Raw genomic sequence first — 57,671 nt, 5'->3', positions numbered from 1 at the left:
CATACCGGCGCGCGTGGGGTAGCGCAGGACGAGCGACTGCACGGTGATGGAGTCCAGCACCTCGCCGGTCTCGCTGAGCGCCACCTTCTCCTTGGCCTCGACCGCGGCCTGGAGGCCGTCCGGCCAGCGCTGGAGGAGGGCGATGCGCCCGCGCGACTCGTTGATGAGGCGGACCTCGCCGTCGCGCACCACGTAGTGGACGTCGCGCTGGAGCAGCACGTGCGCGTGCAGGGCCAGGTTGACCTGCGGCAGGACGGAGGTGTCGTCCTCGGAGTACAGGTCGACCCCGTCCAGCGCCTTCTCCACCGCGTCGATCCCGGCGTCGGTGAGCTGGACGTTGCGCCCCTCGCCGTCGATCTCGTAGTGCAGGCGCGGCTTGAGCCCGCGCACGACGTCGGCCATCTCCACATCGGCGTCCACGCTCTCCGCGGCCCCGGCCAGGACCAGCGGGACCCGGGCCTCGTCGACGAGCACCGAGTCCGCCTCGTCGATGATCGCCACGTGCGGCGCCGGCACGACCCGGTCGGTGACGTCGGTGACCATGCGGTCGCGCAGGACGTCGAAGCCCAGTTCGCTGACGGCCGCGTAGGTCACCTCGCAGGAGTAGGCGGCGCGTCGCTCCTGGGGGGTGGAGTCCTCGGTGATCCAGCCCACGGTGACGCCGAGCATGTCGTAGAGGGGGCGCATCCACTCGGCGTCGCGCCGGGCCAGGTAGTCGTTGACGCTGAGCAGGTGCACGCGCCGTCCGCGCAGGGCGAACCCGGCGGCGGCGAGGGCGCCCGCCAGCGTCTTGCCCTCGCCCGTGGCCATCTCCGCGACGTGCCCGTCCAGCAGGGCCATGACACCGAGGAGCTGCACGTCGAAGGGCCGCTCGTCGAGTGAGCGCCGGGCGGCCTCACGGCCGACCGCGCACAGCGACACGAGGTCGTCGCGCTCGTAGGGGAGTTCGGCGTTGCCGAGTTCGATGGCCTTCTCCGTCAGCTCGGTGTCACTGAGCTCACGCAGACCATCCTCCTCGGCCTCGATCGCCGACAGGAGCTTGGTATAGGGCCGCAGATCCACCGCACCGGGCTTGCCCAGGAAGCGGCGAACGCCTTCCGCCATTCGTCCGAACACCACCACAGGGTAACGCCGGACACAACCGTTGAGAGAACCCCGGGCGCCCACATGTGCGGACGGTTGAGTGGAAACCGCCCCCGGTCCGCCACGGGGCGCCCGTCGGCTCAGGCGAACTGGCGCTGGTGGCGCTGGCGGGCCTCCACCGCCATGGCGTGCTTGACCAGGGTCACCAGGACCCGGACCACGGAGTTGCGGTCGCGGGCGTCGCAGTGCACGACGGGCACGTCCGGGGTCAGGTCCAGGGCGTCGCGCAGTTCGTCGGCGCTGTGGGGGCTCTCGGGGTCGAACTCGTTGACGGCGACGACGAAGGGCAGCCGGTACTGGCGCTCGAAGTAGTCCAGCGCCTGGAAGGTGTCCTCCAGGCGGCGGGTGTCGGCCAGGATCACCGCGCCCAGCGCACCCCGGACCAGGTCGTCCCACATGAACCAGAAGCGCTGCTGGCCCGGGGTCCCGAACAGGAAGAGGGTCAGGTCGGTGTCCAGCGAGATGCGGCCGAAGTCCATCGCGACCGTGGTGCTCGTCTTGTCCGGGGTGTGGGAGAGGTCGTCCACGCCCGCGCTGGCGGCGGTGACGGCGGCCTCGGTGCGCACGGGCGGGATCTCCGAGACGGCGCCGACGAACGTGGTCTTGCCGACCCCGAACCCCCCGGCGACGATGATCTTGGTGGACAACGCGGTTGGGGCGGGGGCGTTGTTCGTGCTGTTGACGGGATCGATCACAGTTAGTCCTAGCGGGAGTGCCGGGCCAGCGGGACGGACGGCGCGCACGGTCCGGTCCTCGGGGTACGCGACCCATCGGGGTCGGTACCGACGCGGGAGGCACCGTTCCTGGAACCTAACACCGGATGGCCGGTGGGGAAGGCGTTTCGGCCCAGTGGTGCGGCACGCCACACCGGTCGGCTCGTGGGGTCCGCGGCTCCCGGGCAGAGGAGGAGTCGCGGGAGTAGTGGTGGCGGTCGCGTGGCGGTGCGTCCTCCGCCCGAAACCGACCGTGAACAGGTAAGCACACACCTCTACCCCGGAAGGTCGACTTTACGACATTGTGAGCGGTCATTTTCGGCCGCTTTCGGCCGCGCCGATCCCTGTCCGGCGGGGTCCCCGGAGTCTACGGTGGAGGCAGGGCCCCCGCACCGGCAAGTAGCGGTCGCGGAGAAGACTCCTGGCACGAGGACGCGACCATCCGCGGGAGCCCCGGCGGCGCTCCGGACACAGGCCACCCGCCGACGCCCCGCTCTTCGGCGTCGGTCCGGTCGAGACTCCGGTCAGGCGCGCCAGCGCCCCACCGGCCCACAACCGTCCACGTGGGCCGGTGGTGGCCGAACCGCGGCGAGCGGCCGCGGCGGCGGACAGTCCGTCGCGCCGCCCTCCCGACCGGGTTCCCCGTAGACTGGACCGGCCCTCCCCCGCCCGACGAGCGAACCCGCGCGTGCTTACGCGCGGCGCGGACGGGGCCAGCAAGCCGAGACGAAACTGTGAGCCGAGAACCCCACATGTCCGATCAGCGCGTCGTCCGCCCCACTCCCATCAGCGGTTTCCCCGAGTGGTCCCCTCAGATCCGGGCCGTGGAGCAGCGCTGGCTGGACCATATCCGCGCCGGGTTCGAGTCCTTCGGCTTCGCGTCGGTGGAGACGCCGTCCGTGGAGAACCTCGACGTGCTGACGGCCAAGGGCGAGACCTCCCAGGAGGTCTACACCCTGCACCGCCTCCAGGCCGACGCCAAGGACGACTCCGACGCCAGGCTCGGGCTGCACTTCGACCTCACCGTGCCCTTCGCCCGGTACGTCGCCCAGCACTTCAACGAGCTGTCCTTCCCCTTCAAGCGCTACCAGATGCAGCGCGTGTGGCGGGGCGAGCGCCCCCAGGAGGGGCGCTTCCGCGAGTTCACCCAGTGCGACATCGACGTCATCAACGTCGACTCCGTCCCGCTGCACTTCGACGCCGAGCTGCCGCGCATCGTGCACCGGGTGCTCAGCGGGCTGGACCTGCCCGCCTGGACGCTCAACGTCAACAACCGCAAGGTCCTCCAGGGCTTCTACGAGGGCCTGGGCATCAAGGATCCCATCGCGGTCATCCGCGCCGTGGACAAGCTGCACAAGATCGGCGACGACGGCGTGCGCCGGATCCTGCTGGCCGACGGCCTGACCGGCGAGCAGGCCGACGCCTGCCTCGCGCTGGCCCGCGTCCGCGGCACCGGGCCAGGCGTCGCCGAGCGGGTCCGCGGGCTCGGGGTCTCCTCCGAACTGCTCGACGAGGGGCTGGAGGAGCTCTCCTTCGTGCTGCAGGACCTGGCCGACCTGCCCGAGGGCAGCGTCGTGGCCGACCTGTCCGTCGCCCGCGGCCTGGACTACTACACGGGCACGGTCTACGAGGCCTCCTTCGACGACGACCCCGGCTACGGGAGCATCTGCGCGGGCGGGCGCTACGACGACCTGGCGGGGCAGTTCATCCGCAGGCGGCTGCCGGGCGTGGGCATCTCCATCGGCCTCACCCGCATCTTCGCCAAACTCGTCGCCGAGGGCCGGATCGAGGAGGGGCGCGCCTGCCCCACCGACGTGATGGTCGTGGTGCCCGGCGCCGAGCGCCGCAGGGAGGCCCTGCGCACCGGGGAGCTGCTGCGCGGGCGCGGGTTCAACACCGAGGTGTTCCACTCCACCGCCAAGGTCGGCAAGCAGATCCAGTACGCCGCCAAGAAGGGCATCCCCTTCGTGTGGTTCCCGCCGTTCGCCGAGGACGGCGGTCACGAGGTCAAGGACATGGTGTCGGGGGAGCAGGGTCCGGCCGACCCCGCCGCCTGGACTCCGAAGGGCCCGGAAAGCGCGGAGTAACCGCTCCATAGCACCTTCCGGTCCGGCGTGGGCGGTTTCTGTCCGCTCATGCCGGAACCGGCCATTCGGAGGACAGCCGGGGGCGGGGGGTGCGACACTGGGGACGGCGTTCCCCGCGCCGCCCCCGCAGCGGCGGCGCGGCCTCCCGGGGCCTGCGGTGGATGCTTGCTCAGCCCCTGGGGGCTGTCGTTCAAGCGTCCGCAGGGTCCTGGACGTGCCGGAGGTGAGACTGCGAGGAACGAGCCGTCTCACCGGAGGTGCCGCTGTGCTTGCTTCAACCCGATTCCTGCCTTCGGGGCGCCTGAACACAGGAGGGCTGCGGCCGCAGGCCGTCCGTTGAGGGTGGTGGAGGATGACGGGCGGGCGAAGCGGAGCCCCAAAGAAGCGCTGCCCAGTAATCGAGGCCATGTCTCCTCCCCGCCACAACCTGCCCCTGTCCGCCGGCGAGTTCATCAGCTTCGTCGGACGCGAGCGCGACATCGTCGACCTGGGCCGCCTCCTGGGCACCGCCCGGATGGTAACGCTGACCGGTACCGGCGGTATCGGCAAGACGCGCCTGGCACTGCACCTGGCCGAGCGCGTCATGCGCCGGTTCCCCGACGGCGTGCGCTTCGTCGATCTGAGCGAGGCCTCCACCCACGACCAGGCGCTGCGCGCGGTCGCGGGCAGCCTCCAGGCGGTGCAGGACGACTCTCGCACCATGACGGACGCCGTCATCACCTCGCTGCGCACCCGCAACCTGCTGCTGCTCCTGGACACCTGCGAGCACGCCGTCGGGCCGATGGCGCAGCTGTGCCAGGCCGTGCTGCGCGACTGCCCCCGGGTGCGCATCCTGGTGACCAGCCGCCAGCCCCTGCACGTTCCCGAGGAGAACATCTGGCGGGTGCCGCCGCTGTCCCTGCCCGCGCGGCCCACACCCACCGACCCCTACGCGGCCGACCCCGCGCCCATCCCCCGGCGCGACACCCAGCGCTACGAGTCGGTGCGCCTGTTCGTCACCCGCGCGCACGCCGCGCGCGCCGGGTTCGAGATGACCAGGGAGAACTCCGGTTACATCGCGGAGATCTGCCGGATGCTGGACGGCATGCCGCTGGCGATCGAGCTGGCCGCCGCACGGGTGAGGGTGCTGTCGGTGCAGCAGATCCTGCGCCGCCTGGACGACCGGTTCCAACTGCTGACCAGCGACGGGTCCGAGGACCTGCCACCGCGCCAGCGGACGCTGCGCGCGGTCCTGGAATGGAGCCACGACCTGCTCACCGAGCCGGAGCGGCTCCTGCTGCACCGGTTGTCGGTGTTCTCCACCTGGTACCTGGAGGCCGCCGAGGACGTCTGCTCGGGTGAGGGGGTCGACCCCGCCGACATCCTGCCGCTGCACTTCTCCCTGCTGGACAAGTCGCTGGTGGTGATGGACGCCGAGGTGGACGGCACCACCCACTACCGGCTGACCGAGACGGTGCGCGCCTACGCCGCCGAGCACCTGGCCGACAGCGGCGGCGAGGACGACCGGTGGGAACGCTACCTGCGCTTCTGCGTCGCCCGTCTGGAGGAGTGGGCCAAGAGCTGCTGCGCGCCGATGCCGTGGGGCGAGCGTCTGAGGCACCTGCGGCTCCTCGACCACCACCGGGAGAACCACGCCCGCGTGGTGGACTGGGCGCTCTCGCGCGGGCGCGCGGACGAGGCACTGCGGGTGTGCGTGGCACTGCGCCCCTACTGGATCGTGCGGGACCTGGCCGCCGAGGGCAGCCGCCTCCTGGAGCGGGCGCTGGCCACCGCCCCCGACGCGCAGTCCCCTCACCTGCGGGCGCGCGCCCTGGCCCTGCACGCCGAGCTGCGGCTGGACCTGGACGCGGCGCCGCGCGTGTCCACCCTGGCCCTGTGCGCCCTGGAGGCGGCGCGGGCCTGCCGCGAGGCGGGAGCCGCCGCCTCCGCGCTGGCCACCCTGGCGTCGCTGTGCCTGCGCACCGGGACGCTGGACGAGGGCCAGGAGCACGCCGAGCGGGCCGGGGTGTGGGCCTCCCAGGACAGCGACCCCATCACCGAGGCGGCCACGCTGGACGTGCTGGCCCAGCTGGCCCGCCGCCGCGGCGAGGCCGAACGGGCCACGGCCCTCCTGGAGCACAGCGTCGCGGCGGCCGACAACCTCGGCGACCGCTGGAGCTCGGCCCGCGCCCTGCACGGACTGGGCTCGATCGCCGCCGAGCGCGGCGACTTCGCGCAGGCGCGGGAGCTGTTCTCCGACGCCCTGTCGGTCTTCGGCGAGCTGGAGGCCGCTCCGGCCACCGCGCACTGCGCCCGGGAACTGGGCCGCCTGTACCTGGCCGAGGGCGAGACGCTGCTCGCCCGGGAGCCCCTGGCGACGTGCCTGCGGGTGAGCTTCACCTCCGGCCGCAGGCTCGCGGTGGCCCGTGCCCTGGAGGCGCTGGCGGAACTGGCCCTGGCCGAGGAGGAGGCCGAGCGGGCCGCCGCCCTGGTGGGGGTGGCCGCCGACCTGAGGGCGGCGCTGGACAGCCCTTCGGCCGAGACCCTGCGGCTGCGGTCGGCGGCGGAGAGGCGCGTGGGCGCCACGCGCACCGCCGAGGCGTGGAACGCGTGGCGCCCCCTGCCGCTGGAGCAGGTGCTCGACCGCGCGCTGGCCTTCCCCCGGCCCCAGACCTCGGGGCCCTCGGGCCCGGATTCGCTGACCCCCAGGGAGAGGGAGGTGGCCGAACTGGCCGAACAGGGCCTGTCCAACCGCGAGATCGCCGAGCGGCTGACCATCAGCCACGCGACGGCGGCCCGCCACATCGCGAACATCTTCAGAAAACTCTCGATTTCCTCGAGGACGCAGTTGACCGGCTGGGCCGTCCCGGGTGACGGTGGCTGACACGGCCCCGGTCGAGGGCACGCACTTGCACAGTGCGCGTGCACCCGCTAAGACAGGAACTCCGGGTACCAGAGCCCACACCGACGACGTCCGCCCTTGCCGACCTTCCCCCCAACCCTGGTGAGAACCTCCCCCGACAGCCCCTACATGTGAAGGCCATGGCACCTTTGACCGCGCCCGCGCGGCACAACCTCCCCCGTCCGGGCACCGGATTCGTGGGCCGTGAGCGGGACCTGAGCGACCTGCTCCGTCTGCTCGGCTCCAGCCGCTCCGTCACGCTGAGCGGAACCGACGGGCTGGGCAAGACGCGTTTGGCGATACGCGTGGCCGAGCAGTCCACCGCGTGGTTCCCCGACGGCGTGTGGATGGTCGGCATGGCGGACGCGCGCACGACCCTGGAGGTGTACGCGCGGGTGGCCGCCGCCGTGGGCGTGGTGGAGGAGCCGGGGCAGCCGCTGTCGGTCACGGTGACCGAGGCACTGCGCGAACGCCACCTGCTGCTGGTGCTGGACGCGTGCGAGCACGCCGTCGAGGAGGTGGCCGAGGTCGGCGAGGCCCTGCTGGCCTCGTGCCCGTCCGTGTCGATCCTGCTCACCAGTGAGACCCCCGTCCGCTTGTCGGGCGGCACAGTGTGGCGGATGACGCCGATGGCGCTGCCGCTGCCCGCGCGCAAGGGGCCACAGCCAGACCCCGCCGGCGCGGAGGCGGTGCGGCTGTTCATGGACCGCGCCCGCGCACGTGACCCGCGCTTCTCGCTCTCGCGCGAGGAGATGGAGACCGTGACGGAGCTGTGCGACCTGGCGGGCGGCATCCCGCTCGCGATCGAGGCGCTGGGCGCGAGTGCGCCGGGAGTGGGGCCCGCCGCGCTGGTCGACGGGCTGCGCGAACACCTGTCCTCCCCTGAGGTCCAGCCCGGCCCGGGGCAGGCGGTCCCGCGCAGCGAGATGCTGCCGGTGGTGCTGGACTTCGTGTACCGCGGGCTGCCCGAGGCCGAGCGGGTGCTGCTGCGCCGCCTGTCGGTGTTCCGTGGCTGGAACCTGGAGCTGGCCGAGCAGGTGTGCGCCGACGAGGCGCTGCCCGAACCGGCCGTACTCGACCTCGTGACGTCCCTGCTGAACCGCTCCCTGATCACCGTGACCGGCGAGTTCGAGGGCCGGGTGCGCTACCGGCTGCCCGAGGCCGTGCAGCGGTTCGCGCACTCCCGGCTGGTCGCGGCGGGCGAGGCGGAACTGTTCCAGGAGAGGCTCCTGGACCGGATGCTGCGCCTGGCCGAGGACCTGGGCCGGAAGCTGGAGTCGAGCCGGGTCATGCCCTGGAGCGAGCGCGACTCCGGGCGCCAGCGCGTGATCGCCGAGTACGACACACTGCGCTCCCTGCTGCGCTGGGCGCTGGAGCACGGCGCCGCCGAACCGGGCCTGCGGCTGTGCGTGAGCCTGACCGCGCACTGGGTGAGCCACCAGAGCTACTCCGAGGGGGCGCACTGGATGGACCGCCTGCTGGAGTTGGAGGACGCGGCCAAGGCTCCCTCGCGCGCGCGGGCGCTGGTGGGCCGGGCCCAGCTGGCGCGGGTGCGGCGCGACCACGGGCTGGCGGTCTCGCTGGGCGAGGAGGGCCTGCGACTGTGCCGGGAGGCCGGGGACGACGTGTTCGTCCGCGTCGCGCTCAACCTGCTCGCCCTGGTCGAGGTGCGCGAGCGCGTGTCGGACCAGGCCGCGGTGCGGGTGGAGGAGGCGCTGCGGCTGTGCCGCGAGTCGGGTGACCTGTGGGGCGAGGCGATCGCCCTGGGCACCCGGGCGGCCCTGGTCGCTCAGCAGGGCGACCACCCCACGGCCGACCACCACTACAACGCCGCGCTGACGCTGCTGCGCGGGATCGACCACCGGTGGGGCGTGGGGGTCACCCTCATGGGCCAGGCGTGCGCGGCGGAGGCGAGCGGCGACCTGTTGACGGCGGACCGCTGCTACCGGGAGGCGCTGGACACCCAGCGGCTGATCGGGGCGGCGGCCGAGGAGGCGCGCTGCTTGGCCGGGATCGGCCGGGTGGCGCACGCCCAGGGGTCCACGGGACAGGCCTACGACTACCTGAGCGAGGGGCTGTTGCTGAGCCACTCGACGGGCCAGCGAGCGGACGCGGCGCGCGCCCTGACCGCGATCGCCCGGGTGTCCTTCGGGACGGGGCTGCGCGAGGGCGCCTGCCGCCTGGCGGGGGCGGCGATGAGCGTGCGCGAGGGGCTTGGGCTGTCCACGCACGAGGCGCCGTGGCCGTTCACCGACGTGGAGAAGGTCCGGCGGCGACGCCGCCAGCTTGTGGGCTGGTGGGAGCAGGGCCGGACGCTGGCCCTGTCGAACGCGGTCCGCGAGGGGGAGCAGTTGGCGGAGGAGGCGCGGCGCCCGCCCTCGCGCCGTTCCGCGCCGCCCAGCCGTCCCGTGCGCGGGCGCCGGGAGCGGGGAGGGCCCGTCCCGGACCCGGAGTCGGTGGCCCCCGAGGAGCGGCTCACCCCGCGTGAACTGGAGGTGGCCGTCCTGGTGAGCCGGGGCAGGAGCAACCCGGAGATCGCCCGGGAACTGTTCATCACCCCGTCCACGGCGGCGCGGCACGTGGCCAACATCAACCGCAAGATGGGCTTCCACTCGCGTACGCAGATCACGTCGTGGGTACGCCGTCACCGGACCTCGGACTAGCAAGCTGCCCGATCTGCCCTGTTAAGCCCGGCTCTCCACCGGGAGAGCCGCCTTCCGCGATGAATCTACATATGCAGGTGCATAGCAATATGCATGTGCATCTGGCCGTGAACGCGCTAGGCTTCAAGCCATGGGACACCACGTTCGTGGCACTGCGGTGGCACGGTCGCCGGAGTCCCGGAAACGGCCGTCGAACACCGGTGCGACACTGGTTTCCGGCGGACGTCAGCCCCGGGGAGGTCTCCGGGGCCGGTGGGAGGCCGCGTCGGCACGGGTTGCGTCCTGGGGAGGGACGCCGCGTCCGCCGACCGGCGCGTCGCCGCCGGGTTCGCCACGTGGAGGGGGCGTGACGAGCCCGGGCGGCGGTACCGCCGCCTGATGGGCGAACTGGGGGTACGTATGGGGGTAGGGCTGTCTTCAGGAACCGGACGACCGGGGCGCCACCTGCCGCGCCGGGACGACCCGATCGGATCCTTGACCGGGGGCCTGTGCGAACGGCTCCGGTTGCGGCCCGCGCGGGGGGGATCGATCCGCGGGGTCGGGCACCGCGTGGACGCCCTGTCGTTCGCCGCCAAGGTGGAGCAGGCCGCGGCGGGGCTCAGCCGCCGGGGCATGTGCTTCGGTGACGTGGTGGGGGTGCTCGCGCCGGTCTCCCCGGACCGGTTCCTGGCCACCTACACCGTGATGGCCGTGGGCGGGCGCGCGCTGCCCCTGTCGACCGCCTCCGACCTGGACACCCAGTGCGCGGTGCTCACCGAGACCGACACCCGCCTGCTGCTGGTCAGCGCGGACATGGCGCAGACGGCGCTGGAGCTGGCGGAGCGCTCGCGGGTGCGGCAGGTGATCGCGTTCGGGCAGGCTCTGGGGACCACGCCCTTCGAGGAGCTGCTGCAGCCCAGCCCCGACGGCAACGGGTACAGCCCTGCGCGCGGTCTGTTCGACAACGGCATCCTGGGTTACGAGGACACCAGCGGGGGGCTCCTGACCACGCTGCACCCGCACAACGACCTCATGGGGCGCTTCTCGGAGCTGCGGGACCTGCTGGAGCTGACCGCCGACGACGTGGTGGCGGTGGACGAGCGCGGCGACGAGGCCACGCGGGTGACCCTGGTGGCGCTGGCGCTGTGGACCGGGGCCTGCGTGCTGACGGGGGCGGACTGCCCGCCGCCGGAGGGGCGCCAGGTGACGGTGCGCTGCGCGCCCGAGCCGGAGCGGATCGGCTACCCGCCGTCCGGCGGGGCGTACTGACCCGGGGCGTGTCCCGGGGGACGCGGGTCGGCTGGCGCGGCGGGGGCCGTGCTGCGCGGTGACGGCGGACGGGGGCGGTGCGCGACCCCTTCCGCTTCACGGCCTCAGTCGTCGACCGCCAGTTCCGCCTCCGGACGCCCGCGCTCGGCGGCCTCCCCCGTGTGGTCGTCGATCTCGAACCAGGCCACGTGCGTGGCGTCGCTCCAGTACTCGCCGCTGCGGCTGGCGCAGCTGTCCACGATGAGCTTGCCGCGGCCGAAGTCGTCGCCGTCCTCGCGCGTGTGCTCGCTCTCGCCGTCGCGCGCGCCCTGATCGGCGATCGCGACGCGCAGGCGCCCGTCGTCGGAGCGGATGAACAGCGTCATGACGCCGCCGCTCTGCCCGGAGCGCGAGTGGAGCAGGGCGTTGGTGGCCAGCTCGCTGACGGCCAGCTCGGCGTCGTCCAGGGAGCCCTCGAAGTGGCCCATGCGGGTGAGGAACTCGCGCACCCGGGAGCGGATGGAGCGCACCGCGGTCAGGTTCCCGGCGCAGCTCCACACCGTGTGGTCGGTGACCCCTCCGGTGAGTTCGCCCGTCTCGATGGTCGGTGCGGTCGGAGCCGTGCCCTCCGGCGCCTCCGCGGGCACGTATTCCCGGAGTTGCCTCGCCTCAGCCATCCGGTCACTCCAATCACCCGCGACGGACGCGCGGGTTGCGCCGCCTGCACTCACCTTAGACAAGGGTGTGCTGGCTCCAGAACAGCACACCCGCGTTCTCCCTGTCGGGGATTGGCCACAAAACCCTGCCACGTGTCATCCCCGATATGGACAAAGGAAACAGTCCCGGCTCCAGTGACACCCATGTGAGGTGTAACACGTTGGCAATACGCGGCTCGACGGGGCCGTTCGACTGACAGCGCGAACGAAAGGAACGATAGTCGTCTCCACATCCGGGCCCGGGCGGGCCGCCGCCGCGCGCCCGGCGCACACCCGCGTTCCGAAGTGCTCACATGAAGATCGCGTTCGCCGGCAGGGGCGGCAGCGGCGGGACCGCCCTGTCCGCGCCGTTCACCCGCCGTCCGGCAGCCCAGCGCGTTCCCGTGGTGGCCGTGGACGCCGGCATCAACCAGAACCTGGGCGCCGCGCCGGGGGCGTCCGAGGAGGAGCCGACCGCCCGGGTGGACCCCGGCTTCCTCATGGGACCGGCGGCGCTCACTGTCCGAACGCACGGGGCGGGTCACGGGGCGGGGTCGGCCACGCGTCCGCGCACGCGCGGCGGGGTCAGGGCCAGCAGGACGCCCAGACCCAGGAGGGCGGTGGTGAACAGGACGGCGCCCATCGGCACGGCGGTGCTCTCGTCCAGCCCCACCAGCGGCGCCACCGCCGCGCCGAGCAACGGGGGCAGCGCGCCCAGCACGGCGCTGGCGCTGCCCGCCCGCCGCTCCTGTCCGCGCATGGCCAGGGCGAAGGAGCTGGTGAGGATCATTCCCATGCACGTCATGTAGACGAAGATCGGCGCCACGAGGGCCACCAGCGGGCCGTCCGCCAGCGTCGCCGCGAGCAACACCCCGGTCGCCGCCACCGCGGCGGAGACCGCCCACACCAGGAGGACGCGCTCACCGAAGCGGGCGCTGAAACGGCCCACCGCCCAACTCCCGGCGATGATGGCCGCACCGTTGATCCCGAACAGCACGCCGAAGACCTGCGGCGACACCCCGTACAGGTCCTGGTAGACGAACGGCGTCCCGGCGACGTAGGCGAAGCTGCCGCCGTGCACGAGGCCGACCACCAGCGCGTAGCCGAGGAAGGCGCGGTCCCGCAGCAGCTCCCCCACCGTCCGCAGGGTGCCGCCCACCGTGCCGGGGATGCGCCGCTCCACCGGCAGGGTCTCCTCCAGTCGCAGCGCCACGATCACGACGATCACCGCGCCCAGCAGCGCCAGGACCAGGAAGACGGCCTCCCAGCCCGTGAAGGACGGCCACAGGATGGCGCCGCCCGCGATCGGCGCCATCAGGGGCGCGACCGCGTTGACCACCATCAGCAGGGCGAAGAACCGGGTCAGCTCGGTGCCGTCGAACACGTCGCGCACGACCGCGCGCGAGAGCACGACCCCGGCCGAGGCTGTGAACCCCTGGAGGAAACGGGCCAGCACCAGCACCGCGGTGTTCGGCGCCAGGGCGCACAGCAGCGACGCCAGGACGAACAGAACCAGGCAGGTGAGGAGCGGGCCGCGGCGCCCCCGGGCGTCGCTGACCGGGCCGACCACCACCTGGCCCACGGCGAGGCCGACCAGGCAGGTGGTCAGGCTCAGCTGCACGTGGGAGGCGTCTGCCCCCAGGTCCGCGGCGATGTCGGGGAAGGCCGGCAGGTACATGTCGATGTTGAGGGGGCCCAGGACGGCGAGCAGGCCGAGGAGGAGGGCCAGGCCCAGGCGTGTGCGGCCGGTCGGGTTGTGCTGCATGGCGCTCTCTCGGGGGTGGCAGAGGGCGCGGGGCGCCACGGACCTGGGACCAGGCTAACCGGCCGCGGCTCCCCCGGCCTCGGCGCGGGGGCGGATCTGACACGGGTCCGTCAGAACGCCGTCGGCCGCGCAGGTCGCGGTGCGCTCAGAACAGCACCGACATGACCTCGCCGACCTGGCGGAAGCCCACTCTCCCGTAGGCGGCTCGGGCCGGGGTGTTGAAGTCGTTGACGTAGAGGGTGACTCGGGGCGCGATCTCGGCGAGCGCGTACTCGACCACGGCGGCCATTCCAGCCGTGGAGTGCCCCTGGCCGCGCAGGTCCGGGTGCACCCACACGCCCTGGACCTGGCAGGCATGCCGGGTGACCGCGCCGATCTCGGCCTTGAACACCACGCGCCCGTCCTCGATGCGGGCGAAGGCCCGGCCGGTGCGCACGAGTTCGGCCACCCGGGCACGGTAGAGCGCGCCGCCGTCGCCGGAGTCCGGCGGGACGCCGACCTCCTCGGTGAACATGGCCACGCAGGCGGGCACGATGGTGTTGAGCTCGGACGACTGGACCCGGCGCACCAGGGGGTCCGCGGGCACCGAGGGCGGACCGCTGATCTCCAGGACGGGCTGGCTGGCCCGGATGACGCGGGCGGGCCCCCACGCCGGGGTGACCTGCTGCCAGAAGTCGCTGACCGCGTCGACGGGCCCGACGATCGAGGAGCAGCGGCGGCCCCTCCAGCGGGCGTGGTCGGCGAAGCTGCGGATCGCTGCCGGTCCGGCGTTGACGGGCACGAGGTTCGCCCCCGAGTAGCACAGGGCGGTCAGGCGCCCCCTCTCCGTGTGCCCCCACACCTCGGCGCCGCCGGGACCGCCGGAGAGGCCGGTGGCCATCAGGCGGGAGGTGACGAAGACGTTGCCCACGGGGTCGGTGTCCAGGAGCGCGCGAACGGCCTCCCGGTCGCGTTCGCCGAGGATCCGTACCGGCGAGGTCCGCAGCATCGCATCTCCCCCATCTTCCCAGTGCCCTCGTCCGGGCGCCGGGGGACGACCAACCAAGCCTTTTCGCGCCGGTTCCAGACTATTCGACCGGTTACTCCCGCGTCTCGGACTCCACTATCGCGCCGACGCGGTAACCGGGTACCGGAGCGGGCCGCTCCACCATCGTCCCAGGTGCGCTCTGGGCGGCACGCGGCTGGGGTTCGGGGCGTCCTTCGCAGGTGACGTCGGGCCCCTCGCCCTCGGCGCGCGCGGGCGGCTCCCCGTCCCGGAGGTAGGCGGTGACGATCTCGTCCACGCAGGCGTTGCCGGTGAGCGAGACGCCGTGGGTGTGGCCGCCCTCCTCGGTCACCAGGACGGAGGCGGGCAGGCGCTCGCGCAGGGAGAAGGCGCCCTCGACCGGGGTCGCGCCGTCCTCGGTGGCGTGGACCAGGAGCACGTCTCCCTCGTAGGCGGGGTGTTCCCCCGGGCCTTCGCCGACCTGGAACCAGTCGCCGGATCCGGCGCTCCAGGACGCGCACGGAGCGTTGTACCAGGTGTTGTTCCAGCTCATGAAGGGGGCCTCGGCGTGGGACTCCCGGGCGTCGGCGCTCCACGTGGACCAGTCCCGGGGCCAGGGGGAGTCGGTGCACTGGACGGCGAGGTAGCCGCCGTAGCCGCGGTCGGATCCGGCGTTCTCGCCGTAGGCCTCGTACAGGGCGAGCAGGGGTGCGCCGTCGGACCCGGTGATCCGGGCCGAGAGCGCGTCGGCGAGCGGGGCCCAGTAGGCGCTGCTGTAGGCGACCACCATGGCCGTGCCCTCCAGCTCGGTGGGGCCGACGGTGCCCTCGGCGGGCTCGTCCGCCAGTTCCGAGCGCAGCGTGTAGTAGGCCTCGGCGACCTCTTCCCCGGTCGTGCCGAGTCCGTAGACGTCGTCGTGGCGGGCGGTCCAGGCGAAGAAGGCGTTCGCCGCGCGGTCCAGCGCTCGGTTCTGGGCGAGGTTGCTCTCGTACCAGGGCTTGTCGGGGTCGACCACGCTGTCCAGGACCAGGGAACGGACGCGGTCGGGGTAGAGCGCGGAGTAGACGGTGCCCAGGTAGCTGCCGTAGGAGTAGCCGAGGTAGTCGATCCGCTCCCGCCCCAGGGCGGCCCGGACGGCGTCCATGTCGTGGGCGGTGTCCACGGTGCGGGTGTGCCCGAGCAGGGGACCGCTGTTGTCCGCGCAGGCCTCGGCGTAGGCCCGGGCGTCGGCGCGCAGCGCCTCCTCGGCGGCGGCGTCGGCGGGCACGGCGTCGGGTCGCACGGGGGTGAAGTGGTCGGGGTCGCAGGTGATGGACGGGGTGGAGGCGCCCACCCCGCGCGGGTCGAAGGAGACGACGTCGTAGGTCTCGCGCAGTTCGGCCGGCATTCGCCAGTGGGTGTAGGAGGCCCACCGGCGTCCGGCGCTGCCAGGTCCTCCGGGGTTGACCAGCAGGGTCTGGCGGGCCTCGCCGCCGGCGGGGACCCGCGAGAGCGCGAGTTCGACGGTGTCGTCCCGGCCGCTGAGCGGCTCGCCGTCGGCGGTGCGGGCGAGGGGGACGGTGAGGGTGGCGCACTCCAGGTTCTCGTCCGCGACGGGCTGGATGTCCTCGCAGGGCGCCCAGTCGAGGCCGCCCTGGTCGACTCGGGTGGTCTGGCCGGCCTGCGCTGGGGCCACCGCGACCAGGGAGGCCAGGACCGCCACGGCCGAGACACCGGCCCGGGTTCGTGCTCGCACTCGTCCACTCCCTCACAGAGATGATTACTCTCTGAATTGTTATCACTTCGGATAGTGACTAGCGGATGCGACACGGATCCCAGGAGGACACACCCCGGTAACATGTGCCCTGCCTCAATCAGACGTGGACAGACGGGGACGAAGCGTAATGCGGCTGGATCGTGTCGATGAGCGGATCATCGCGATACTCGGCGCGGACGCGCGGATGAGCTTCGCCGAGATCGGCCAGCGGGTCGGGCTGAGCCCCTCCGCGGTCAAGCGCCGCGTGGACCGGCTGGTGGAGTCCGGCGCGGTGCGCGGGTTCACCGTGGTGGTCGAGCCCCAGGCCGTCGGGTGGACCACCGAGGCCTTCATCGAGCTCTACTGCCGGGCCCGCACGTCGCCGGGCGAGATCCGGACAGGGCTCGCGGGCTACGCCGAGATCACCTCCGCGTGCACGGTGACCGGTGAGGCGGACGCCATCGTGCAGGTCCGCGCCCGCGACACCCACCACTTGGAGGAGGTCATCGAGCGGCTGGGCGCCGAGCCGTTCGTGGTGCGGACCAAGAGCACGCTCGTGCTCTCGCGCCTGGTGGACCAGCCCATCCTCGCCGGGACGGCCGACCTGCCCTGAGGCGCCTTCCCCCGGCGGGCGGGGGCGGGCGAAGCGGAGCCCCGAAGAGGTGCGCCCTCAGTCCTCGGGGAGGGCGAGCGGCGCGAGCTCGTCGAACAGGTCGCCGGGGCCCGGGTTGGAGGGGTCGGTCCCGCCGCCGAAGTGGTGGACCACGCCCCACACCGCGTTGAGCGCGGTCTGCACGGCGCCCTCGGCCCAGCCCGCCGTCCAGGACACGTCGTCCCCGGCCAGGAACAGGCCGCGGTGGCGCTCCTCCAGGGCGTCCTGGCGGAAGTGCGTGAACAGGCGGCGCTGGTAGCGGTAGTGGCCCGGCAGGTTGGCCTTGAACGCGCCCATGAAGTAGGGCTCGTCCTCCCACGACACCGTCACCGGATCCCCGGTGATGTGGGAGCGGATGTCCACGCCCGGGTAGATCTTGGACAGCGACGAGAGCATGACCTCCAGGCGCTCGTTGGCCGACAGCGGCAACCACTTGAGCGAGTCGTCGCACCAGGTGTAGGACATGCAGACTGCTGCCGGGCCGTCCGGGTCGGACCCCTCCAGCAGGTAGGTGCCCCGGGTCATGCGGTCGGTGAGCGTCATGCTCATGACGTCGCGGCCGGTCTCGGGGTCCTCGTCCCGCCAGAACGCGCGGTCCACCGGCACGAACAGCTTCGAGGACTCCATGTAGTGGGTGCGCTCGATCGCCGTCCAGTGGTCGATGGGCAGCAGGTCCTCGTCGCAGTCGATCTTGGACAGCATCATCCAGCTCTGCGCGGTGAACACGGCCGCCGGGTAGGTGCGGGTGGAGCCCGAGGCGTCGGTGACCGTGATGTTGCCAGCCGGGGAGCCCTTGGCCGCGGTGCGGCGCAGGGCGGTGACGGCCGGACGCGGGCCGCCCTCGTGCAGCGAGGCCAGGGTGGTGCCCCGCGCCCAGTGCACGAGCTTGTCCGGGGCGTCCTCCCACAGGCGCAGCGGCAACTGCTCCACACCGCCCACGATGCCCATGTGGTCGTCGTCGGCACCGGTGTAGGTGACGCGCAGGATCTCCAGGATGGAGTTGGGGAAGTCGGTGTCCCAGCCGCCGGTCCCGAAGCCCACCTGGCCGAAGATCTCGCGGTGGCGGAAGGAGGCGAAGGCCGGGGAGTCGCACAGGAAGCCGTAGAAGGTCTGGTTGTCGAGCCGGGCGACCAGCTCGTTCCAGATCTCCTTCTGGGTGGCCACATCGCGTTCGCGGATGGCCTTCTGCATGCGGGTGTGCTGGACGCTGTCCAGGGCCGCGTCCCAGGCGCGGGCCACCTCGCGGTAGACCTCGGGCAGGTCGTCGAGGGAGGTGGCGTAGTGGGACCGCCCCTTGAGGTCGACCACGGTGCTGGGGGTGGCCGGGGAGAGCGGGTTGGGGAACGGCGTCGTCTCCAGGCCCGCGCGGTCCACATAGTGCCAGAAGGCGGTGGAGGAGGGCGGGAAGCGCATGGCGCCCATCTCGGCGACCACGTCGTCGGGGCAGCCCGCGAGCTTCTCGGTGCGCAGCCGCCCGCCGATGCGGTCGGCTTCGTACACGACCGGCCTGAGCCCCATCTTCATCAGCTCGTAGGCGGTGACGATCCCCGACAGCCCGCCGCCGATGACGGCGACCTCTGTGCCGTGGCGCTCCGCCGGGACCTGCCCGAGCCCGGCCGGGTGGTCCAGGTAGGCGTCGTAGGCGAACGGGAAGTCCGGCCCGCACATGTTCAGCGGCGTGTCCTGCGCGGGCGCGGCACCGGCGGCCGTGGGCACTGCAGACGTCATTCTCCAACCCCTCCTTCGTGGGTGCGGTCCGGCGGGGAGGCCGGTGGTCGTCCGTGCGCGGCGGCACGGGTCTTCATGGCGGATCGACGGCTCGGGCGGCGCGGACGGGCCCGCCCCGGCACGGGCGTGTGGAGGGCGGGCGGCGCGGCGCCGCCCGCCTCAGGCGGTGAGCGTCCGGTACAGGGCAGGACGGCGGTCGTCCAGGTAGGACTGCTCTCTGCGGGCGCGGGCGGAGGCGTCCGGGTCGACGTCGCCGACCAGCAACTCCTCGCCGGGACCGGCCCGCAGCGTCTCGGAGCCGTCGGGCGCGAGCAGGGTGCTCAGCCCCGCGTAGCGCAGGTCGCCCTCGGCGTCGCAGCGGTTCACGTACGCCAGGTGGATCTGGTTCTCCAGGGCGCGTACCGGCACGATCCGCTCGGCCACCTCCGTGAAGGGCAGCATGAGCGCGGTGGGGACCAGGAGGAGTTCGGTGCCGGCGAGGGCGTGGGCGCGTACGGTCTCGGGGAACTCGACGTCGTAGCAGACCAGCAGGCCGACGCGGATCCCGTCGAGGTCGGCCTGGACCACCGGCTCCGCGCCCGGGGAGAACGCCCCGCGGTCCAGGTCGCCGAACAGGTGGGTCTTGCGGTAGGTCCTGCGGGCGCCGTCGGAGTCCACGAACTGGACGGCGTTGTACACGGCGCCGTCGGCCTGCTCGGGGAAGCCGTGCACGATGGCGACGCCGGTGTCGGCGGCGATGGCGGCGACGGCGTCGCTGAGTGGGCCGTCGCGGGGTTCGGCGAGCCGGACCAGGACGTCCGGGTCCAGGTTGTAGCCGGTCAGGGACATCTCGGGTCCCACGAGCAGGCGGGCTCCGGCGTCGGCGGCGGCTCTGGCGCGGTCGGCGAGCCGGTCGAGGGCGGCGGCGGGGTCCGCCCCGGGTCCGGTGCCCTGGTCGAGGGCCACGCGCAGGGGTCCGCGTGTCACTGCCTCTCACCTCGCTTTTCTCCGTCGTCTCGGGGCCGCGTCCACTCTAGGTGGGCGAACGCGCCGAAACAGTGCGCCGATCCGGAGGATTCCCGCGTCTTTTCCGCGAGGTGCCGCTGTTCCTTGCGCCTGAGGGCGCTTTGGTGCGGCATGTGGTGCGCCGGACCCTTTCCGGGGACACACGAGGGGGCCGGGGGGATCTCCCCGGCCCCCTCACGCGCGGCTCCCGAACGGTCCGGTTAGGAGCGGACCCCGCTGGTCTCGGAGCCGGTCTCCAGTGCGGAGCGGCGCATGCTGTAGGCGAAGTAGACCGCCACGCCGACGGCGAGCCAGACCAGGAAGGCCACCCACACGCTCGTCGACATGCTGAACATGAGGTAGGCGCAGGCCAGCACACCCAGGACCGGCGTGACCGGCGCCCCCGGCACGCGGAAGGCGCGCGGCAGGTCGGGCCTGCTGCGGCGCAGCACCAGGACGGCCACGTTGACCAGGGCGAAGGCGAAGAGGGTGCCGATGGCGGTGGCGTCGGCGAGCGGCCCGAGCGGGACCAGTGCGGCGAGCAGCGCGATGAGCACGGAGGTGATGATGGTGTTCGTGCGCGGGGTGCCCTTGGCGTCGAGGGTGGAGAAGGCCTTGGGGATGAGCCCGTCTCGCGACATCGCGTAGAGGATGCGGGTCTGGCTGTAGAGCACGACCAGGACCACGCTGGCCAGGGCCAGGACCGCGCCGGCGGCGAAGATGACCGCCCACACGGGGGTGCCGGTGACAGAGGTCAGGATGCCCGCCAGGGAGGTCTCGCCGTCGACGAAGCCGGTCCAGTCGAGCGCGCCGACCGCCGCGAAGGCGACCAGGCAGTACAGCGCGGTGACCAGGATCATCGCGAACATGATCGCCCGGGGCAGGTCGCGCTGCGGGTTCTTGGCCTCCTCGCTCGCGGTGGAGACCGAGTCGAAGCCGATGTAGGAGAAGAACAGGGTGGCGCCCGCGGCGCTGACACCGGCCATGCCCATCGGCATGAACGGGGCGAAGTTGCCGTCCTGGACGGCGGTGATCGCGATGGCCACGAACATCACCAGGATGGCGACCTTGACGGCGACCATGACCGCGTTGACGCGGCTGCTCTCGCGGACCCCGGCGAGCAGGGCGAACATGGACAGCAGGACCACGACGGCGGCGGGCAGGTTGATCACGCCGCCCTCCAGCGGGCCGGCGAGAACAGCGCCCGGCAGGGACAGGCCGGTGGTGAGCTGGAGGAGTTCGTTGATGTACTCGCCCCAGCCGACACCGACCGCCGCGACCGACACACCGTAGGTGAGCATGAGGCACCAACCGCAGACCCAGGCCATGAACTCGCCGATGGTGGCGTAGCTGTAGGAGTAGGCGGAGCCGGAAGCGGGGATCATTCCGGCCATCTCGGCGTAGGCGAGCGCGGAGAACAGCGCGGTGATCCCGGCGAGCACGAACGAGAGGATGACGGCCGGGCCGGCGACGGGGACGGCCTCGCCCAGCACGACGAAGATGCCCGTGCCCAGAGTGGCGCCGATGCCGATCATGGAGAGCTGCCAGAAGCCCATGTGCCGCTGGAGGCCGCTGCCCTCGGAGTCCTGGGTCTCGGCGACGAGCCTCTCGATCGGCTTGCGCCTGGTGAGGCGCTGCCTCAGCGCGGGCGCACCGCCCGGGCCTGCGGACCCGCGGGTGTCCGCCGGGCTCTTCTGGTCCACCACGTGTTCACTCCTCGTTCATGTACGTGGGCACACCGCTCCCCCGGAGGATGTGCGGTGGGGGCGGGGGGTCGGCCGCCGCGCGTCCGGGCGGCCCGAAGCCCTCAGCAACGGTAGCCGCGTTATCCACGTAACATGACCCACATCCGTTGCGTCTGTCCGCTCGAAGCGGCGGGATCGTGCGTGGCCGCACAAGGAAACGCAGGTTCCTGTGATCGACGCCATACAAAATCACCCTGGGTGACCACTGCCGCGTCGGACAGAGAACAGGCTGGTCAGGAGCGCGCGGCCAAGCCCCGGGCTTGGCGCGGGGCCGCGTGCGGCCGCGGCAGGAGGGCGGGCCGCAGGTCCGGGTCCGCTGCTCCGGCGCCGCGGGGCCGGGCGGACCGGAAGCAGGTCCTGGTCAACTGCACCGCGCACGCGAACGGCCGCGCCAGCCCTCGAAGGGGTCGGCGCGGCCGTCGGAGGCGGCGGTGGGCTCAGCCCGCCACTGAGACCGTGGGCGCGCCCGGCTCGGCGTCGGACTCGCCCATCTCCTCGGCGATGCGCATGGCCTCCTCGATGAGGGTCTCCACGATCTTGGACTCGGGCACGGTCTTGATGACCTCGCCCTTGACGAAGATCTGGCCCTTGCCGTTGCCGGAGGCCACGCCCAAGTCGGCGTCGCGGGCCTCGCCGGGGCCGTTGACGACGCAGCCCATGACGGCCACGCGCAGCGGAACCTCCATGCCCTCCAGACCCGCGGTGACCTCCTCGGCGAGCGTGTACACGTCCACCTGGGCCCGGCCGCAACTCGGGCAGGAGACGATCTCCAGGCCGCGCTCGCGCAGCCCGAGCGACTCCAGGATCTGGTTGCCGACCTTGACCTCCTCGGCGGGGGGCGCGGACAGGGACACGCGGATGGTGTCGCCGATGCCCTCCGAGAGCAGCGCGCCGAAGGCCACCGCGGACTTGATGGTGCCCTGGAAGGCGGGACCGGCCTCGGTCACGCCCAGGTGCAGCGGGTAGTCGCAGGCCTCGGAGAGCTGACGGTAGGCGTTGACCATGACCACGGGGTCGTTGTGCTTGACCGAGATCTTGATGTCGCGGAAGCCGTGCTCCTCGAACAGCGAGCACTCCCACAGCGCCGACTCGACCAGGGCCTCCGGCGTGGCCTTGCCGTACTTCTGGAGCAGCCGCTTGTCCAGCGAACCGGCGTTGACGCCGATGCGGATAGGCGTCCCGGCCTCACCGGCAGCCTTGGCGATCTCGGCGACCTTGTCGTCGAACTTCTTGATGTTGCCCGGGTTGACGCGCACGGCCGCGCAGCCGGCGTCGATCGCCTGGAACACGTACTTGGGCTGGAAGTGGATGTCGGCGATCACCGGGATCTGCGACTTCTTGGCGATGATCGCCAGGGCGTCGGCGTCGTCGTTGGTCGGCACGGCCACGCGGACGATCTGGCAGCCCGCGGCGGTCAGCTCCGCGATCTGCTGGAGGGTCGCGTTGATGTCGGAGGTACGGGTGGTCGTCATCGACTGCACGGACACCGGGGCGTCCCCACCGACGGGAACGTTCCCGACCATGATCTGCCGCGTCTTGCGCCGGGTCGCGAGCGGGCGCGGCGGTGCGGCGGGAATACCGAGATCGACGGTCACGCTTGATTCACCTCGTCTGCCGCCGAGGAGGGGGCGGCACTTGATTCGTCCGTTTCGGGAATTGGGTGTCCGGCGCAGCGCGCGGGTCCGCGTCCGGGGATCACCGTGTCCGGCGGCCTTGGCCACGCCGTCGTTCCCGGATCGCGCCCCCAGGTTACCCGTACCCGGGGGCGTGCCCGGCACGGGACGCGGACCGGGGATACCGGGGTGAACGCCCGGCGCCGCGGGGGTGTCCGCCGCCCGTCGGGCGTTCACCGCGGCGGTGGACGGGAAGGATCCCGCCCGGTCGGTCCGGCGCGCCGGACCGACCGGGCGGGCGGAACCCCGTCCCGGCGGCCGGAGGGCCGCCGGGACCGGGGGTCAGCCGAAGAGCCTGACCGGGTTGAACAGGTCGGCCACGAGCAGGACCACGCTGAACACCAGGAAGCAGGCCACGACCACGTAGGCCACCGGTGTCAGCATCGCCACGTCCACCGGGGCGGGCTCGGGTCTGCGGAAGAGCCTGGCCCAGCCGCGCTTGATCCACTCCCAGATGGCACCGGCCATGTGACCGCCGTCCAGCGGCAGGATGGGCACCAGGTTGAAGGCGAACAGGAAGAGGTTCACCCCGGCCAGGATCTGGATCATGATCGCGGCCGTGTCGGCCACGGGCAGGCCCTGGGCCATGATCTCGCCGCCGATGCGGGAGATGCCGACGATGCCCACCGGGGAGTCCTGGGTGCGCTGCTCGCCGAGGAACGCGGCGGCGAACACGTCGGGCACCTTGCCGGGCAGGGAGATGAGGGCCTCGCCGACCCCGACCATCATGCCGCCCATCTCGGCGGCGGACTCGGCGAGGGTGAGCGGGGCGCGCTCGGTGGCGAAGACGATGCCGAGGAAGCCCACGACCTCGGTCTGGTAGACGCGGTAACCCTGCTCGTCGTAGAGGGGCTCGCCGTCGGCGTCGGTCTCGTAGACGAACTCGCCCTCGGCGTCGCGGGCCGGGAGCTCGTTCTCGACGATGTCGACGTTCAGCGGCAGCCGCTCGCCGTCGCGCTCGACCACGATCTCCGTGTCGCCCATGGCCTCGCGGATCTGCCGGTTGGCGGTGCTCCAGTCCGGGGTGGACTCGCCGCCGACGGAGACGATGACGTCGCCGGGCAGCATCCCGGCCTCGGCGGCGGGCGTGGGCGGGGCGTCCTCGCAGTCGGTGGCGGAGCTGCCCGCGGGGACCACGCACTCGCTGACCGTGGCGATCTGGGTGGTGCTCTGCGGCACCCCGATGCCCATGAACAGCACGGCGAGCAGGATCGCGGCCAGGACGACGTTCATGCCCGGACCGGCGAACATCACGATGAGGCGCTTCCAGGGGGCCCGCTGGTAGAACTGCCGGTCCTGGTCCTCGGGGGACAGCTCGACGTAGGACGCCTCGCGGGCGTCCTCGGCCATGGCCCGCCAGCGCGAGAGCTTGCGGGAGCTGTCGTCGGCCCTCTGGCGCGAGGGCGGGAGCATGCCGACCATGCGCACGAACCCGCCCAGCGGGACCGCCTTGACGCCGTACTCGGTCTCGCCCCTGCGGACGGACCACAGGGTCTTGCCGAAGCCCACCATGAACTCGGTGCACTTGATCCCGAACATCTTGGCCGTGGCCATGTGTCCCAGCTCGTGCCAGGCGATCGAGAACAGCAGGCCGAAGACGAACAGGACGATCCCGACCACGGTCAACAGGGCGACCATGCATCTCTCCTCAGGGCGGTGTCAGGCCTGGCGCGCGAGCAGCTCGCGCGCACGCGTGCGGGCCCAGGTGTCAGCGGCGTACACGTCGTCCAGGCTCAGGTGTCCTCTGTGGGAGGACGCTCCCCCGGCACGTTCTGTTCGCTGGTGCTCCGAGACTACCCGGGAGACGGTGTCCATGATGGCCGGGAACGCGAGGTTTCCCCCGAGAAAGGCGTCGACCGCCTCCTCGTTGGCCGCGTTGTAGACCGCGGGCGCGGTCCCGCCCGCGGCGCCGACCTCGCACGCCAGGCGGACGGCGGGGAAGGCCTCGTGGTCCAGCGGCTCGAAGGTCCAGGTGTGGGCGCGGGTCCAGTCCATGCCGGGCGCGGCGTCGGGCACGCGGTCGGGCGCGCCGAGCCCGTAGGCGATGGGGATCATCATGCTGGGCGGGCTGGCCTTGGCGATCGTGGAGCCGTCCACGTACTCGACCATGGAGTGGACGACCGACTGGGGGTGGACGACCACCTCGATCCGGTCGAAGGGCACGTCGAACAGCAGGTTGGCCTCGATGACCTCCAGCCCCTTGTTGACGAGGGTGGCGGAGTTGACGGTGATGACCGGGCCCATGCTCCACGTGGGGTGGTCGAGGGCGTCGGCGGGGGTGACCGAGGCCAGTTCGCGGCGGCCCCGGCCGCGGAAGGGGCCGCCGCTGGCGGTGACGACCAGGCGGCGCACCTCGTCGCGGCGGGCGTGGACGTGGCCCTGCGCGAGGCTGGCGAGTTCGTCCTCGGGCAGGTGGGGGAAGCACTGGGCGATGGCGAAGTGCTCGGAGTCGACCGGGATGATCTGGCCGGGCCGGGCGAGTTCGCGCACGAGCGGCCCGCCGATGATGAGGGACTCCTTGTTGGCCAGCGCCAGGGTACGCCCGGCGCGCAGCGCGGCGAGGGTGGACTCCAGGCCCAGGGCGCCGGTGATGCCGTTGAGGACGACGTCGCACTCGCTCCCGGCCAGCTCCGCGACCCCCTCCGGCCCGGCCAGGACGGTAGCGCGGCTGCCGTGCCCGGCGAGGGCGCGCGCGAGTTCGCCCGCGCGGTCGGGGTCGGCGACGGCGACCAGCGGGACGTCGAGCTCGGCCGCCTGCTTGGCGAGCAGGTCCACGCGCCCGCCGCCCGCGGCCAGGCCCACCACGCGGAAGCGTCGGGGGTTGCGCTGGACGATGTCGATGGCCTGGGTCCCGATCGAGCCGGTGGAACCGAGGATCACTGCTGTTCGCTGTTCTTCTCGCACACTCCCCATTGTTCCGCAATCCGCCGGGCGGAGTACGGGGCCTGTGGACAGACCGGGGCGGAACGCGGGCCCGGGGCGCCGACCGCAGGCGGCGGCGGGACCGTGCGTCACCGGGTCCTTACAACCGGTGCCCGGTGACCTGGCTCAACCCGTGAGTAAGTTGCCCCCGGTCGGAACGGTCCGCCGGACGGCGCGTCGAGGCGACGCGAACACGGCCCGGTGGGGACACCGGGCAGGAGGGTCCCCGCGAGGCGCCCTCCCGGGCCGCCTCCGGCGCACCCCCGCGCCGGAGGCGGCCCCTTCTTCCCCCGCCGCGCACGACACAAACTCAAAGTAGCCATCTGACTACCGAAAGTGTGCGAGGATGCTCGTCATGACCTCGTCCACCGCACACAGGATTCTCGCCCCCCTCGCCGCCGCGGCGGTCGCCGCCGGGGGCCTCTTCCTCGCCGGACAGCTCCCGGCTCCCGCGTCCGCCGTCACCCAGGCCATCCACTCCCCCGCGGTTCCCGCGCAGGAGGACCGCGAGGCGCTGTCGCACGTGACGGGGCTCTCCCACCAGAGCGGCGCCGTGACCGGCGACCAGCACCGGGCCGTGCTGGACTACTGGACCGAGGAGCGCATGGCCGCAGCCGAGCCCATCACCGGCCTGGTGGAGGACGTCCTCACGTCCGCCGAGGGCGGGACGGCGCCGGACGGGGGAGTGGAGCGCCAGGCCGCGCCGCGCTCCGACAGCGAGGGCGAGCGCTGGACCTCGGGCGGACTGGTCACCAGGACCACCGGCAAGGTCTACCTGACCATGGACGGGCGCGACTTCACGTGCTCGGCGTCGGTGGTGGACTCGGCGAACCGGAGCACCGTGGTCACCGCCGGGCACTGCGCCAAGGACGGCCGGGGCTCGTGGGCGCGCAACTGGACATTCGTGCCCGGCCACGCGGACGGGGAGAGCCCCTACGGCCGGTTCACCGCCAGCGACCTGCTGGTGGCGCCCGAGTGGTCGCGCCGGGCGGACGACAGCTACGACTTCGCCATGGTGGTGCTCAACCCCGACGGGGGCGCCACCGTCCAGGAGCGGGTGGGGTCCCAGCGGATCGCGTTCGACGCCTGGACCGAGGACAAGGTGCGCGAGGGGGTGCAGGTGTACACGTTCGGGTACCCGTCGGCGTCCCCGTACGAGGGCAGGCACCTGCACTACTGCTCGGGCCGCACCGAGCCCGACACCGGCGGCACGACGGCCAACGGGGTGCGCTGCTCCATGACGCAGGGCTCCAGCGGCGGCCCCTGGTTCGCCGGTTTCGACACCGGCACCGGCCGGGGCACGATCACCTCGGTGGTCAGCTTCAAGTACGCCGACGACCGCAGCGTCCAGTACGGCCCCCGGCTCGGCCAGGAGGCACGCGAACTGTACGAGCAGGCCGCCCAGCTGTAGTACCCGCCGGACGAGCGGTGTCCCCCGGCCCCCGTGGCGCGGGGGACACCGCTCGTTCCGCGTCCGGGGCGGCCCCCGTCGGTCCTACAGGTCGATTCCGGTCAGAACCAGGACCCGCTCGTAGGACAGGTCGGTCATGGCGGCGCGCACGCCCTCCTTGCCCGCACCCGACCCCTTGACGCCGCCGTAGGGCATCTGGTCGGCCCGGAACGTGGGCACGTCGCCGATGACCACGCCGCCGACCTCCAGCTCGCGGTGGGCGCGGAACGCGGTGGGCAGGTCGCGGGTGAACACGCCCGCCTGGAGCCCGAAGTCGCTGTCGTTGACCGCGGCGAAGGCGGCGTCGGTGTCGGCCGCGCGCTGGAGGACCAGCACCGGGCCGAAGACCTCCTGACGCACCACCCGGGAGTCGTCCGGGGCCTCGGCGAGCACGGTCGGCGCCACGGTCACGCCGTCGCGCGTGCCGCCGGTGAGGAGGTTGGCCCCGGCGGTGACGGCCTCGTCGATCCAGGAGGCCACGCGCTCGGCCGCGGCCTCGTCCACCAGCGGGCCCACGTCGGTGGCCGGGTCGGCGGGGTCGCCCACGCCGAGGGCCTCCACCCGCTCCACCAGGCGTGGGACGAACTCGTCGTACACGGCGTCCTCGACGATGACGCGCTGCACGCCGATGCACACCTGTCCGGCCTGGTTGTTGCCGAACAGGGCCACCCGCTGGGCCGCCCAGTCCAGGTCGGCGTCGGCGAGCACCACGGCGGCGGCGTTGCCGCCCAGTTCCAGGGTGACGTGCTTGTGCGGGGCCAGGCGGGGCAGCTGCCAGCCGAAGGGGCCGCCGGTGAAGGAGATGACGGGCAGGCGCTCGTCGGTGATGAGGGGGGCGGCGCGGTCGTTGGGCATCGGCAGCACGGACACCATGCCGCCGGGCAGGTCGGTCTCGGCGATGATCTCGCCCAGGATCAGGGCGGTCATCGGGGTGGCGGGGGCTGGCTTGAGGATGATGGGCGCGCCGACGGCGATGGCCGGGGCGACCTTGTGGGCGACGAGGTTGAGGGGGAAGTTGAACGGCGAGATGCCCAGGACCGGCCCCTTGGGGACTCGGCGTACCAGGGCCATGCGGCCGGTGCCGCCCGGGTCGGTGTCCAGGCGCTGGAGCTCACCGCTGTCGCGGCGGGCCTCCTCGGCCGCCCAGCGGAACACGGACACGGCGCGTCCGGCCTCGGCGCGGGCCCACTTGATCGGCTTGCCGCTCTCGGCCGTGATGGTGCGGGCGATCTCCTCCGCACGCTCGCCGATGCGCCGGGAGACGTGGTCGAGGGCGTCGGCCCGCACGTGGGCGGGCAGGGCGGCGGCATCGGTGGCGACCGCGTGCGCGGCCGCCACCGCCTCCTCGATCTGCTCGGCGGTGGGCACGGAGACGGTGCCCGCGTCCTCGCCGGTGTAGGGGTTGACGAGGGTGATCTCGGTGTCGCCGGTCGCGGCGGTGCCGGCCAGCCAGAACGGACGCGTAGACATGCCCGTGACGCTAGTGCCCCCTTCTCCCGGCACGCCTTGTCCACCGTTGCCAATACGGACTCGGGAGTTGGCCACAGTGGCGCAAGAAAGTCGCGTACACGGCTCCGCGCTCCGAACAGGGGCGACAGCGGGGGGTGTACACAGGGGTGACGGGCGGTATCGTCTGAGGATCAGACAGCCTGACCGGGGATCTTTGGTCGGCCGACTGGCGCCGGCGATCTCCTTCGTCCACAGTGGTGAGGAGTGCGCTGCCAGCGCGTTCGGCCGGACCCTCGGGTCCGCCACCGCCGACGGGATCCCGGGAGTGCCCATTGCCGCTTGTCTACCGCACGCTCGTCGCGGTCCCGGAGCACGACGGCGATCTGGTCGCCGTCACCTCGACGATCCTGTCGCGGTGGTTGAGCAAGCGCGGCAACTCGGGCGCGCGCGTGGACTTCTCCGCGTCGGGGCGCCACGAGCTGAGCAACCGCTCCCGCGCCCTGGTCGTGCGGCACGACAACCCCGACGAGGGCCTGTCCTTCCTGCGACTGACCACCGAGTCCGACAAGACGGACGGCGTGTGGCGGACGGTCGCCACCACTGTCGTGGACCCGGCGCTGTCCCCGTGGCGGTACGTGTGGATCGACATGACCGTAACCCCCTCCCCGGCGGGTGAGGGCTCCGAGCAGCCCCGGCTGGACGTCATGCCGCCCGAGGCCGCGCGCATGCTCCTGGAGGCGGTGCACGGCCACGACGGCGGCCACCCGATGCCGCCCGCGCCCCGGATCGTGCGCGGGCGCGACGACGACCTCGTGGACACGCTCGTGGACACGATCCGCGACCCCCTGCGGCGCATGGCGGTGGTGGCCACCGGTTCGCCCCGCGACGTGACCGTAGCCGACTGGCGCGGGGCCATGGCCGGGGCGCTGGCGCGCTGCACCGGCATGTGCTCGGGGTACGTGCTCGACGACGCCGCCCTGGAGCGCGTCGGCGCGCTCCTGCCGCCGGGCCTGGACGTCCCGCCCGGCGGGGTGCGCACCTTCTTACCCGGGGTGGACCCGCACGACGAGGCGGACGCCGCACGCCACCCCAGGATGAGCCCGGCCACGCTGGACACGGCGCGCGACGGCGAGCGCATCCGCAACTGGGTGGGCGCCGCCCTCTCGCGGCGGGTGCGCGACAACGCGCTGGAGGTGAGCCTGCCCGATCCGCTCCAGGCCGTGGACGCGCTGCTGGAGGAGGAGACCGACGACCTGCGGCGGTCCGGGCCCGGCACGGCGCGGCCGCGGGTGAGCTTGCCGGCGGCCCGGGGCGCGGCCGCCGTGCACCAGGCGGCGCAGGGCGGGGCCGGGTCCGCCGGGACCGCCTCGGCGCTGGAGCGCGAGGCCCTGGAACAGCAGGCCCAGCGGCTGCGGGAGGAGGTCACCCGCCTCGGCGCGCGGGTCAGCGAGCTGTCCGAGGAGCGCCACGGACTCCTGGCCGAGACCGCCGACCTGAGCGAGGAGCTCGACACCGCCCGCGAACAGGCGCGCGCCGCCCGCTACGAGGCCCGATGGCTGCGCGAGCAGGCGCGCGAAGCCGGGCTGTTCCGGTTGGCCGCGGCGCCCGCGCCGATCGACCCGCAGCGGCGGCCCCCGGTAAGCGTGCGCGAACTGCTGGATCGGATCACCGACGACTCGGTCCTGCCGCACCTGTACTTCACCATCGAGGACGCCACGGTCTACGAGTTGTCCGACAGCCGCAAGGAGTCCCTGTGGGTCACCCGCGCGTGGGAGGCGCTGCTGGCCCTCAACGACTACGCGCGCTACCAGTTCGACAATCCCGGCACCGGACTGGGCTTCCACTCCTACCTGCGCGAGACCCCGGACGGGTACCAGGTGATCCCCATCAAGCGGTTGGCCTCGCAGGAGTCGGACCACGTGCGCAACCGGGGCAAGCTCAACGACAAGCGCCTGTTCCGGGTTCCCGAGGAGGTGGAGCCGAGCGGGCGGCTGCCCATGTACGCGCACATCAAGCTCGACATCGAGTACGGGATCTGTCCGCGGCTGTACTTCTACCCCCACCTGGGGCCGGGCACCACGAACCGCGTGTACATCGGCTACCTGGGCCGCCACCTGCCCGTGCAGCAGTCGAACTGAGCCCACCCGGGCGGGCGGACCGGATCCGGACCGCGCCGCGAGGGGTCTACCCCCCGGTGAGGCGCAGGATCTCGTCGACGACGCGCGCGAGCGGCCTGGTGGCGTCGACGACCGTACCTTCCCGGGGAACGTCCTCCTTCGTCCGGTGCAGGCGCGCGATGAGGTCCCGTTCGGCCTGCCTGCCGCCCCACTCCCCCTCCGGTCGCCCGTCGAGCCGACGGCGCAGCGTCCCCGGGTCGATCTCCGGGACGAACACGCCGGCGAAGAGGTCGACGAACTCCGGGAAGTTCCTGGAACCGCCGCAGAAGAACGCCACCGCGCTGCCCCGGTCGGCGGCCGGGGACCTGACCCTGTCGACGTGCCGGAGATGGTGCTCGCGCCGCCGCGGTTCCGCGCGGACCGAGGTCTTGCCGGTGCCGGAGACGCCCTCGACCAGATAGTCGCGCACGCCCATCGCCGGAGCGTACAAGAACGCGTGCGACGTGACGCGGGGGCGGGGGATCCCGAGGCGCGCGTACCCTGGGGGCCGTGACGGAAGCGAGCACACGGGCACTGGCGGCCCTGACCGAGGAGCGGTGGCGCGAGCGCGCCGAGCGGCACCGCGACCGCGTGGACGCGCTGGTCGGGGATCACCTGCGGCGCCGCCGGGAGGGCGTGCGCCACCCGGTGGAGGACTTCCTGTTCACCTACTACAACCTCAAGCCCGCGCAGCTGCGGCGCTGGCACCCGGGCGCGGGGACGGTGCTGCTGGGCGAGGGCGCCCGCGCCCGCCTGGACGAGCGGTTCTACACCGCGCTGCCCGGGGGCGCGGTGGGCCTGGACACCGCGGCGTTCCTGGCGGCGCGTCCGGTGCTGGACTTCGTGGAGCGGCTGCTGTCGTCGGTCGCCGGGCGCCCCGCCCACCTGGGCTGCTTCGGGCTGCACGAGTGGGCGATGGTGTACCGGGCCGGAGAGGTGCGGCACGGACAGGTGCCGCTGCGGCTGGGCCGGGAGGGCACCGACCGGGTCGTGGAGACGCACCGGATCCGGTGCTCGCACTTCGACGCGTTCCGGTTCTTCACCGACGCCGCGCGCCCGCTCAACACGCTCCGGCCCAGCCGGGAGCGGCAGGACGAACTGGACCAGCCGGGGTGTCTGCACGCCAACATGGACCTGTACAAGTGGGCGTACAAGCTGACCCCGGCGGTGCCCTCGGAGCTGGTGGTGGACTGCTTCGAACTCTCGCGGGAGATCCGGACGCTGGACATGCGCGCCTCCCCCTACGACCTGGCGGCGTGGGGGTACGCGCCGGTGCGGATCGAGACCGCCGGGGGAAAGGCGGAGTACATGGAGGCGCAGCGGGGGTTCGCCGAGCGCGGCGCGGTGCTGCGCGGGCGGCTGCTGGAGGTGTGCCGGGCCCTGCGCGCGGCCTGAAGTCCGCGGTCGGCCGGACGCTCGGTCGGCGCGGAGGCGGCCGCCGACCGGCCACCGGCCACGGGTGCGCCGGATCACCCGCCCTGTGGCGGGGGGCCGAGGCCGCAGGAGGGGGCTCCCCCGGAGAGGGGGATGCGGTGGCGGTTGGCGGCCACCCAGCGGTAGGCGGCCCGGTTGAGCGCTCGCAGCAGCGGAAGGCGCGCCAAGCGGCCCAGCGGCCGGGTGAGCGGGCGCCCGTGCAGCAGGAGTTCGGCGACGGCGTCGCCGCCCGAGAAGCGGCGCCCGTCCGCGTACACGAACCAGGCGCTGGCGCCGGTCTGCTCCGGTGTCAGCCCCGCGGAGTCCAGGTCGAAGTCCTGCCAGGCCACGAAGCTGCTGCGGGCGCGCAGCCGGTCGCGGGCGAAGACCACCGAGCGCTTGCAGAAACCGCAGTCGCGGTCGTACAGGAACGCCCCGGTGCCGGGGACGGTGTTCAGCGAAGGCCTCATACCGTCATCGTGCCCGCGCGCGGGCGTCCTCTCCCGGTTCCGGCGGAAGTTCCCGCCGCCCGCCGCGCACGGGACGCGCCCATCCGGGGCTTCGCGCCCCTGCGTGAGCGACCGCACAGCCGCCCGCGTGCGCGGCGCCCCGCCGCACGCTTTTCAGTGCGCGCCGGTGTCGCGGGCCGCCCGGGCCCGCGCGGTCCGTTCCGCGCGCCGCACACCCAGGAGCAGCAGCACCAGGCCCGCGCCCATCGGCGCCAGCATCGCGGCCGCCTGGAGACGGATGTCGTCTGCGAAGAAGGGGGTCAGGACGACGGACAGTGCCATGACCGCCCCGGAGGCGATCGTCCAGTGCCCGGCCAGGGCGTGCACGGTGTACCAGGCCTCGTCGCCGGAGAGGGTGTAGGTCGTGCGGATACCGAACAGCAGGTTGGGCCTGATCAGCCCACGAGCTCCCAGACAGCCCGAAGCGATCAGGACCACCGGGGCGACCGCCAGGAGCGCCATGATCAGGACCATGGTCCAGCCGGTCAGGGGTTCGGTGCTGTCGGACACGGCGTCTGCGAGGAACGGCGGCAAGGGGGATCCTTCCATCGGAGCGCCGGGAACGTGGGTTTCCCGTTCCGGCGGGTGACGGGTGTTCCACGATAACCACGCCGTCTCCGGGAGCCGCCGGGACCTTCGCCGGGGCGGGGACGCCGAGTGAGGACCGACGCGACGGGGTACCGGTCGACGTCACGGAGCCGGAGGACGCCAACACCCGGACCGCCGCACGGTGGCCAGGCACGGGGGGCGGCAGTCCGGATCCCGGACGGCCGCCCCCGCCGGTCGGCTCAACCGGTGCCGTGCACGATGCGCTCGGCCATCTCCTCCCTGGGACGGATCTCGCCCGAGAGGATCTGCTCGGCGTAGTGGCAGGCCACCCTGTGGGTGCCGCCCCCGGCGGTGTTCCCGACCGGGCGCAGTTCGGGCCGCTCGGTGTCGCACCGCTCCTCCTGCCGCCACGGGCAGCGGGTGTGGAAGCGGCAGCCCTTGGGCGGGTCGGCGGGCGAGGGCAGGTCGCCCGCCAGCAGGATGCGCTCGCGGCTGTCCTCCACCTGCGGGTCGGGGACCGGCACCGCCGACATGAGGGAGCGCGTGTACGGGTGCATCGGCGTCTCGTACAGGTCGTCGCTGGAGGCCTCCTCCACCAGGCCGCCAAGGTACATCACCCCGACCACGTCGCTGACGTGGCGGACCACGGCCAGGTCGTGCGCGATGACCAGGTAGGTCAGCCCCAGTTCCTGCTGGAGGCTCTCCAGCAGGTTGAGCACCTGTGCCTGGATCGACACGTCCAGCGCCGACACCGGCTCGTCGCAGATGATGAGGTCGGGCTCCAGCACGAGCGCGCGGGCGATGCCGATGCGCTGGCGCTGGCCGCCGGAGAACTCGTGCGGGTAACGGGTGAGCGCCTTCGCCGACAGGCCCACCCTCTCCAGGGCGTCGACCACGCGCCTGCGCTGGTCCTCGAGGACCAGGGCACGGCGCTCCCTGCCGCCGGAGGGGCCCTCCCCCGGCGGCGGGCCGCCGATCCCGTGGGTCTGCAGTCCCTCCAGGAGAATGGAACCGATGTTCTGCCGGGGGTTGAGGCTGCCCAGCGGGTCCTGGAACACCATCTGGAGGTTCTTGCGCTGGCGGCGCATCGACTCCTCGTCCAGGCCGGCCAGGTCCTGTCCGCCGAAGAGCACCTCGCCCTCGGTGACGTCCACCAGCCGCAGCACCGCGCGGCCCAGGGTGGTCTTGCCGCAGCCCGACTCGCCCACCAGGCCGTAGGTCTGGCCGCTCTCGATCTCCAGGCTGACTCCGTCGACCGCGCGCACGTGGCCGACGGTGCGGTCGAAGAACACCCCCCTCCTGATGGGGAAGTGCACCTTGAGGTCGTTGATCCGCAGCAGGCTCATCCCCGCTCCTCCTCGTCGTCGCCGTCCGGACCGCCCGGGCCGTCCAGCGTGGGGCGGTCGGCCGCGTCCGCGTCCCGGACCGGGTTCACGCACCGGTGCACGTGTGCGGCCGCCGGGCTCTCCCCGGACCGGCCGCCCTCCTCCACACCCGCCGCGGCGCCCACCGCCACGAGCTCCGGCGGCCCCTGGAGGCACTCCATCGTGTAGTGGTCGCAGCGGGGCGCGAACGCGCACCCCTGCGCCCAGGCGATGTTGTCGTTGACCGACCCCCGGATGGGGGTGAGCCGCTCGCCGCGCGGGGCGTCCAGCCGGGGGATGGAGCCCAGCAGGCCGACCGTGTAGGGGTGGGTGGGGTCGGCGAACAGCGGCGCGCGCGGCGCCGTCTCCACCGCCCGCCCCGCGTACAGGACGTTGATGTCGTCGCACAGCCCGGCGACCACACCCAGGTCGTGCGTGATCATCAGCAGGGCGGTGCCCTCCTCGGTGACCAGGTCCCGGAGCAGTTCCAGGATCTGCGCCTGGATGGTCACGTCCAGGGCGGTGGTGGGCTCGTCGGCGATCATCACCCTGGGGCGGCAGGCCACCGCCATGGCGATGAGCGCGCGCTGGCGCATGCCGCCCGACAGTTGATGCGGGTACTCGCGCAGCCGCCGGGCGGGGTCGGGGATGCCCACCCGGTCCAGCAGGTCGGCGGCCTCCTTCTCGGCCGCCGAACCGCGCATCCCCCGGTGGCGGCGCAGGATCTCGGTGACCTGGCGGCCGATGGGCACCACGGGGTTGAGGGAGCTGAGCGGATCCTGGAAGATCATCGCCAACTGGGAGCCGCGCAGGTCGCGCATCCGCTTCTGCGACAGCTTCAACAGGTCGACGGGGCCGTCGGGCAGCCGCATGACGGCGCTGCCGCCGACCCGCACCCCCCGGTCCGGGAGCAGGCCCATGAGGGCGAGCGAGGTGACGCTCTTGCCGCAGCCGGACTCGCCGACCAGGCCGGTCACCCGGCCCTCCTCCAGGGTGAAGGACACCCCGTCCACGGCCCGCACCTCGTCGGAGCCGCGGCCGCCGAACACCACGGACAGCTCGTCCACCGCCAGCAGCGGCGTGCTGGAACTCATGTCACTTCCTCAGCTTGGGGTCGAGCGCCTCCCGCATCGCCTCACCCAGCAGGGTGAAGCCCAGGGCGGTGACGATGATGGCCAGCGCCGGGTACACGGCCAGCTGCGGCGCGCTGGACAGGAACCGCTGGGCGTCGGCGAGCATGGTCCCCCATTCGGGGAAGGCCGGATCCGGGTTGCCCAGGCCCAGGTAGGACAGGGCCGCGGCGTCGATGATGGCGGTGGCCAGGGTGAGCGTGGACTGCACGATCACCGGGCCGAGCGAGTTCGGCAGGATGTGCACGAGGGCGATCTTGTGTTTGCGCACGCCCAGCGCACGGGCGGCCAGCACGTACTCGCGGTTGCCCTGGGAGAGCATCGCGCCGCGCAGGAGGCGGGCGAAGATGGGGATCTGCGCCACGCCGACCGCGAACATGACCGTGGTCAGGCTGGGGCCGACCAGGGCGGCGATGGTGACCGCGAGCAGCAGGGTGGGCAGCGCCAGCATCATGTCGATGACGCGCATGACGGCGTTGTCCACCTGACGCCCCCAGCGGCCGCCCAGGACCGCGGCGGCCCCGGCCGCGCCGCCGAGCAGCGCGCCGACGCCGAAGCCGACCAGGGTGGCGACCACGCCGACCAGGAGGGTCTGGCGGGCGCCGATCACCATGCGGGAGAACTGGTCGCGGCCGAGGTTGTCCAGGCCCAGCCAGTTCTCGGCGCGCGGGCCGACGAAGACGTTGCGGTTGGGGAAGACCTCGCCGCCCCAGCTCTGGGAGACGGGGTCGTAGGGCGCGATGAGCGGTGAGAACAGCGCCACGACGAGGAACACCACGACGATCACGGCGCCGGTGATGGCCATGGGGCTGCGGCGCATGCGCTCGAAGGCGGTGCGCCAGATGCCCGCGCCGTGTTCGCCCTCCTCGCGCTGGCCCATGAGTTCGGCCAGCCGGTCCACCCTGGCCGCCTTGCGTCCCAGGAGGGGTGTGCGCTGGGCCGCGGCGCCCTCGGGCTCAGGGGCGCCCGCGGGCTCGGACCGGTGGTGGGGGCTCGGTGTCGTCGGCATCACTGGGCCCGCACTCTCGGGTCGAGGAGGCTGTAGGAGATGTCCACCAACAGGTTGATGAACACGTACATGGTCGCGATGAGCAGGATGAACCCGGTCAGGACCGGGTAGTCGCGCCCCTGCGTGGCCGCGTAGACGAACGAGCCGATGCCGGGGAAGGCGAAGACGCTCTCGGTGAGCACCGCCCCGGCGAACAGGCTTCCGGTGAGCAGTCCGACGGAGGTGACCACGGGGAGCATGGCGTTGCGCATCACGTGGCGGGTGCGCACGGTGTTGCGGTGCAGCCCCTTGGCGTTGGCGGTGCGCACGTAGTCCTCGCCGACCACCTCCAGCACGCTGGCGCGGGTCATCCGGACGATCACGGCGAGCGGGATCGAGGCCAGCGCGATCCCGGGCAGCACGAGGTGGAGCAGGGCGTCCCACACCACGTCGAGTTCCCCGGTGCGCAGGCCGTCGAGGACGACGAACCCGCTGAGGTCGGTGCGGATCAGGCCCGGGGAGAGCCGGAAGGCGGAAGGGAACATCCCGAGCCGCTCGGCGAAGACCACCTTCAGGATGAAGGCGAGGAAGAACACCGGCGTGCAGATGCCCAGGAGGGATCCGCCCACGGCCGCGAAGTCCAGCACGGAGCCGCGCCTGCGCGCGGCGAGGTAACCGAGGGGGACTCCGACGGCGACCGCGATAAGCATCGCAGTGACCGACAGTTCGAACGTGGCCGGGAAACGGGTGAAGAACTCCTCGGTGACCGGCCGTCCGGTGGAGAGCGAGGTCCCGAGGTCGCCCTGGAGGATACGGCGCAGGAAGGCCAGGTACTGAACCGTGACCGGTTCGTCCAGGCCGAGGGAGCGACGCAGCGCGGCGCGCTGTTCGGCCGTCGCGTCGTCGGGGAGGAGGGCGTACTCCGGTCCGCCCGGCAGCCGTTGCAGCCAGACGAACAGCAGGATCGACAGGCCGCCCAGTGTCGGGATCAGCTGGAGGAGACGCCTGACGATGAATCGCAGCACCTTCGCCGCCTTTCGCCAGTGGTGGGAACGATGGACGCGAAGCGTCCCCCGCCGGATCGCGGCGGGAGTTCGAGCGGGTGGTTCGGACGAGGGGCCCGGTCGGCGCGCGGGCGGCGCGCCCGGCCGGGCGGTGCCTCGGCTCCGGGGCGCGCGGCACCGGACGGGCCGGGGCCCGCCCACGGGCAGTGGGCGGGCCCGACCGGCGGCCGGTCGGGCCCTTCCCCTCCCCGTGGGCGGGGGGACTACTTCCAGGAGGCCTCGGCGAACTGCTCCTGGGTCAGCGGGCTGACGTTGGGCGGGTTGACGTTCGCGGAGAAGGCGATGGACGGCGGGGAGCTGGAGATGGGCAGCCCCGGCAGGATGTCCATGATCTGGTTGTTCAGGTCCTGGTAGGCGGCGACGCGCTCCTCCTGGTCCGGGTTGGTGCTCGCCTCCTCCATGGCCTCGAACAGGTCCTCGTCACGGAAGCCGAACTCGCTGTTGTACTGGGAGAACCAGGTGCCGATGAAGTTGTAGGCGTCGTTGTAGTCGCCGGTCCAGCCGAGCAGGTACAGCGGGCACTCGCCGGAGTTGGTGCGCGGGATGTACTCGGTCCACTCGTAGGTGACCGGCTCCACGGTGACGCCGACCGCCTCCAGGTCCGCGGCGATGACGTCGAAGATGTCGCGCGGCGCGGGCATGTAGGGGCGGGTGACGTCGGTCGGGTAGCAGAACTCCAGGGTCAGGTCCTCCTGCCCGGCGTCCGCCAGCATCTCCTGGGCCAGTTCGGGGTCGTACTCGTAGGTCTGCACGTCCGGGGACCAGCCGTCGAGGGTGTCGGGGTGGAACTGGGTCGCGACCTCGCCGCCCTCGGGCAGGATCGTGTCGACGATGCGCTGGCGGTCCACGGCGTGGGCGAGGGCCCGGCGCACCTCCAGGTCGGCGAGCGCCTCGCTGGCCTCCTGCTGGTAGGCCATGTACAGGACGTTGAACACGCCGCGGGTGGGCACCTGGAAATCGGCCTCGGTCAGGGGGGCGACGTCGGCGGGGGCGACCAGGTCGTAGCCGTGGACGTCACCCGCTTCCAGTGCCTGGCGGCGGGCGGTCTCGTCGGGGATCGCGCGCAGGATCATCGTCTCGAAGCCCGCGGCCTCGCCCCAGTAGTCGTCGAAGCGCTGGAGGGTCACCTCGGCCTGGTCGTGGTCCCACTCCTGGACCGTGAAGGGTCCGGTGCCCGCGACGGTTCCGGCCGTCTGGGTGTACTCGGGGAGGGTGAAGTTGCCCTCCTCCCCGGTGATCTCGGCGTCGGCGATGGCCTCCAGCGTGGTGGGGCTCATGATGCCGAACGAAGCGAGGCTGAAGCCGCCGGGGAAGATGGAGGAGTACTCGTCGATCGTGATGACCGCGGTCAGCTCGTCGGAGGCCTCGCAGGAGGTGTACCGGGGGTCGGCGAGGTCGTCGCTCTCGTTGTCCGCGAAGCCGCCGAAGATCGACTGCCAGTAATAGGAGTTGTTGGAGCTCTGGAAACCGCCGGTGAGGTTGTACCAGCGGTCGAAGTTGGCGCAGACCGCCTCGGCGTTGAACTCGTCGCCGTCGTGGAACACGACGCCGTCGCGCAGGTGGAAGGTCCAGACGGTGCCGTCCTCGGACTGCTCCCAGTCCTCGGCGAGTCCGCCGACGATTTCGGTCCCGCCCGATTCGTGTTCGAGAAGGGTTTCGAAGACCTGCCTGCTGTAACGGAAGGTCTCACCGTCACTGGTGAGGAAGGGGTCGAGGGTTTTGATGTCGCCCGCGGAGGCGAAGACGAAGGGCTCCGACGCGTCGGTCCCCCCGCCATCGCGGTTACTCTCGGCACACGCTGTGGCCACCAGCGTGAGCGCGGCCGCGGAGGCCAGGAGGGCCAACGGCTTTCGGAAAGGCTTCCTGAACATGGTCCACCTCAGTGCGGGGCCCGGCAGGCCCTGGAACGATTGAGTGGACCCTAGACCGCGCCGAGAGCGGCTGTGAAGATAGACAGCTGGGTATTAATACAACCGTTTCCCATCTGTGCCGTGATCCATGGGCACATTTTCGGATACGAGTTGTCGAACAGATGAACGCACTATCACGTGAGACTTCACGGCAACACCCCCGTAACACGGGAAAGAGGATTCCCCCGACACCTGATATCCGATGATCGGATGAAAGAATGTGTTCTCCGGGCTCGCGGGCCCGCCCCGGAGCCCGGACACCGGTGTCGGCGGAGCCACCGGGCGGGCCTATGATCTGCCAATGACCACACCGCTTGACGACGCGGCGCTGACCGCGTTCCTCGAGGGCCAGGAGGCCTCCTGGCTGGCCGAACAGCTGATGCTGGTGGCCGACGAGGATCCCATCACCAGGATCCGGCTGACCGCCGCGGCCGGATCCGAGAGCGCAGTGGACGAGGCGCGCGCCGCCGTCCTCGCCAGGGTCGTGGCCCACCTGCCGCAGGAGGCCGCCCAGTCCCCCGACGACGGCGACGCCCTGCACCGGGCGCTGGACCTGCTGGACGACCTGGCCGACTACGGTTTCGAGGACGAGTCGGCCGACATCGCGGACGAGGCCAGGGAGATCTACCTGGGCCGTCACGGGGAGGACGACAGCGACCACCTGGCGCGGTTGCACGCGGCCGCCGACGGCGAGGACGACGAGGAGTAGCGCGGGAGGGGGACGACGGCGCGCCGTCGTCCCCCTCCCCCTTCGGGTGCGCGCCCGGCGGGACGCGGGCTGCGGCCGCCCGACCGCGAGGGGCGGGGCGTACCGCCGGGCCGGCCAGCGGGCGCCGGACCCCCTACCGGCCGCACCAGCGGTGGACCTCGGTGCTCCACAGCGCGATGTTGACGACGATGGCGGCGACCGCCACCACGACCGAGGCCAGCAGCAGCTGCGTGTCCACCAGCCGCGCGGCCGCGTACAGACCGGCCACGGCGACCCCCATTCCGGCCGCGGCGACGACCTGGGCGGTGCGCCACAGGGCGTTGCCGCCGCGGCGCACCGGAACGGACAGGGCCCCCAGGGCCACGCCCGCGAGCGCGGCGGTGACCATCAGAGCGCGCAGGCCCTCTGCGGCGTCCCCGTGCGCGCCCGAGAGCGTCCGGTCGGCCGCCAGGTAGGCCAGCAGGCCGTACGCGGGGACGGCGACCAGCATCAGGGCGAAGGTCTGGCGCACGTCGCGCGGGGGCCGCACACCGGGGCGGCGCTCCGCGAGGAGGCCCGCCGCGGAGGAGCGTGCGGTCCCGAGGATCCGGGAGGCGGGGGACACGGGGGACGAGACGGGGTTCGACATGCCGAACAGCGTCCCGTTTCGGGAGGAACCACGCAAGGCGCCCGCGGAACCGTGCACGCGATTCGAGACACGACGGTGACGCGGCCGTGGCCCGACGCCGCTCCCCTCAGTCCCCGACGACCGGCGCCTCCGCCGGGCGCAGGAGCGGCCCCGCGTACTCCAGGGCCTGCCCGACGAGGGACTCCACGTCGTCCCTGACGTCGAGTTCGAGGCCCGGCTCGTCCGCCTTCAGCCGTTCGAGGGTGTCGAGCTGCGACTCCAGGAGCGCGGGCGGCATGAAGTGGTCCCGACGGGCCTCGATCCGCCGCCAGATCACCTCGGCGGAGCCGTGCATGTGCAGGAAGCGCACCCCAGGGGCGGCCTGGCGCAGGACGTCGCGGTAGCTGTGCCTGAGCGCCGAGCAGGCCATGACCGTGGACCGGTCGGCGGCCTCGTGCTCGGCGATCCACCGTGCCAGCTCGTGCAGCCACGGCCAGCGGTCCTCGTCGGTCAGCGGGACGCCCGCCGCCATCTTGTCGATGTTGGCCCGGGGGTGGAAGTCGTCGGCCTCGGCGAAGGGCAGGCCCAGGTGCTTGGCCACACGTTCGGCGACAGTGGTCTTGCCGCTGCCCGAGACCCCCATGAAGACAAAGTGCATGGTTTCTCCGTGTCGTGGTGCCCCTGCGTGGCCGCAAGCGTCACCATTAATAGTGATATCAATCAACCCGGCTAGGCTTCAGCGTGACCCCACGGCCGCATGCGGCCAACCGGACGGCCCCGGAGCACGAGGAGAACGATGGCCACGGACCACCGCACACTGCACAACCGCGTGCTGGCGGTGCTCGGACCCGCCATCGCCGCAGGCGAGTACCGGACCGGCCACACCTTCACCCTCCAGGGCCTGGAACAGGACTTCGGCGTCTCCCGTACGGTCGCGCGCGAGGCCGTGCGCGTCCTGGAGTCCATGCGGCTGGTGGTCAGCCGCCCCCGCACCGGCATCCGCGTGCGACCGCGCCGGGACTGGAGCGTCTTCGATCCCCAGCTCATCCGCTGGCGCCTGGCCGGGCCCGGCCGGATGGAGCAGCTGCGCTCGCTCAACGAGCTGCGCGCCGCGCTGGAACCGGGCGCCGCGGCCCTGGCCGCCGAGCGCGGCGACGCCGAGGAGCGGGCCCAGCTGGTGGTGGTCGCCGACCAGATGGTCCGCACCGGGCGCGCCGGTGACCTGGAGACCTTCCTGGAGCTGGACGTCACGTTCCACCGCCGCATCCTGGAGCTTTCCGGCAACGAGATGTTCGTCGGCCTGTCCCAGGTGGTGGCGGAGGTCCTGGTCGGACGCACCTCCTACCACCTGATGCCGCGCAACCCGCGCCCGGAGGCGCTGCGGCTGCACAAGGCCGTGGCCCAGGCCATCCGGGACGGCCTCCCCGACGTGGCGGAGGCCGCGATGCGCTCCATCGTCACCGAGGTGTCCGTCGCGCTGGAGGGCGACCGGAGGGCGGAACCCCCGCCCTGAGCGGACGTCCGGGTTCCACCCCCGCGGTCACAGCACCAGGCTGAGTCCGAAGGCGAGCCCGAAGCCGATGAAGCCGATCAGGGTCTCCATGACCGTCCAGGTCTTGAGCGTCGTCTTGACGTCCATACCCAGGAAACGGCCGACCAGCCAGAACCCGGAGTCGTTGACGTGCGACAGGGCTGTGGCGCCGGAGGCGATCGCGATGACGATCAGGGCCAGGTCGATCGAGGAGAGCCCCGAGGTGGCCGCCACGGCCGGGGCGATCAGACCCGCCGCCGTGGTGATGGCGACGGTGGCCGAGCCCTGGGCGACGCGCAGCGCGAGCGCGATGACGAAGGCGGCGACGATCACCGGCAGGCCGGTGGACTCCAGGCTGTCGGCGAGGGCGTCGCCGATGCCGCTGGTGCGCAGCACTCCGCCGAACATGCCGCCCGCGCCGGTGATGAGGATGATGGCGCAGACCGGGCCGAGCGCGCCGCCGACGATCTCCTCCACCCGCTGAGGGGTGAAGCGGCCCGGGCTGAGCACGACCATGGCGAACAGCACGGTGATGAGCAGTGCGATCGGGGTCTGTCCGAGGAGCTGGAGGACCTGCGCCCAGGTGGCCTCGGCGGACACCGCGCCCGTGGAGACGAACGTGGTCACACCGGTGTTGGCGAAGATCAGCAGCATCGGCAGCAGGAGGACGGCCAGGACGGTCACCAGGCGCGGCGGGTTCTCGTGCTCGACGGTGCCGTCGGACATGATGTCCTCGGGGACCGGCAGCTCCCACTTCCTCCCGGCCCACAGGCCGAACAGGTAGCTGGCCAGGTACCAGGTGGGGATGGCCAGGAGGGTGCCGACCAGGAGCACCAGGCCCATGTCCGCCCCGATCTCCACGGCGGCGGTCACCGGGCCGGGGTGCGGGGGCACGAAGGCGTGCATGACCGCGAAGGCTCCCGCGGTGGGCAGCGCGTACATGAGCACGGATCCGCCGACGCGGCGGGCCACGCTGAAGACGATCGGCAGCATGACGATGAGGCCGACGTCGAAGAAGATCGGGAAGCCGAAGAGGAGGGAGGCGACGCCGAGCGCGAGCGGCGCGCGCTTCTCGCCGAAGAGCTTGATCAGCGCCCCGGCCAGGACGGCCGCGCCCCCGGTGATCTCCAGCAGGCGGCCGATCATCACGCCGAGCCCGACGAGCAGGGCGACGTTGGCGAGAGTGCCCCCGAAGCCGTCCAGGAGGGTGGGCACCACCCCGGAGACTGGGATGCCGGCGGCCAGGGCGGTCAGGACGCTGACCAGGATGAGCGCCACGAACGCGTGCAGCTTGAGGCGGATGATCAGGAACAGCAGGAGGGCGATGGCTCCCGCAGCGATCCCGAGAAGGGGTCCCGTCCCGTAGACGGGTTCGAAGTTCTCCACGACGGAGCCTTCCGTGGGTGTGCGGTGGTGCTGAGCTGTACGGGAGTACGGCTCCGACCTGCTCTGGGGGCAGGCTCCGAGAATGGTAATATCATTTGTGAGGTTATGTGAACACCGGCGTTCCGTTCTGTTACGCCCGCGAGACCTGCGTCACCGGAAACCCGACCCACCAGCAGCTTTCGGGGCGGGGGTGACATGCGACACACGAGCGCGTTCGGTCGTCACTCCGCGATCCCCGGGGCCAGCACCCGCCCCACTCCCCGAGACGTGGGGCAAAACGAGGCGTCGCGCGCCTTGGGCCCGTCGTCCGCCGGCAGGTCCGCCACCCCGCCGAACAGCGGGTCCGGCTCCTTGACCAGGGCGGCCGCGTCGCGTCGGCCGGCAACGTTGGTGCACGTGCGCACCGCCGTCGGGCGGGTGCCTCGGCCCTTCTCGGGGGAGGGCGGGAGGCGGCCGAAGATCAGCCCCCGCGCCCGGACCGCGTCGGCGGCGGACGCCCCGGCCGAACAGGCGCCCTGGACCAGCCGCAGCCCGCGCGGCCGCCCTCGCACGGGACCCGGACCAGGCCCTCGGCGGCCGGGGCGGTCGAGGCGGGCGCGCCCTCGCGCGGGCCCCAGCGGCACGGGTGGCGCCGGTCCCGGCCGTGCGCGTATCCGCGGCCCGCGAAGCACAGGACGACGGCCTCCTCCCCGCCCGGTTCGGCACCGGCGGCCCAACGGCGGATCCTCTCCCGGACGTCGTCGGCGCTCCCGCAGTCGCCGGTTCCCTCCAGAACGGATTCGCAGCCGAAGCCAGCGAACAGGTTCCGGACTGCGAGAAGATCTTCTCCGCCCCCGGTCAGCGGCGTCTCCGTGGACAGGTACCGGTACCTGGAAACACCGGCGGCCAGGAAGAAACGACAGCCGGCTCCACTCGGCGAGGGGGGCAACCTCTCGGTTTTCTTCAGGGGGTTTTATGCACTTGCCGAAGGCCCGAAAAAGCGCGGCGGGTGCTGCCTGATCCATTATGCCCGTGGGGCCTCCGGGCCCCACCCCTGCGGAGAAGCGCGAACACCCGCACAGGACCCACCGGTCGCGTGGGAGCCCACGCAAAGCCCCCAGCCTCCGGTCACCCTTCGAGCATTGACAGTATTCTGTCATGATGACAGCATGCTGTCATGATCGAAGACACCAGGCAGACCGTCCACCTCGCCGTGTACGACCAGCTTGCGGACTGGGAGATCGGGCACACCACCGCGACCATCCGGTGCGGCGACTGGCAGCGCGACCCCGGGCGCTACGACGTGGTGACCGTCGGCCTCACCGGCGCGCCCGTCACGACCGCGGGCGGGCTGACCGTCCTGCCGGACATCACCCTGCCCCAGCTCAAGCCCTCCTCCAGCGCGATGCTGATCCTGCCGGGGGCCGACGGCTGGGACGTGGACCCCGAGGCCTTCTCCCCGTTCGCCTCCGCGGCCGGGATCTGGCTCGACGCCGGTGTACCGGTCGCGGCCATCTGCGGCGCCACGGCCGGGCTGGCCCGGGAGGGGCTCCTGGACTACCGCGACCACACAAGCGCCGCGCCCGAGTACCTGCTGGCCACCGGCTACGCCGGGATGCGCCGCTACCGCTCCGCGCTCGCGGTCTCCGACGACGGCCTCATCACGGCCGGGCCCACCGCGCCCCTGGAGTTCGCCCGGGAGGTCTTCGCGGCCCTGGACCTGTACACGCCCCGCGTCCTCGACGCGTGGTACCGGCTGCACGCCGAGCACGACCCCGGCGCCTACCACGTGCTGCTGGAGGGTGCCTGAGCATGGCCCCTTCCGAGGACAGACACTCCGACCTGCTCACCGGGACCGCGCTCGCCGTCTTCCGTCTGAACGGGCAGTTCCTGTCGGTGGCCGAGGAACTGGCACGCGCCGCCGGACTGACCGCCGCGCGCTGGCAGGTGCTCGGCGCGGTGGCCCGGGAACCCCTGCCGGTGTCGGCGGTCGCGCGCCGCTTCGGCACCACGCGGCAGAGCGTGCAGCGCATCGCCGACCTGCTGGTGGAGCGGGGGCTGGCCGAGTACCGGCCGAACCCGGCGCACAGCCGCGCCAAGCTGCTCGCCGCCACCGGGGAGGGCCTGGACGCCCTGCGCCGGATCAGCCCCGACCACGAGCGGGTGGCCAAGGCCCTGGTCGCCGAACTGGGCGGGGAGGACAGCGCTCGCGTGCTGGAGGCGCTGGCCCGGCTCTCACGTGCCCTGGACCGGATCGGGAGCGACTGAGCGGCGGGCAGTATCGTCGGGCGGACACCCCGTCCGCCCCGGGCCCGCCCCTCCCGAGGTCACGCGTCCCACCAGGAGGAAGACTCCATGATCGACCTGCGTTCCGACACCGTCACCCGCCCCACCCCGGCCATGCGCAGGGCCATGGCCGAGGCCGAGGTGGGCGACGACGTGTGGGGCGAGGACCCGACCGTGCGGGAGCTGGAGGAGGAGACCGCCGGGCTGCTGGGCGGGGAGGCCGCGCTGTACGTGCCGTCCGGGCACATGGCCAACCAGCTCGGGCTGTACGTGTCCACCCGCAGCGGCGAGGAGGTGTGGGCGCACGAGAACCACCACCTCATCGGCGACGAGCAGGGCGCGACCGCCGTGCTGGCCCGGGCCCTGCCGCGCCTGTACTCGGACGGGCTCTGCCCCGCCGACGCGGTGCTGGAGTCGTGGATCGCCGGGCGGGGCGACGTCCACCGGGCCGAGCCCGCCCTGGTATGGCTGGAGAACACCTTCACCGGCCGCGTCGTGCCGCTGGCCGAACAGCGCCGGGTCACCGGGTTCGCGCACAGGCACGGACTGCGCGCGCACCTGGACGGGGCGCGGCTGTGGAACGCGGCCGCCGCCCTGGACGCCGCCCCCGCCGAGGTCGCGGCGGGGTTCGACACGGTCTCGGTGTGCTTCTCCAAGGGCCTGGGCGCCCCGGTGGGCTCGGCGCTGGTCGGGGACGCCGACACTGTGCGCAGGGCCCGGCGCGGGCGCAAGCTGCTCGGCGCGGGGATGCGCCAGGCCGGGATCATCGCCGCCGGCGCCCTGTACGCGCTGCGCCACCACCGGGAGCGGGTGGCCGAGGACCACGAGCGCGCCGCGGAGCTGGCCCGGCTGATCTCAGAGCGCTCCGGGCTGGCCGTGCGGGCGCAGACCAACATGGTGCTGGTGCCCGCCCCCGCCGGACAGGGGGCGCGCTACGCCGAGGCCTTCGCCCGCCACGGGGTCGCGGGGCTGGGCATCGGCGACGCCGTGCGCCTGGTGGTGCACCTGGAGACCACCGACCGCGACGTCGAGGAGGCCGCCCGGGGCGTGGCCGAGGCCGCCGCCGAGCTGTGACCCCGGCGGCCGGGCGCGGCGGTCGGCCGACCTAGACTGTGCCGATCGCCTGACCGCCCGGCTGCCGCGGGCGTGCCACGCGTCACAACGCGTAGTAGCATTTCGCGTATGACATTGTCGTACTAGAGAGTGGTAGCACCGCAATGCCGGGAAGAATCCAGTCGATCGAACGCGCGGCAGCCATTCTCCGGATCCTGGCCACCGGCGCCCGCGGGCTCAGCCTCGCGGAGATCTCCCGGTCCCTGGAACTGCCCAAGGGCACCGCGCTCGGCATCCTGCGCACCCTCCAGCACGTGGGCTTCGTCGAGCAGGACCCCGAGTCGGGCCGCTACCGCCTGGGCGGGGGCATGCTCAGCCTGGGCACCCGTTACCTGGACGGCAACGAGCTGCGCACCCGCGCCCTGAACTGGGCGGACAGCCTGGCCTCACGCAGCGGCGAGAGCGTGCGGATCGGCACGCTGCACAAGCACCAGGTGCTCGTGGTGCACCACGTGTTCCGACCCGACGCCTCCCAGCAGACCCTGGACGTGGGCACGCTGCTGCCGCTGCACGCCTCCGCCATCGGCAAGGTCCTCATGGCCTTCGACCCCCTGGCGGCCCCCGAGGAGGACCCGGCCGTGGTCGAGAGCGGAGGGGCGCCGGCCCTGACCTCCTTCACCCGGCACACCGTCACCTCCCCAGCCGTGCTGGAGCGCCAGCTCGACCAGGTGCGCGACGAGGGCTGGGCCTGGGAGGCCGAGGAACTCGTGGACGGCGAGGTCTCCATCGCCGCCCCCATCCGCGACCGTCGCGGCACGACCGTCGGCGCCATCGGGGTGCGCGGCGCCGTCGAGCGCCTGCGCGGGGAGGGGGGCAGGCCCGACATGGAGCAGGTCTCCTACGTGCGCGACGCGGCGCGGGCCATCTCCCGGGAGCTCGGCGTCACCCCCTACTGAGGGATCACGGCACGGTTCCGGCACCGCCCGCGGAAGGCCTTCCGCGCGGCGGCTTCCGGCGTCCGCCCGCGCCTGGCAGCGTTGCCCCGAGAGGACGTGACGCACGCGACACGATTGCGTCACACGGCCTTGACATGGGAAGGAAAGACGGATGAAACTAACGGCTACTCATACGTCAATGTCGTACAACGTGCGGGTTTAATCCGAAACCGTGTGCGTCCGGCCCCGTCCCGAGCCCCACCCTGAAGGCGAGCACCCGATGAGTCAGCAGTACGTCGCCGCGATCGACCAGGGCACCACGTCGAGCCGCTGCATCCTCTTCGACCGCGACGGACGTATCGTCTCGGTCGACCAACGCGAACACAGGCAGATCTTCCCCAAGCCGGGCTGGGTCGAACACGACGCCGTGGAGATCTGGACCAACGTCGAGGCGGTCATCAGGGGAGCCCTGGACAAGAACGACGTCACCCCCGACCAGATCGCGGCCGTCGGCATCACCAACCAGCGCGAGACCACCCTGGTCTGGGACCGCGAGACGGGCGAGCCGGTCCACAACGCCATCGTCTGGCAGGACACCCGCACCGACGACCTGGTCCGCGAACTGGGCGGCGAGGAGGGCCAGGACCGCTTCCGCGACCGGTGCGGCCTGCCGCTCGCCACCTACTTCTCCGGCCCCAAGCTGCGCTGGCTGCTGGACAACGTCGACGGCCTGCGCGGACGCGCCGAGCGCGGCGAGGTCCTGTTCGGCACCATGGACACCTGGATCATCTGGAAGCTGACCGGCCGCCACGTCACCGACGTGACCAACGCCAGCCGCACCATGCTGATGAACCTGTCCACCCTTCAGTGGGACGCGGAGATCCTGGAGGCCATCGGCATCCCCGAGGGCGTCCTGCCCGAGATCCGCTCGTCGTCGGAGGTCTACGGCGAGGCCCGGGGCTACCTGGCCGGAACCCCCGTCGCCTCCTCCCTCGGCGACCAGCACGCCGCCCTGTTCGGCCAGACCTGCTTCGACCCCGGCGACGTCAAGGGCACCTACGGCACCGGCACCTTCCTGGTGATGAACACGGGCACGGAGCCGGTGACCTCAGAGAACGGCCTGCTCACCACGCTGGGCTACAAGCTCGGCGACGAACCGGCCGTGTACGCCCTGGAGGGCTCCATCGCGGTGACCGGCTCCCTGGTGCAGTGGCTGCGCGACAACCTGGGCCTGATCTCCAGCGCGCCCGAGATCGAGACGCTGGCGCGCACCGTGGAGGACAACGGCGGCTGCTACATCGTGCCCGCCTTCTCCGGCCTGTTCGCCCCGCACTGGCGCAGCGACGCGCGCGGCGTCATGGCGGGCCTGACCGGCTACGTCAACAAGGGCCACATCGCGCGCGCCGTCCTGGAGGCCACCGCGTGGCAGACCCGCGAGGTCGTCGACGCGATGAACGCCGACGCGCCCACGGAACTGACCACGCTCAAGGTGGACGGCGGCATGACCGCCGACAACCTGCTCATGCAGATCCTCTCCGACGTGCTCGACACCGAGGTCGTGCGCCCGATGGTCGCCGAGACCACCTGCCTGGGCGCCGCCTACGCCGCGGGGTTGGCGGTGGGCTACTGGCCCGACGTCGAGACGCTGCGCGCCAACTGGCACAAGGCCGCCGAGTGGACCCCGAAGATGGAGCCCGCCGTGCGCGAGCGCGAGTACCACAACTGGAACAAGGCAGTGCGCCGCACCCTGGACTGGGTCGAGCACGAGGACGCCCAGTAGCGCGGGGCGGCGTCACCCCACCGAACGACCGGTTCCCAGGAGCCCGGGCTGCCACCTTCGGCTCCCGGGAACCGGCCCGCGGGGCGCCGTGCGCGCTCCGCTCCATCCCATTCCTGTGACGGGTGCGTCCTGTTGAACCCCCGCCTCCGGCCCGGCGCCGGTGGCGGGGGTGAGGCCCCCGTGACCCGGTTTCCCTTGACGGGGCGGAGGTCTCCATGGTCTACCTGGCAGAGTTCGTCGGTACGGCGATCCTGATCCTGCTCGGCGGCGGTGTCGTCGCCGGTGTCTCGCTCGCACGCTCCAAGGCCCTCAACGGCGGCTGGATCGTCGTCACCTTCGGCTGGGGCATGGCGGTCGCGATGGCCGTCTACGTCGCCGGCGCCACCAGCGGCGCCCACATCAACCCGGCGGTCACGCTCGGCCTGGCCAGTATCGGCGAGTTCGGCTGGGCCCAGGTCCCGGGCTACATCCTGGCGCAGATGGGCGGCGCCTTCACCGGCGCGGTCCTGGTCTACCTGGTCTACCTGGCGCACTGGAGGATCACCGACGACCCGGACGCGAAGCTGGGCGTGTTCAGCACAGCCCCGGCCGTGCGCAACCCGGTGGCCAACCTCATCACCGAGGTCGTCGGCACGGCCATGCTGCTCCTGGGTGTGCTGGGCATCGGCGCGAACTCCGGCTACGTCTCCATCGAGGGCGGCGTGGACCTGAGCGGCCTGTTCACGAACGGCCTGGCGCCGCTGCTGACCGGCCTGCTGGTGCTGGCGATCGGCCTGTCCCTGGGCGGCCCGACGGGATACGCCATCAACCCGGCCCGCGACCTGGGACCGCGCATCGCGCACGCGGTGCTGCCGATCCCCGGCAAGGGCCCCTCCGACTGGGGGTACGCCTGGATTCCGGTGATCGGCCCCCTGGTGGGCGGCGTGATCGGCGCGTGGATCTGGAAGCTCACCGGGTTCGGCGCCTGAGCACCGCCGGCCGGGGGCGGTGTGACCGCCGCACCCGGCCGGCCCGCCCACGAGCGCCCGGGCCTGCCGAGGCCCCGACTTCCGGGTCGGCGGAGCGGGCCCGGGCCCCGCGAAGCCCCGGGGCGTCGCTGTGCGACGCCCCGGGGCTTCGCCGTGCGCGCCCTTCCTTCCGCGCGGACAGACCGCGCCACCGGCCGACGAGGTTCGACAATGCCGCATCTCAGGAGCCCCGTGCATTGACTCGACTCCCCTGGGCAACTTTCGCCAGACTCGTCTACGCTCCGGGCCGCACTTGGACCCGTTTTCCCGGCGAGAGGACCCCCTCTTCTTCACTGGCGTTCGGCATTGTCGTATCATGAAGGCGATACATCGCCTGAAGAGTGGAGACTGTTCAGGTGCACGCGAGGCCCCCTCCATCCCTCCGAGGAGCACAGCCATGACCGTCAGCGCCAGCCAGAACCGCATCGCCTCGTCGCGCTCGCGTACACGCGACGAGCTCACCCGGGGGACCTTCGACCTCCTGGTCGTCGGCGGCGGGATCCTCGGGACCTCCGTCGCCTGGACCGCCACCCAGGCGGGACTGCGCGTGGCCATGGTCGACTCCGGAGACTTCGCCGGAGCGACCTCCAGCGCCTCCTCCAAGCTGGTGCACGGCGGACTGCGCTACCTCCAGAGCGGGCAGGTGCGCCTGGTGGCCGAGAACCACCGCGAGCGCCGGTCCCTGGCTTCGGAGGTGGCGCCGCACCTGGTCAATCACATGCCGTTCCTCGTCCCGATCTACTCCGGCGGCCCGCACGGGGCCGCGAAGATGGGCGCCGGGGTGTTCCTGTACTCGGCCCTGTCGGCCTTCGGCGACGGCATGGGCCGCCTGCTCTCCCCCGCCCAGGCGCGGCGCCTCGCCCCGGGCCTGCGCACCGACGGCCTGCGGTCGGTGGCCGCCTACAGCGACCACCAGATGAACGACAGCCGGATGGCCGTCATGAGCGTGCGCGCCGCAGTGGACGCGGGCGCGGTGGTGCTCAACCACGCCGAGGTCGTGGGACTGCGCACCACCCGCGGCCGGGTGACCGGCGCCGACCTGCGCGACCGCGTCGACGGCGGGGAGTTCGGCATCGACGCGCGGCTGGTCCTCAACGCGACCGGCCCGTGGGTGGACCGGCTGCGGAGCATGGAGGACCCGTCCGCGACGCCCAGCGTCCGCCTGTCCAAGGGCGCGCACCTGGTGCTGCGCACCCCCGAGCCCTGGCGCGCCGCGCTGACCATCCCCGTGGACAAGTACCGGGTGTCGTTCGCGATCCCGTGGGAGGGCAGGCTGCTGTTGGGCACCACCGACGAGGAGTACACCGGGGACCCGGCCGACGTGTCGGTCGTGCCCGCCGACGTGGAGCAGATCCTGGGCGAGGCCGCGCTGGGCATCGACGCGCCCTATCTGGACGCCTCCCACGTCGACTACTCCTTCGCGGGGCTGCGGGTGCTGCCCGGCGGACCCGGGGGCACCAGCGCGGCCAAGCGCGAGACCGTGGTCACCCAGGGGCGGGGCGGGATGCTCTCGGTGGCGGGCGGCAAGTGGACGACCTACCGCCACATCGGCCGCGCCGTCCTCAAGGAGCTGCGCAAGGTCAGCGCAGTGCCGCTGTCGGAGGACATGGCCGACCCGCTGCGGACGGTGCCGCTGCCCGGACTGGCCAGCCCGGACGCGGTGGCCCAGCGGCTGATCACCGACCGCGCGCCCGGCGCCCCGCTGGACCCGCTGGTCGCCCGCCACCTGGCGTCGCACTACGGGAGCCTGGCCATGGACATCGCGGCGATGGTGCGCGAGGAGCCGCGCCTGGGCGAGCGCGTCCACCCCGACGGCCCCGACATCTGGGCGCAGGTGGTCTTCGCCCGCGACCGCGAGTGGGCGGTGAAAGCGGACGACGTGCTGCGCCGCCGCACGACGGTGACCGTGCGGGGGCTGGACACCCCCGAGGTGCGTCGGCGCACCGAGGCCCTGCTCGCGGGGTGAGCCCCGGCTCCTGCGGGGGCCGGGCACGCGAACGCCCCGGAAGGCGGTGCCTTCCGGGGCGTTGCGCGAAGTTATCGCGTGCTAGATCGCGACGACGTTCTCGGCCTGCGGGCCACGGGTGCCCTGGACGACCTCGAACTCCACGCGCTGGTTCTCCTCCAGGTTACGGAAGCCCGTGCCCTGGATGGCGCTGTAGTGAACGAAGGCGTCGGGGCCGCCGCCGTCGGGGGAGATGAAGCCGAAGCCCTTCTCGCCGTTGAACCACTTCACAGTTCCCTGAGCCATGTTCTCTCCTTCAGCTCGGTGTACACGGACGCAGACTCACGTCCGCGAATTGCCGCGAGCCGGACTTCCTTGAAGAAACCGCCCGCCGGTCACAAACTCCGCGGGCAAGACACCAACTGCGAAATTCAACGACTAACAATCACTTCGAACGTACCACAGACAGGTCGGCCAGCGAAGGATTCCGATGTGGCAACCCGCACGGCCCGCCGGGGAATACCGGCGGACCCTCCAGGGTACACGCGTGCTGCTCCGGAGCGCACGCCGGGGTGTCGGACCCCGTTCAGGCGGACGTCGCCGCCACGTCGTCGGCGCACCTCAGGACGGGTGCGCACGTGAGCGCCCCGGCTCCGGGGCGGCGCCCGCCCGCGACCGCCCCGGCGTGCGGCCCGGCGGGCGCAGGAGCAGCCCGGAACGTCGGCCGACGCCCTCGGCGACGGGCCCGTCGGCGCCCGGAACCGGCCCCCGCTAGGGGTGCCGGGACCGTGCGGGCACCCGGAAACCACCGTCGGCCGCCCTGGTTCGCTCGTCGAATCGCGGCTTTCGGAAACCGGTGTCGGGAGCGCGCCGGGAGGGCCGGAAAAGACCGAGGCGCCCGCGGGGGTGGACGGGCGCCGGGATGAGGGGAAGCGGTCGGCTCAGCCCTGGTCGATCCCCACGAAGTGGCCCTCCTCGGCCTCGATCAGCGGAGCGGAGTCCTCGTCGGGCGCCGTCGGCAGGACGACGTCCTCGGGGGGGTTGGCCGCCAGTTCGGCGTCGACCTCGGCCCAGGTGCGGTGCAGCTGCGGCACGCAGGACAGCAGGTGGCGGCTGTAGGGGTGCAGCGGGTTGTCGAAGACCCTGGCCGTCGGTCCCATCTCGGCGATCGCGCCCTTGCGCAGGATCACCGACTTGTCGCTGACGTAGTTGCCCAGCGACAGGTCGTGGGTGACGAACAGGATGCCCAGGCCGCGCTCCTTGAGGTCAGCGAGCAGGTTGAGCACGTCGATGCGCGTGGAGGCGTCGAGCATGCTGATGATCTCGTCGGCGACCAGCAGCTTGATGTCCAGCAGCAGCGCCCGCGCGATCAGCAGGCGCTGCAACTGGCCGCCGCTGAGCTGGTGCGGGTACTTGTTGAGGACGTTGCCCGGGTCCAGGCGCACCGTGGCGATCGCGTCCAGCACCTTGTCCCGCCACTCCGTCTCCGGGGTCTTCGGGAAGTAGGAGGTGCGGACCATCTCGAAGACGCGGTCGGCCTTGAAGATGGGGTTGAAGCAGCTGAACGGGTCCTGGAAGACCCCCTGCACGCGGCGGTAGTACTCCTTGCGCGCGGTGTGGCCCTTGATGGTGGTGATGTCGGTGCCCTCGAAGGTGATGCTCCCCGAGGTCGGCTTGAACAGGCCCAGCACCATCTTGCCTAGGGTGCTCTTGCCGCTGCCGCTCTCACCGATCAGCGAGACGACCTCACCCGCCCCCACCGTGAGGCTCACGTCGCGGACGGCGCGCAGGCGGTCACCGCCGAACGCGCCGACCTTGTACACCTTGTGCACGTGGCTGAGTTCCAGCACGGTCTACCTCACCCCGTCTTCCAGCAGGCGGCCCAGTGGCCGGGTTCGATCTCCACCAGCGGCGGCTGTTCGGAGCACTTGGAGAACGCCATCGGGCAGCGGTCCTTGAACCGGCAGCCGGTGGGCGGGTTGAGCAGCCCCGGCGGGGTGCCGGGGATGCCCGCCAGGCGCCCACCCTGCACGGTGGAGGTGGAGCCGACCTCGGGCAGCGCCCCGATGAGCATCTGGGTGTAGGGGTGCTTGGGCTCGTTGATGATGGTGCTCGCGGGCGCCTTCTCCGCGATGTGGCCCGCGTACATCACCATGATCGTGTCCGCCATCTGGTACACGAGCGAGATGTCGTGGGTCACGAAGACCATGCTCTTGATGTAGCCCCGGTCGCGGAACTCCACCATCGACTCGGCGACGGAGCGCTGGGTGGACACGTCCAGGGCGGAGGTGACCTCGTCGGCGATCAGCAGCGACGGGTTGAGCAGGGTCGAGATGACCATGACGACGCGCTGCTTCATGCCGCCGGACAGCTCGATCGGGAACCGGTTGAGCACGTCGGTGTCCAGGCCGACCAGTTCCAGGCGGCGGTGGAGCTCCTCGGTGACGTCGGCTGGCCGCACGCCGCGGGCGCGCAGCAGTTCGTTGATCATCTTCCCGATCTTGCGGGTCGGGTTGAGCGCGCTCATCGCGTACTGCGGGATGAGCGAGATCTCGTGGTACCGCAGGGGCACCATCGCGCGGTCGTCGGCGATGGGCACGTCCTCGCCGTCCAGCTCGATCGTGCCGCCGACGTGGCGCATCCGCGAGTCCAGGCGGATCAGGCTCTTGCCCAGGGTGGTCTTGCCGCAGCCGGACTCGCCGGCCAGGCCCATGATCTCCCCGTCGGCGAGGTCGAACGTGACGCCGTCGAGGGCGTGGACGTCCCCGCGCAGGGTCTGGTAGTAGACCTTCAGGTCCTTGACGCGCAGGGTCATCACAGCTCCCGCAGCTTGGGGTTGAAGACCTCGTCCAACCCGACGTTGAGGATGTACAGCGAGCCCACGATCACGGTGATGCCGAGACCCGGAGGAATGAACCACCACCACATGCCGAGGGTGAGCGCGCTCCAGGCGACGGCGCTCTCCAGCATCAGGCCGAGGGACACGCCGTTGGAGGGGCCGAGGCCGATGAAGTCCAGACCGGCCGCGGTGAGGACCGCGCCGCCGAACAGCAGGATGAAGGACATCACCAGGTACGAGCTCATGTTGGGCGCGATCTCGGTGGTGATGATCTTCCAGGTGCGCCGACCGCTCAGCCGGGCCAGGTCCACGTAGTCGCGGGTGGCCAGGGACAGCGCCTGCGAACGGACCGCGCGGGCCGCCCACGGCCAGGCGGTCAGACCGATGAACAGGCCCTGCACGAACAGGCCGCGCGCGTCCAGGTAGGCGATCGCGACGATGAGCACGACCATCGCGGGCAGCACCAGGACCACGTTCGTGATCATGTTGAGGATCTCGTCGACGATCCCGCCCTTGTACCCGGCGACGAAGCCGACCGCCGTGCCGATGACGAAGGCGACGCCGCCGCCGAACAGGCCGATGATGAACGTGGCGCGCACGCCGTGCACGAACTGGGCCCAGATGTCCTGGCCGAACGTGGTGGTGCCCAGCCAGTACTCGCCGCCGGGCGCCTGCATCTGCGGGCCGACGTACTCGTTGGGGCTGTCGCTGACGAAGAGGGGGCCGATGATCCCGAGCAGCAGGAAGGCCAGAACGACACTCGAGCCGATGAGCAGCTTGGGGTTGCGCCGGGCGAAGTACAGGGCCTCGGAGCCCTTGCGCCCGGCCGGTTCGGGGGCGGCCGCCTTCTCGGCGGTGCCCGGAGCTCCGGCGACGTTCGTCATGAGGAGCCTCCCGTCATCTGGACCCGGGTGCGCGGGTCGATCAGCACGTAGACGATGTCGATGATGAAGTTGGCGATCAGCACGCCGACGACCACGAACAGGAAGACGCCCTGGAGCAGGAAGAAGTCGCGGCTGTCCAGGGAGTCCAGGATGAGCTTGCCGAGGCCGGGGTAGTTGAACACGATCTCGGTGAGCAGGGAGCCCGCGATGATCGTGCCGAGCTGGACGGCCAGGCCCGTGATCTGCGGCAGCATGGCGTTGCGGAACGCGTAGCGCCGGACCAGCTTGCGCGGCGCGCCGAGGGCCTGGAGGTAGTTGGAGTAGTCCGCGTCCAGCTCGTAGATGATCATGTTGCGCATGCCGATCGCCCAGCCGCCGAGCGCCACCAGGAACATGGACAGGAACGGCAGGAACCAGTGGGTGATCAGGTTGGAGATGAACAGCCAGCTGAACTCGGGGCGCAGGGAGAAGCTGTAGCCGCCCGAGGCCGGGAAGATCCCGGCGACGATGCCCAGGCTCCAGGCCAGCAGCAGGGCCAGCCACATGTACGGCGTGGCGGTGAGGATGTAGCCGACCGGCAGGACCGTGTTGTCCAGGGCCTTGCTCCGGGCGGCGAAGGCGCCGAAGCGGTTGCCGATGACCCAGCTGAGCAGGATCGCGGGGAGCAGCAGTCCCAGGGTGAAGGGGACCGCCCTCATGATGACGTCGAGGACCGGCTCGGGGTAGAGCATCACGCTGATGCCCAGATCCCCCTGGAACAGACCCGCCCAGAAGCTCAGGTACTGCTCGTGCAGCGGCTTGTCGAGGCCGAAGACCTCCTCGTAGTAGGCGGTCATGGCCGCCAGGGCATCGGGGTCGCCCACCGAGGCTCGGGAGAGCATGCTGCGGATGGGGTCGCCGGGCATGAAACGCGGAATCATCCAGTTGATGGTGACCGCGACGATGAACGTAAGCAGGTAGACGAAGAGCTTACGACCGATATAGCGCCACACACGTTCCTCCAGGTGATGGCGGCGGACAGTCGAGTGGCCCCGGAGGGGCGCGGCACGGGCCCTGTGTGGTGTTCCGTGCCGCGCCCGCTCTCCTGGGGCGTCCCCCGGCCGGGCTCTTTCGCGCCGTGCCTCGGCCGGGGTCGGGGAGTGGTCAGCGG

At 72.2% G+C, this 57,671-nt stretch carries 47 protein-coding genes and 1 pseudogene (1 of these 48 running past the window's edge); 18 read left to right on the top strand and 30 right to left on the bottom strand.

Going from position 1 to position 57,671, the window contains the following annotated elements; translation table 11 throughout:
• On the bottom strand, window positions 1–1,104 hold the beginning of the coding sequence (gene secA2 / locus ABD54_RS05045) for an accessory Sec system translocase SecA2 (protein ID WP_047868253.1). The gene continues 1,257 nt to the left of window position 1, outside the view; 1,104 of the gene's 2,361 nt are visible here — the first part of the coding sequence; the start codon lies at window positions 1,102–1,104; its stop codon lies off the left edge, out of view.
• 119 nt (window positions 1,105–1,223) lie between these two features.
• Window positions 1,224–1,838, bottom strand: coding sequence for an ATP/GTP-binding protein (locus ABD54_RS05040; protein ID WP_047868252.1), 615 nt, complete (start codon window positions 1,836–1,838; stop codon window positions 1,224–1,226).
• Between the two features lie 770 nt (window positions 1,839–2,608).
• Here ABD54_RS05040 and hisS point away from each other — a divergent pair.
• The 4 genes from hisS (at window position 2,609) to ABD54_RS05020 (ending at window position 10,735) form a co-directional block, all read left to right on the top strand.
• Complete coding sequence (gene hisS, locus ABD54_RS05035; protein ID WP_047868251.1) at window positions 2,609–3,943, top strand: histidine--tRNA ligase; 1,335 nt, start codon at window positions 2,609–2,611, stop codon at window positions 3,941–3,943.
• 406 nt (window positions 3,944–4,349) lie between these two features.
• On the top strand, window positions 4,350–6,806 hold the full coding sequence (locus ABD54_RS05030; protein ID WP_047868250.1) for a LuxR C-terminal-related transcriptional regulator: 2,457 nt from the start codon (window positions 4,350–4,352) through the stop codon (window positions 6,804–6,806).
• A gap of 167 nt (window positions 6,807–6,973) precedes the next feature.
• The gene (locus ABD54_RS05025) at window positions 6,974–9,487 is read left to right on the top strand and encodes a LuxR C-terminal-related transcriptional regulator (protein ID WP_047868249.1); all 2,514 of its coding nucleotides are present in this window, start codon (window positions 6,974–6,976) and stop codon (window positions 9,485–9,487) included.
• Between the two features lie 252 nt (window positions 9,488–9,739).
• Window positions 9,740–10,735, top strand: a complete 996-nt coding sequence (locus ABD54_RS05020; RefSeq protein ID WP_082166695.1) for an AMP-binding protein — start codon at window positions 9,740–9,742, stop codon at window positions 10,733–10,735.
• Between the two features lie 104 nt (window positions 10,736–10,839).
• On the opposite strand, the gene ABD54_RS05015 is transcribed toward ABD54_RS05020, so the two are convergent.
• Window positions 10,840–11,391: an ATP-binding protein gene (locus tag ABD54_RS05015; protein ID WP_047868248.1), complete on the bottom strand. Its 552-nt coding sequence runs from the start codon at window positions 11,389–11,391 to the stop codon at window positions 10,840–10,842.
• Window positions 11,392–11,723: 332 nt separating this feature from the next.
• Here ABD54_RS05015 and ABD54_RS28840 point away from each other — a divergent pair.
• A pseudogene (locus ABD54_RS28840) lies at window positions 11,724–11,888 on the top strand (ATP-binding protein); the annotation flags it as partial.
• Between the two features lie 62 nt (window positions 11,889–11,950).
• Here ABD54_RS28840 and ABD54_RS05005 read toward each other — a convergent pair.
• The 3 genes from ABD54_RS05005 to ABD54_RS04995 all read right to left on the bottom strand — a co-directional run bounded on the left by ABD54_RS05005 (window position 11,951) and on the right by ABD54_RS04995 (window position 15,894).
• A complete protein-coding gene (locus tag ABD54_RS05005; RefSeq protein WP_047868246.1) occupies window positions 11,951–13,174 on the bottom strand; it encodes a multidrug effflux MFS transporter in 1,224 nt (407 codons plus the stop codon).
• 145 nt (window positions 13,175–13,319) lie between these two features.
• Entirely contained in the window at window positions 13,320–14,162 is an 843-nt protein-coding gene (locus ABD54_RS05000; protein WP_047868245.1) for a GNAT family N-acetyltransferase, read from the bottom strand.
• A 91-nt stretch (window positions 14,163–14,253) separates the two neighbouring features.
• Window positions 14,254–15,894 carry an alpha/beta hydrolase gene (locus ABD54_RS04995; RefSeq protein WP_047868244.1) on the bottom strand — a complete coding sequence of 547 codons (1,641 nt, stop codon included), beginning with the start codon at window positions 15,892–15,894 and terminating at the stop codon, window positions 14,254–14,256.
• 148 nt (window positions 15,895–16,042) lie between these two features.
• On the opposite strand from ABD54_RS04995, the gene ABD54_RS04990 reads away from it, so the two are divergent.
• Window positions 16,043–16,507, top strand: a complete 465-nt coding sequence (locus ABD54_RS04990; RefSeq protein WP_013154624.1) for an Lrp/AsnC family transcriptional regulator — start codon at window positions 16,043–16,045, stop codon at window positions 16,505–16,507.
• A 57-nt stretch (window positions 16,508–16,564) separates the two neighbouring features.
• On the opposite strand, the gene ABD54_RS04985 is transcribed toward ABD54_RS04990, so the two are convergent.
• The 6 genes from ABD54_RS04985 to dxr form a co-directional block, all read right to left on the bottom strand.
• Window positions 16,565–18,274, bottom strand: a complete 1,710-nt coding sequence (locus tag ABD54_RS04985; protein ID WP_047868243.1) for an NAD(P)/FAD-dependent oxidoreductase — start codon at window positions 18,272–18,274, stop codon at window positions 16,565–16,567.
• Window positions 18,275–18,433: 159 nt separating this feature from the next.
• On the bottom strand, window positions 18,434–19,240 hold the full coding sequence (locus ABD54_RS04980) for a carbon-nitrogen hydrolase family protein (protein ID WP_047868242.1): 807 nt from the start codon (window positions 19,238–19,240) through the stop codon (window positions 18,434–18,436).
• 239 nt (window positions 19,241–19,479) lie between these two features.
• Window positions 19,480–20,964, bottom strand: coding sequence for an amino acid permease (locus ABD54_RS04975; RefSeq protein WP_047868241.1), 1,485 nt, complete (start codon window positions 20,962–20,964; stop codon window positions 19,480–19,482).
• Between the two features lie 476 nt (window positions 20,965–21,440).
• Entirely contained in the window at window positions 21,441–22,598 is a 1,158-nt protein-coding gene (ispG, locus tag ABD54_RS04970; protein ID WP_047868240.1) for a flavodoxin-dependent (E)-4-hydroxy-3-methylbut-2-enyl-diphosphate synthase, read from the bottom strand.
• Window positions 22,599–22,958: 360 nt separating this feature from the next.
• Window positions 22,959–24,314, bottom strand: a complete 1,356-nt coding sequence (locus ABD54_RS04965) for an RIP metalloprotease (protein ID WP_047868239.1) — start codon at window positions 24,312–24,314, stop codon at window positions 22,959–22,961.
• Between the two features lie 21 nt (window positions 24,315–24,335).
• On the bottom strand, window positions 24,336–25,556 hold the full coding sequence (gene dxr / locus ABD54_RS04960) for a 1-deoxy-D-xylulose-5-phosphate reductoisomerase (protein WP_047868238.1): 1,221 nt from the start codon (window positions 25,554–25,556) through the stop codon (window positions 24,336–24,338).
• Window positions 25,557–25,953: 397 nt separating this feature from the next.
• On the opposite strand from dxr, the gene ABD54_RS04955 reads away from it, so the two are divergent.
• The gene (locus ABD54_RS04955; RefSeq protein WP_047868257.1) at window positions 25,954–27,009 is read left to right on the top strand and encodes a serine protease; all 1,056 of its coding nucleotides are present in this window, start codon (window positions 25,954–25,956) and stop codon (window positions 27,007–27,009) included.
• An 84-nt stretch (window positions 27,010–27,093) separates the two neighbouring features.
• Here the strand turns inward: ABD54_RS04955 and ABD54_RS04950 are convergent, their stop codons facing one another.
• On the bottom strand, window positions 27,094–28,518 hold the full coding sequence (locus tag ABD54_RS04950; RefSeq protein ID WP_047868237.1) for an aldehyde dehydrogenase family protein: 1,425 nt from the start codon (window positions 28,516–28,518) through the stop codon (window positions 27,094–27,096).
• A 311-nt stretch (window positions 28,519–28,829) separates the two neighbouring features.
• Between ABD54_RS04950 and ABD54_RS04945 the strand changes: the two genes are divergently transcribed.
• Entirely contained in the window at window positions 28,830–30,635 is a 1,806-nt protein-coding gene (locus ABD54_RS04945) for a hypothetical protein (RefSeq protein ID WP_047868236.1), read from the top strand.
• 46 nt (window positions 30,636–30,681) lie between these two features.
• Here ABD54_RS04945 and ABD54_RS04940 read toward each other — a convergent pair whose 3' ends face one another.
• On the bottom strand, window positions 30,682–31,089 hold the full coding sequence (locus ABD54_RS04940; RefSeq protein WP_047868235.1) for a hypothetical protein: 408 nt from the start codon (window positions 31,087–31,089) through the stop codon (window positions 30,682–30,684).
• A gap of 74 nt (window positions 31,090–31,163) precedes the next feature.
• Between ABD54_RS04940 and ABD54_RS04935 the strand changes: the two genes are divergently transcribed.
• Window positions 31,164–32,048: a hypothetical protein gene (locus ABD54_RS04935; protein WP_047868234.1), complete on the top strand. Its 885-nt coding sequence runs from the start codon at window positions 31,164–31,166 to the stop codon at window positions 32,046–32,048.
• A gap of 74 nt (window positions 32,049–32,122) precedes the next feature.
• Here the strand turns inward: ABD54_RS04935 and ABD54_RS04930 are convergent, their stop codons facing one another.
• The 7 genes from ABD54_RS04930 to ABD54_RS04900 all read right to left on the bottom strand — a co-directional run bounded on the left by ABD54_RS04930 (window position 32,123) and on the right by ABD54_RS04900 (window position 39,541).
• Entirely contained in the window at window positions 32,123–32,536 is a 414-nt protein-coding gene (locus ABD54_RS04930; RefSeq protein ID WP_047868233.1) for a thiol-disulfide oxidoreductase DCC family protein, read from the bottom strand.
• A 153-nt stretch (window positions 32,537–32,689) separates the two neighbouring features.
• A complete protein-coding gene (locus ABD54_RS04925) occupies window positions 32,690–33,109 on the bottom strand; it encodes an SdpI family protein (RefSeq protein ID WP_053063544.1) in 420 nt (139 codons plus the stop codon).
• A 254-nt stretch (window positions 33,110–33,363) separates the two neighbouring features.
• The gene (locus ABD54_RS04920) at window positions 33,364–34,470 is read right to left on the bottom strand and encodes an ABC transporter ATP-binding protein (protein ID WP_047868231.1); all 1,107 of its coding nucleotides are present in this window, start codon (window positions 34,468–34,470) and stop codon (window positions 33,364–33,366) included.
• Entirely contained in the window at window positions 34,467–35,582 is a 1,116-nt protein-coding gene (locus tag ABD54_RS04915; protein ID WP_047868230.1) for an ABC transporter ATP-binding protein, read from the bottom strand. The genes ABD54_RS04920 and ABD54_RS04915 overlap by 4 nt, the downstream gene beginning before the upstream one ends.
• A 1-nt stretch (window position 35,583) precedes the next feature.
• Window positions 35,584–36,627, bottom strand: a complete 1,044-nt coding sequence (locus ABD54_RS04910; protein WP_047868256.1) for an ABC transporter permease — start codon at window positions 36,625–36,627, stop codon at window positions 35,584–35,586.
• Complete coding sequence (locus ABD54_RS04905) at window positions 36,627–37,631, bottom strand: ABC transporter permease (RefSeq protein ID WP_047868229.1); 1,005 nt, start codon at window positions 37,629–37,631, stop codon at window positions 36,627–36,629. Before ABD54_RS04905 ends, ABD54_RS04910 begins: the two co-directional genes overlap by 1 nt.
• A gap of 242 nt (window positions 37,632–37,873) precedes the next feature.
• Complete coding sequence (locus ABD54_RS04900) at window positions 37,874–39,541, bottom strand: ABC transporter substrate-binding protein (RefSeq protein ID WP_047868228.1); 1,668 nt, start codon at window positions 39,539–39,541, stop codon at window positions 37,874–37,876.
• Between the two features lie 340 nt (window positions 39,542–39,881).
• Between ABD54_RS04900 and ABD54_RS04895 the strand changes: the two genes are divergently transcribed.
• The gene (locus ABD54_RS04895; RefSeq protein WP_047868227.1) at window positions 39,882–40,289 is read left to right on the top strand and encodes a hypothetical protein; all 408 of its coding nucleotides are present in this window, start codon (window positions 39,882–39,884) and stop codon (window positions 40,287–40,289) included.
• Between the two features lie 133 nt (window positions 40,290–40,422).
• Here the strand turns inward: ABD54_RS04895 and ABD54_RS04890 are convergent, their stop codons facing one another.
• Together ABD54_RS04890 and ABD54_RS04885 are read right to left on the bottom strand one after the other, a co-directional pair.
• Window positions 40,423–40,917, bottom strand: coding sequence for a hypothetical protein (locus ABD54_RS04890; protein WP_053063543.1), 495 nt, complete (start codon window positions 40,915–40,917; stop codon window positions 40,423–40,425).
• Window positions 40,918–41,023: 106 nt separating this feature from the next.
• Window positions 41,024–41,554 (bottom strand): gluconokinase, encoded by a 531-nt coding sequence (locus ABD54_RS04885; RefSeq protein WP_047868226.1) that lies wholly within the window; start codon window positions 41,552–41,554, stop codon window positions 41,024–41,026.
• Between the two features lie 138 nt (window positions 41,555–41,692).
• On the opposite strand from ABD54_RS04885, the gene ABD54_RS04880 reads away from it, so the two are divergent.
• On the top strand, window positions 41,693–42,409 hold the full coding sequence (locus tag ABD54_RS04880; RefSeq protein WP_047868225.1) for a FadR/GntR family transcriptional regulator: 717 nt from the start codon (window positions 41,693–41,695) through the stop codon (window positions 42,407–42,409).
• Window positions 42,410–42,436: 27 nt separating this feature from the next.
• Here ABD54_RS04880 and ABD54_RS04875 read toward each other — a convergent pair whose 3' ends face one another.
• Together ABD54_RS04875 and ABD54_RS04870 are read right to left on the bottom strand one after the other, a co-directional pair.
• Complete coding sequence (locus tag ABD54_RS04875; protein ID WP_047868224.1) at window positions 42,437–43,813, bottom strand: GntP family permease; 1,377 nt, start codon at window positions 43,811–43,813, stop codon at window positions 42,437–42,439.
• A gap of 221 nt (window positions 43,814–44,034) precedes the next feature.
• Complete coding sequence (locus ABD54_RS04870; protein ID WP_047868223.1) at window positions 44,035–44,364, bottom strand: hypothetical protein; 330 nt, start codon at window positions 44,362–44,364, stop codon at window positions 44,035–44,037.
• A 605-nt stretch (window positions 44,365–44,969) separates the two neighbouring features.
• Here ABD54_RS04870 and ABD54_RS04865 point away from each other — a divergent pair.
• From ABD54_RS04865 to ABD54_RS04835, 7 genes are all read left to right on the top strand, one after another.
• Window positions 44,970–45,602, top strand: a complete 633-nt coding sequence (locus ABD54_RS04865) for a DJ-1/PfpI family protein (protein WP_047868222.1) — start codon at window positions 44,970–44,972, stop codon at window positions 45,600–45,602.
• A 2-nt stretch (window positions 45,603–45,604) separates the two neighbouring features.
• On the top strand, window positions 45,605–46,060 hold the full coding sequence (locus ABD54_RS04860; protein ID WP_047868221.1) for a MarR family winged helix-turn-helix transcriptional regulator: 456 nt from the start codon (window positions 45,605–45,607) through the stop codon (window positions 46,058–46,060).
• Window positions 46,061–46,147: 87 nt separating this feature from the next.
• Window positions 46,148–47,152, top strand: a complete 1,005-nt coding sequence (locus ABD54_RS04855) for a low specificity L-threonine aldolase (RefSeq protein WP_047868220.1) — start codon at window positions 46,148–46,150, stop codon at window positions 47,150–47,152.
• Between the two features lie 143 nt (window positions 47,153–47,295).
• Entirely contained in the window at window positions 47,296–48,087 is a 792-nt protein-coding gene (locus ABD54_RS04850; RefSeq protein WP_047868219.1) for an IclR family transcriptional regulator, read from the top strand.
• A 259-nt stretch (window positions 48,088–48,346) separates the two neighbouring features.
• Window positions 48,347–49,846 (top strand): glycerol kinase GlpK, encoded by a 1,500-nt coding sequence (gene glpK / locus ABD54_RS04845; RefSeq protein ID WP_047868218.1) that lies wholly within the window; start codon window positions 48,347–48,349, stop codon window positions 49,844–49,846.
• Window positions 49,847–50,061: 215 nt separating this feature from the next.
• Complete coding sequence (locus ABD54_RS04840) at window positions 50,062–50,814, top strand: MIP/aquaporin family protein (RefSeq protein ID WP_047868217.1); 753 nt, start codon at window positions 50,062–50,064, stop codon at window positions 50,812–50,814.
• A gap of 436 nt (window positions 50,815–51,250) precedes the next feature.
• A complete protein-coding gene (locus tag ABD54_RS04835) occupies window positions 51,251–52,819 on the top strand; it encodes a glycerol-3-phosphate dehydrogenase/oxidase (RefSeq protein WP_047868216.1) in 1,569 nt (522 codons plus the stop codon).
• Window positions 52,820–52,900: 81 nt separating this feature from the next.
• Here ABD54_RS04835 and ABD54_RS04830 read toward each other — a convergent pair whose 3' ends face one another.
• The 5 genes from ABD54_RS04830 to ABD54_RS04810 all read right to left on the bottom strand — a co-directional run bounded on the left by ABD54_RS04830 (window position 52,901) and on the right by ABD54_RS04810 (window position 57,513).
• Window positions 52,901–53,104 carry a cold-shock protein gene (locus ABD54_RS04830; RefSeq protein WP_047868215.1) on the bottom strand — a complete coding sequence of 68 codons (204 nt, stop codon included), beginning with the start codon at window positions 53,102–53,104 and terminating at the stop codon, window positions 52,901–52,903.
• Window positions 53,105–53,739: 635 nt separating this feature from the next.
• Window positions 53,740–54,648 carry an ABC transporter ATP-binding protein gene (locus tag ABD54_RS04825; protein WP_047868214.1) on the bottom strand — a complete coding sequence of 303 codons (909 nt, stop codon included), beginning with the start codon at window positions 54,646–54,648 and terminating at the stop codon, window positions 53,740–53,742.
• A gap of 8 nt (window positions 54,649–54,656) precedes the next feature.
• Window positions 54,657–55,613 carry an ABC transporter ATP-binding protein gene (locus ABD54_RS04820; protein ID WP_047868213.1) on the bottom strand — a complete coding sequence of 319 codons (957 nt, stop codon included), beginning with the start codon at window positions 55,611–55,613 and terminating at the stop codon, window positions 54,657–54,659.
• Window positions 55,613–56,521: an ABC transporter permease gene (locus ABD54_RS04815; RefSeq protein ID WP_047868212.1), complete on the bottom strand. Its 909-nt coding sequence runs from the start codon at window positions 56,519–56,521 to the stop codon at window positions 55,613–55,615. The genes ABD54_RS04820 and ABD54_RS04815 overlap by 1 nt, the downstream gene beginning before the upstream one ends.
• Entirely contained in the window at window positions 56,518–57,513 is a 996-nt protein-coding gene (locus tag ABD54_RS04810; protein WP_047868211.1) for an ABC transporter permease, read from the bottom strand. Before ABD54_RS04810 ends, ABD54_RS04815 begins: the two co-directional genes overlap by 4 nt.
• Between the last annotated feature and the right edge of the window lie 158 nt (window positions 57,514–57,671).

The sequence above is a fragment of the Nocardiopsis sp. RV163 genome (assembly GCF_001029525.1).
GTDB classification, from domain to species: Bacteria; Actinomycetota; Actinomycetes; order Streptosporangiales; family Streptosporangiaceae; genus Nocardiopsis; species Nocardiopsis dassonvillei.
This window is presented reverse-complemented; position numbering and strand designations above follow the sequence as displayed.

Coding starts and splice junctions, on each gene's coding strand:
- hisS (WP_047868251.1), top strand. CDS start 2,609: ATGTCCGATCAGCGCGTCGTCCGCCCCACTCCCATCAGCGGTTTCCCC.
- ABD54_RS05030 (WP_047868250.1), top strand. CDS start 4,350: ATGTCTCCTCCCCGCCACAACCTGCCCCTGTCCGCCGGCGAGTTCATC.
- ABD54_RS05015 (WP_047868248.1), bottom strand. CDS start 11,391: ATGGCTGAGGCGAGGCAACTCCGGGAATACGTGCCCGCGGAGGCGCCG.
- ABD54_RS05005 (WP_047868246.1), bottom strand. CDS start 13,174: ATGCAGCACAACCCGACCGGCCGCACACGCCTGGGCCTGGCCCTCCTC.
- ABD54_RS05000 (WP_047868245.1), bottom strand. CDS start 14,162: ATGCTGCGGACCTCGCCGGTACGGATCCTCGGCGAACGCGACCGGGAG.
- ABD54_RS04990 (WP_013154624.1), top strand. CDS start 16,043: ATGCGGCTGGATCGTGTCGATGAGCGGATCATCGCGATACTCGGCGCG.
- ABD54_RS04985 (WP_047868243.1), bottom strand. CDS start 18,274: ATGACGTCTGCAGTGCCCACGGCCGCCGGTGCCGCGCCCGCGCAGGAC.
- ABD54_RS04965 (WP_047868239.1), bottom strand. CDS start 24,314: ATGGTCGCCCTGTTGACCGTGGTCGGGATCGTCCTGTTCGTCTTCGGC.
- ABD54_RS04955 (WP_047868257.1), top strand. CDS start 25,954: ATGACCTCGTCCACCGCACACAGGATTCTCGCCCCCCTCGCCGCCGCG.
- ABD54_RS04950 (WP_047868237.1), bottom strand. CDS start 28,518: ATGTCTACGCGTCCGTTCTGGCTGGCCGGCACCGCCGCGACCGGCGAC.
- ABD54_RS04940 (WP_047868235.1), bottom strand. CDS start 31,089: ATGGGCGTGCGCGACTATCTGGTCGAGGGCGTCTCCGGCACCGGCAAG.
- ABD54_RS04930 (WP_047868233.1), bottom strand. CDS start 32,536: ATGAGGCCTTCGCTGAACACCGTCCCCGGCACCGGGGCGTTCCTGTAC.
- ABD54_RS04920 (WP_047868231.1), bottom strand. CDS start 34,470: ATGAGCCTGCTGCGGATCAACGACCTCAAGGTGCACTTCCCCATCAGG.
- ABD54_RS04915 (WP_047868230.1), bottom strand. CDS start 35,582: ATGAGTTCCAGCACGCCGCTGCTGGCGGTGGACGAGCTGTCCGTGGTG.
- ABD54_RS04910 (WP_047868256.1), bottom strand. CDS start 36,627: ATGCCGACGACACCGAGCCCCCACCACCGGTCCGAGCCCGCGGGCGCC.
- ABD54_RS04900 (WP_047868228.1), bottom strand. CDS start 39,541: ATGTTCAGGAAGCCTTTCCGAAAGCCGTTGGCCCTCCTGGCCTCCGCG.
- ABD54_RS04895 (WP_047868227.1), top strand. CDS start 39,882: ATGACCACACCGCTTGACGACGCGGCGCTGACCGCGTTCCTCGAGGGC.
- ABD54_RS04890 (WP_053063543.1), bottom strand. CDS start 40,917: ATGTCGAACCCCGTCTCGTCCCCCGTGTCCCCCGCCTCCCGGATCCTC.
- ABD54_RS04885 (WP_047868226.1), bottom strand. CDS start 41,554: ATGCACTTTGTCTTCATGGGGGTCTCGGGCAGCGGCAAGACCACTGTC.
- ABD54_RS04880 (WP_047868225.1), top strand. CDS start 41,693: ATGGCCACGGACCACCGCACACTGCACAACCGCGTGCTGGCGGTGCTC.
- ABD54_RS04865 (WP_047868222.1), top strand. CDS start 44,970: ATGATCGAAGACACCAGGCAGACCGTCCACCTCGCCGTGTACGACCAG.
- ABD54_RS04860 (WP_047868221.1), top strand. CDS start 45,605: ATGGCCCCTTCCGAGGACAGACACTCCGACCTGCTCACCGGGACCGCG.
- ABD54_RS04855 (WP_047868220.1), top strand. CDS start 46,148: ATGATCGACCTGCGTTCCGACACCGTCACCCGCCCCACCCCGGCCATG.
- ABD54_RS04850 (WP_047868219.1), top strand. CDS start 47,296: ATGCCGGGAAGAATCCAGTCGATCGAACGCGCGGCAGCCATTCTCCGG.
- glpK (WP_047868218.1), top strand. CDS start 48,347: ATGAGTCAGCAGTACGTCGCCGCGATCGACCAGGGCACCACGTCGAGC.
- ABD54_RS04840 (WP_047868217.1), top strand. CDS start 50,062: ATGGTCTACCTGGCAGAGTTCGTCGGTACGGCGATCCTGATCCTGCTC.
- ABD54_RS04835 (WP_047868216.1), top strand. CDS start 51,251: ATGACCGTCAGCGCCAGCCAGAACCGCATCGCCTCGTCGCGCTCGCGT.
- ABD54_RS04830 (WP_047868215.1), bottom strand. CDS start 53,104: ATGGCTCAGGGAACTGTGAAGTGGTTCAACGGCGAGAAGGGCTTCGGC.
- ABD54_RS04820 (WP_047868213.1), bottom strand. CDS start 55,613: ATGACCCTGCGCGTCAAGGACCTGAAGGTCTACTACCAGACCCTGCGC.
- ABD54_RS04815 (WP_047868212.1), bottom strand. CDS start 56,521: ATGACGAACGTCGCCGGAGCTCCGGGCACCGCCGAGAAGGCGGCCGCC.